The sequence below is a fragment of the Gammaproteobacteria bacterium genome, from assembly GCA_035279405.1.
Taxonomy (GTDB): domain Bacteria; phylum Pseudomonadota; class Gammaproteobacteria; order Natronospirales; family REEB76; genus REEB76.
Window position 1 is genome coordinate 172,375 of record DATEHU010000026.1, and the last position, 57,671, is coordinate 230,045.

Sequence of the window (57,671 nt, forward strand, 5' to 3'; positions counted from 1 at the left end):
AGTCGTGGTCGAGCAGGTGGGGCCGGGAGCGGCGCGGACGGCCGGCGTCAAATCCGGTGACGTGGTGTTGATGCTCGGCGGCACGCCGGTCACCGGTCCCGACCAGTTGCAGCGCCTGGAAAAGCAGTTGCCGGACCGTGCCGTACCGATGCTCGTGCGGCGGCCCGATCAAACCCTGTTTCTCGCCGTGCGGGCCGGCAGTGCATGAACCGCCCGCTGACCCTCTATTACCGCGACGGTTGTCACCTGTGCGAGAAAATGCTCGCCGAATTGCGCGCACTGCATGGCGCGGATTTCCCGGTACGCCTGGTGGACGTGGACGGCAACGCGGACTTGCGTGCGCGCTACGGTGAGCGGGTTCCGGTGCTCATGGGCGGCGAGCACATGCTGGGGAGCGGCAGGCTGGACCGCGTACAGCTGGAAGAATACCTGTCCGGAGCATGAGAGCCGGCCTTGCAGTGCCGGTATAATGCCCGCACTTTGCGGCCTGCCCGGGACCGCGCAGCCCTGATCCGGGCGCGGGAATTTCGCAGCCGCCATCCATTGGGGCAGTTTCGACTGCCTGAATTTCAACCCACCCGACAGCGCAACCAATATTCCTAGTGGACCAGCACCATCTCCGCAACTTTTCCATCATTGCGCACATCGATCACGGCAAATCCACGCTCGCCGACCGCTTCATCCAGATCTGCGGCGGCCTGACGGAGCGCGAGATGGAGGATCAGGTGCTGGATTCCAATCCCATTGAACGCGAGCGTGGCATCACCATCAAGGCCCAGAGCGTGTCGCTGCAATACGCCGCGCGCGACGGCCAGACCTATCAGCTGAATTTCATCGATACGCCGGGGCACGTGGATTTTTCCTACGAAGTCTCGCGCTCGCTGGCGGCCTGTGAAGGCGCCTTGCTGGTGGTGGACGCTTCCCAGGGCGTCGAGGCGCAAAGCGTGGCCAATTGCTATACCGCGATCGAGCAAGGGCTCGAGGTCGTGCCGGTGATCAACAAGATAGATCTGCCGAACGCCGAGCCGGAAAAGGTCAGCCGCGAGATCGAGGACATCATCGGCATCGAAGCGCGCAATGCCGTGCGCGTGAGCGCCAAGACCGGTGCCGGCGTGCCGGAACTGCTGGAAGAGCTGGTGGGGCGCATCCCCGCGCCGCGCGGCAATCCGCAGGCGCCGTTGCAGGCGCTCATCATTGATTCCTGGTTCGACAATTTCGTGGGCGTGGTGTCGCTGGTGCGCATCGTGAACGGCAGCCTGCAGCCGCGCCAGAAGTTGCTGATCATGTCCACGGGGCGTACCCACGAGGTGGATCGCGTCGGAATCTTTACGCCCAAGCCGCAGGACCGCGAGCGGCTCACGACCGGCGAGGTCGGCTTCGTGATCGCGGGCATCAAGGAAATTGACGGCGCACCGGTGGGTGACACGCTCACGGACGCGGCGCACCCTTGCACGACGCCCCTGCCGGGCTTCAAACAGGTGCAGCCGCGGGTATTTGCCGGCATGTATCCAGTGCAGTCGGATGACTATGAGGCGTTTCGCGAGGCGCTGAGAAAACTCAGGCTCAACGATTCCGCATTGCATTTCGAGCCGGAAACCTCCAGCGCGCTGGGATTTGGCTTCCGCTGCGGCTTTCTCGGCCTGCTGCACATGGACATCGTGCAGGAACGCCTGGAGCGCGAGTACCACCTGGCACTGATCACCACCGCACCCACCGTGGTGTACGAAGTGTTGACCACGGCCGGCGACACGCTGTACGTGGACAATCCCGCCAAGCTGCCGCCGGTGGATCGCATACGGGAGATCCGCGAGCCGGTGATCACCGCGAATATCCTCACGCCGCAGCAATATATCGGCGCCATCATCACCCTGTGCATCGAAAAACGCGGCGTGCAGAAGAAGATGGTGTATCACGGCACGCAGGTGATTTTGACCTGGGAGTTGCCCATGAACGAGGTGGTCATGGATTTCTTTGACCGCCTGAAATCCGTGAGCCGCGGTTATGCCTCCTTCGACTACAGTTTCACGCGCTTTCAGGTCGCACCGCTGGTGAAGCTGGACCTGCTCATCAACGGCGATCGCGTGGACGCGCTTTCCAGCATCGTGCACAAGGACCATGCCTACGCGCGCGGCCGCGAGCTGTGCGAGAAGATGCAGGAGCTGATACCAAGGCAGATGTTCGAAGTGGCGGTGCAGGCCGCCATCGGCTCGCACATCATTGCGCGTACCACCGTCAAGGCGTTGCGCAAGAATGTCACCGCCAAGTGCTATGGCGGCGACGTCACCCGCAAGCGCAAGCTGCTGGAAAAGCAGAAAGCGGGCAAGAAGCGCATGAAGCAGATCGGCACGGTGGAGATACCGCAGGAGGCCTTTCTGGCGGTGCTGCACATCGGCAAGAAATGAACATCAACAATCTTCCGCAGTGAGAGACAAGCCATGGATTTCGATCTAGAGACCATTCTGACCGTGCTCGTCGTGTTGTCCGGCCTGGTGTGGCTGGTGGATGCGCTGGTGTTCATGCGCCCGCGCCGGCGCCGGCAGCAGGCGCAAGCATCGGCGGTGGCCGGGACGCCGGCGGCCAAGAAGCGCCGCGACCCGCTGCTCGTGGATTATTCCAAGTCGTTTTTTCCGGTGCTGCTGGCGGTATTGCTGCTGCGCAGCTTTTTGGCGGAACCCTTCCATATTCCGTCATCCTCCATGGTACCGACGCTGCTGGTGGGCGATTTCATCCTGGTCAACAAGTTCGAATACGGACTGCGGCTGCCGGTGATTCACACGCGCATTATCCCCATCGGTGAGCCGCGGCGCGGCGACGTGGTGGTGTTCCATTATCCGGAAGATTCCGCGCGCCGTTATTGCCAAGGCCATCCGCTATGCGCCGACACGGGCAGCATGCGCGAGGTCGAGTCCTCGGCCGGCACCGATTACGTCAAGCGCGTCATCGGCCTGCCGGGCGACCACATCGCCTATCGTGACGACGTGCTGTACATCAACGGCGTGCCTGCGCCCGGTCAGGTGCTGGGCCTGTACACAGGCAGCGACGCGCTCGGCGCCACCTTGAGGCGTGAAACGCTCGGTAGCGTGACGCATGATATTCTGGCAACCAACGGCCAGTTGGGGCCGCAGGGCGAGTGGGTGGTGCCGGCCGGAGAGTATTTCGTGATGGGCGACAACCGCGGCAACAGTTTCGACAGCCGTTGGTGGGGGTTCGTCCCGGAAAGTAATATAGTCGGCAAGGCGTTTTTCGTGTGGATGAACTGGGATGCGTTTCATAATTCCGCACTCTGGCACCGCGTGGGTACGGTGATTCATTGAGCTTAAGTGACCCGAAGGCGTAAGCACCTTTTCTGGAGAGGCAGTGATATGAAGACCAAGCGGCAACAAAGCGGCCTGACCATGATCAGCTGGCTGATCATCCTGGCGCTGGTGGCATTTGCATTCTGGTTCTGCTTCAGCCTGTTCACGCTGTACTACCAGTACTTCGCCATCAGCGACGTGGTGAAGACTGCGGCACAACAGGTCACCGCCGGTGAAACCCCGCTGCAGATCCAGCGCAGCATGGAGATGAAGTTCACCATCAATGGCGTTCAGGATCCTGCGCTTACGCCGGAGAAGATCGTCCACATTGCGGCGGCACCGAGCGGCAATGCGCTGATCCTCACGCTGGATTACGAAGCACGCACCAGTTTCATCGGCAACGTGTTCCTGGTGGTGCACTTCCACAAGACCTATCAGGCCACTCCGCATTGAATGATCCGCTCTCACGCCTGAGCGCTGCCATCGGTTACTCCTTTCGCGACCCGCAATGGCTGACGCGGGCCTTGACCCACCGCAGCGTGGGCAGCCTCAACAACGAACGTCTGGAATTCCTGGGTGACGCGCTGTTGAATGCCGTGATCGCCAGCGAACTGTTTGCACGCCACGCGGACCTGGACGAAGGTACGTTGTCGCGGCTGCGTGCGGCGCTGGTGAATCAGGCCGCACTGGTCGAGATTGCCGCCGGTTTGGATCTCGGCAGCTGCCTGCGCCTGGCGCCGGGCGAGGCCAGGAACGGCGGACAGCAGCGCCAGTCCATCCAGGCTGACGCCCTGGAGGCGATCATCGGCGCGGTGTACCTGGATGGCGGCTGGGAAAGCGCGCGCACCGTGATTCAACACCTGTTTGGCGCGCGCCTGGAGCGCCCGCCGGAGCTTGCCGCGCTCAAGGACAGCAAGACGCAGTTGCAGGAATTGCTGCAGGCGCGCGGCCTGCCCTTGCCGGTTTACGTACTGGAAAAGGTCGGCGGCCAGGATCACGCGCAGACATTTCACGTTGCCTGCCGCCTGACTTCGCCGGCCGTGAGCGCCAGCGGTGCGGCGGGCAGCCGGCGCGGTGCCGAGCAGGATGCCGCGGGCCGGGTACTTGAGATGTTACAAGGTGCCTGAAGGGACTTTCCGCTGCGGCTACGTGGGGCTGGCCGGCCGCCCGAATGTGGGCAAGTCCACGCTGCTGAATGCGCTCGTGGGCGCAAAAATCAGCGCGGTGACTCCCAAACCGCAGACCACGCGCAGCCGCATCCTGGGTATCCGCACCACCGCGGACGCGCAAATTATCCTGGTGGATACCCCGGGCCTGCATGCGCAGCAACACCATGCCATCAACCGTCACATGAACACCGCCGCACGCCATGCGCTGGCTGAAGCCCAAAGGTTGCTGCTGGTGGTGGAGGCGACGCGCTGGACCGCGGACGACGCGCACGCACTGGAATATTGCCAAGCCTTGGGCCATCCGCTGGCGCTGGTCGTCAACAAGATCGACCTGTGCCGGCCGCGTGCGCAACTGCTGCCGTTCCTCGATTCGCTGGCGGAGAAAGCCGATTTCAAGTTCATGGTGCCGGTCGCGGCCAGCAGCGGTGAGAATCTTTCCGAACTCGAGGCGCAGATCAAGAACTTTCTGCCGGAATCGCCGCCGCAGTTTCCCGCCGCACAGCTGACGGATGCCGAGGACGAACAGCGTGCCACCGAGTGCATCCGGGAAAAACTCATGCAGGCACTCGCACAGGAATTGCCGTATGCGCTCGCGGTCGAGCTGGGCGAATACCGCGTGCAGGATAGTGTGCTGCGCATTGCCGCCACCATCTGGGTGGAGCGCGAGGGGCAGAAGGCCATTGTCATCGGCCGCCGGGGCGAGAGGCTGAAACACGTCGGCCGCGAGGCCCGCCTGGAATTGGAGCGCAGCACCGGTCACAAGGTGTTTTTGAGCCTGTGGGTCAAGGTGCAGGAGAACTGGACCGAAGACCCGCGGGCGCTGGAAAAGTTCGGTTTGCGGGGATCATGAAAAACTCGGAGCGCGTGACGCTGGCACCGGCCTACGTGTTGCACCATCATGATTGGCGCGAAACCAGCCGGCTGGTGGAAATTTTCAGCCGCGATCACGGCCGGCTGGGCGCGGTGGCACGCGGTGCGCGGCGCGCGCAGTCGCCGTGGCGCGCCGTGCTGCAACCGTTTCGGCCGCTGCTGCTGTCCTGGACAGGCGGCGGAGAGCTGGTGACACTGATGGGTGCGGAAGCCGGCGGCGAACCGGAGCCGCTCAGCGGCGCGGAACTCATGAGCTCGTACTACATGAACGAGTTGCTGTTGCGCCTGCTGCCGCGCCATGATATCCAACCGGATTTGTTCCGCCACTATGCCGGTGCGCTGGAGCGCTTGCGCCGCGCCACGGCGCCGGCTCTGCGGATATTCGAGAAGCAATTGCTGTCGGCACTCGGCTATGGATTGACACTCGACCGCGACGTGGCCAGCGACGAACCGCTGCAGCCCGACGCAGTCTACAGCTATGAGCTGGAGCGCGGCCCGATACGCACGGCCCCCGCAGGTGGCGCGGGCCTGCACATCAAGGGTGCGGCGCTCACGGCGTTGGCGCGGGAAGATCTCGCGCAACCCGCACAGTTGCAGCAGACCCGCGAACTGCTGCAGGTCGCGCTGGACCGGCTGTTGGGAACCCGGTCATTGCGCACGCGCACGGTGGCGCGCGCGCTGGCGCGCAGTATCAGGAGCCGGTGATCATCATGCGGGATGCCATTCGGCTGGGAGTCAACATCGATCACGTGGCGACGCTGCGCCAGGTGCGCGGCACGCGTTATCCCGATCCGGTGGAAGCCGCGTTGCTCGCGGAAAGCGCGGGCGCCGACAGCATTACCGTGCACTTGCGCGAGGACCGCCGCCATATCCAGGAGCGCGACGTGCAACTGCTGCGCCAAGTGCTGCAAACCCGCATGAACCTGGAAATGGCGGCCACCGCGGAGATGCTCGCATTCGCCTGCGCCACCGGGCCCGAGGACTGCTGCCTGGTGCCGGAGCGCCGCCAGGAACTCACCACGGAAGGCGGCTTGCAATTGCAGGCGCAGAGTCAATCCCTGGTGCCGATCTGTGCACAGCTCGCGGACGCAGGCATCCGCGTGGCGCTGTTCATTGATCCGCAGCCCGAACAGATCGAGAGCGCCGCCCAGTTGCGCGTGCCGGCGGTGGAGCTGCATACCGGACGCTATGCGGATGCGCCGGACGAGCGCGCGCAGGCGCAGGAACTGCACCGTCTACGCGCGGCGGCACAACAGGCCGCACAGCACGGCATCGAGGTGCACGCCGGGCACGGGCTCAACTATCACAACGTCATGCCGGTGGCGGCGATTGCCGAGATCGTGGAACTCAATATCGGTCACAGCATCATGGCGCGCGCGCTCATGACCGGCCTGCCGGAAGCCGTGCGTGACATGCAGAGTCTGATGCGCCAGGCGCGCGGCGCGTGATTTTCGGCATCGGTACGGATCTCGTCGAAGTGGCGCGCGTGCGCGCCGCGTGGGAACGGTTCGGCGAGCACTTTGCGCGGCGTGTGCTCATGCCGGAGGAACTGCAGGGTTTCGGACGCACGCGTGATCCCGTGCGCTTCCTGGCCACGCGCTTTGCAGCCAAGGAAGCCATCGTCAAGGCCCTGGGCACGGGATTTCGCCACGGCATGTGGCTGCGCGATTCCGGCCACGTTCCCGATGCGCGCGGCAAGCCCTGCGTGATTTTCTCGGCGCGCGGATTGGCGCTGTGCCGGCGGCTGGGTGCGGGGCAGGCCTACGTGAGCCTGAGCGACGAAGCCGGAATGGTGCTGGCGTTCGCGGTGATTCTCAGGGCGGCAGCGCCGAACTGAGTTCTTGCGGTTCGAGGGACTGCAGGAGCGCGGTGATTTCCGCGCCCATCTGGGTGAGCAGCGGTGCCAGCGCGGACTCACGCAGCGGCGCATGCAACTGCGTTTCCAGTTGTGCGCACAAGCCGCGCAGACGGGTCAGGCGGCAAAAGGCCGCGGTACCCTGCAATTTGTGCACCTGCTGTTGCAACTGGCGTTGATCGCGTTGTTGCCAGGCGCGTTCAATCGCCTGCCATTGGCCCGGCAGGTCCTCGGCCAGCATTTGGCGCAGCGCGGGACGCAATTCGGCCAGCGCGACTTCCAGGCTCACTGCGGACGCCGTAGCGGCGCTGCTCACCGGGGCCTGCGGTGCCAGCGCCAGCCGACCTATGGTTTCGGTCAGCGCCGCTTCGTCCAGCGGCTTCAGCAGCCAGCCCGAAAGCCCGGCTTCGGCCAGGGCTTGTGACGATTCCTCGGTAGGTGAGGCGGAAAGCGCGATGACCGGTATTGCGCGCACGGACCCGGAACGCAGGCGGCGCGCCACCTGCCAGCCGTCCTGATCCGGCATGTGCATGTCGAGCAGAATCAGGTCAACCGCGTGGTCGCGCACCAGATCCAGCAGTTCCTGTCCCGATTTGGCTTCCAGCACGCGGGCACCCTGCTTTTCCAGCAGAATGCGTTCCAGCAGCCGATTGATGCGGTTGTCGTCCGCCACCAGGATGGTCAAGCCGTGTAACGACTGCAGCGTATGGCTGTCGTGCGGGTCGGATGCCACACGCGTGCCGGTGACCATGTGCATCAGTTGCTGTTGCAGGCGGGCTTCGCTCACGCATTTGGGCAGACACACGCCGGAAACCCGCCGACCGATGTCCGCTTGCACCTCGGCATTGACGGAATTCACCAGTGCCAGCACCGGCAAACCCGCGGCGGCCGGCGGCAACAGGTGTTCCAGCGCCGCGGGCTGTTGCAGCTCACTGTAGTTCAGCGACACGATGACCGCAGAGTACGCGCCGTGCGCCGTGCGCAGCTGCGCGGAGACTTGCTCCGGACTGCCGACGTGAGTGGGCTTCCAGCCGAGGCGTTCAAGCCGTGCCTGCAACGCGGCGGCGGACTGGGGATTGGATTCGTAAAGCAGCAGTGCATTGCCGTGCGCCGGGTATTCGGCGGTCGCGGGTGCGCGCGCCGGCACGGCTGTCTTGCGCGGCAGGCGCAGGCGCACATGCAGCCTGCTGCCTTGGCCGAACACGCTGCTGATGGTGAGCGCTCCGCCCATCTGTTCAACCAGCTTCTTGGTAATGTACAAGCCCAGTCCGGCGCCGCCTTGCTGGCGGTCGCTGCCACCGTTCACCTGGTAAAACGGCTGGAACAGGCGCCGCTGGTCCTGTTCGCGGATACCGATGCCGGTGTCCGTGACTTCGATATCCGTCTGCACCGTGGCCGCATCCAGCGCCGTGCTGTGTGTGCGGATCACGATGCTGCCCACCTCCGTGAACTTGATGGCATTCGCGAGCAGGTTGCCCAGGGTGCGCGTGAGTTTGGCGCGGTCAGCGAGCACCGCCTGGGTATCGTTGCCGTCGCTATCCAGCACCAACTCCAGTTGCTTGGCGTAGGCGTCCATGGCATGTATCTGCAGCGCTTCTTCCAGCAGCTCGCGCAGCGTAACGCGGCTCACACGCACGTCGGACTCGCCCATTTCCAGGCGTGCGGCCAGCAGGATGTTGTCCAGCAGCATGAGCAGAATCTGCGCCGCCTGGCGGATGGTGGTCAGGTAATTGCGCTGGCTGTCGTCGAGTGACGTACGCGTGAGCAAATCGCTGAAGCCCAACACCGCATTCATGGGCGTGCGAATCTCGTGGCTCATGTTCGCCAGGAATTCGGTTTTCACGCGGCTGGCTTCGAGCGCACGCTTGCGCGCCAGATCCAGCTCGACACTCTTGATTTCGAATTCCTCCAGCGTGCCGCGCAATTCCGCGGTCGCCTGGCCCACCTGATCCTGCAATTCCTGCTGGGAACGCTGGGCGTTGGCGGCCATTTGGTTGATGCCGCGCTCCAGTCGGCCCAATTCACCGCCGGACAGTTCCGGCGTGCGCGCGCCGTATTCGCCGGCGCTGAAGCGCCGCACCACTCCGATCACGCGGGCAATGGGCGCGACCACGCTGCCGCTGATGATGAGCGCCAGCAGGATGGTGAGCGCCAGGCACACCAGCATGATCACGCCGCCATTGAGGATGATGCGCGCCTGACGTTCGGCAAAATGCACTTGCGAGAACTGCACCGTTACTTTTCCCACGACGGTGTCGGCTGGGCCGGTGGCGGGGGCCGCCGGATCCATCCAATAGATGGGTTGCGTGAATGTAAGCGAGCCCTCAAAGCCGGTCTCGGCACCGAGTCGGCGGGCCAGGTCGGCCACCAGGCCCCGGCCGGGCGGAGTCGGCGCTTTTACCTGCGCCAGCACCTGGCCCTTGTTGTCGGTGATGACCACCGAGTCAACGCCCTGTCCGCGTGCGACGCTCTGTGCGAGGGTTTGCAAAGCCCGCGGGTCGTGCGTAAGCAGGCCGTACAGGCTGGAGGAAGCCAGCTGGCGCGCGATGGTGTCGCCCAGAGCCATGCGCGAAGCGCCGAGATCGTGCACGCGGCCGCGAATGAAATAAGCACCGAGGATCACGCCCAGACTGATGGTCGGCAGCAGCGCCAGCAGCAGCACGCGATTGCGGATGCTCCAGTTGCGGATCATCCCTTATCCCGGTCCTGGAATCGGGTGCGTGCTGAAAGCGCCGGCGTTACGCATGGTCTGTTTCCGGGTGTGCCTGCCGCGTATGGTGCGATGTTTTGGCACGGTGGTAAAGGCCGAACCGGGCCGCGCGGCGTTTGCTACACTGGCCGCAGATTTTGCGGGGGTACGCATGAATATCCTGGCCTTCGACATCGAGACCATTCCGGATGTGGTGACCGGACGCCTTCTGCATGGGCTGGACAACCTGAGCGACGAGGACGTGGCGCGCGCCATGTTCCAGCAGCGTCGCCAGGAAACCGGGGCCAGTGAATTCCTGCCCCTGCATCTGCACCGCGTGGTGGCGATCTCGGTGGCGCAGCGCTATGCCGACGATTTCCGCGTGTGGTCGCTGGGCACGCCGCAGTCGGGTGAAGCCGAGCTCATCACGCGCTTTTACGAGGGCATCGAGAAATTCACCCCGGACCTGGTGTCCTGGAACGGCGGCGGCTTCGATCTGCCGGTGCTGCATTACCGCGCGCTGCATCACGCCATTGCCGCCCCACGCTATTGGGAGATCGGCGACAGCGAAACCGGCTTTCGTTACAACAATTATCTGTCACGTTTCCACTGGCGGCATACCGACCTGATGGACGTGCTCGCCGGGTTTCAAATGCGGGCCGCGGCACCGCTGCATGAAATCGCGCAGTTGTGCGGCCTGCCCGGCAAGCTCGGCATGCACGGCAGCCGGGTGTGGGACACGTATCTTGCCGGCGGCATAGACAGCATTCGCGATTACTGCGAGACCGACACGCTCAATACCTATCTTATATATCTGCGTTTCGAACGCATGCGCGGACGCATGGAAGCGGCGGGTTACCGGTCCGAATGCGCGCGCGTGCGCGAGTACCTGGAGCGCGCCGACAAACCCCACCTCACCGAGTTTCTCAAGGTCTGGCAGGCGCAGACCGATCCGGCGGCCGGCAACTGAGCCATGCACGCCATCCGCGGCCAGCGCTGCGCAAGGGGCATACCTCAGGTCCTGTGTTCCACACCCGCTGAGCCGAGTCCATGAGCCTCGGTCCGCTGATGGTGGATGTCGCCGGCACCGCGCTGAATGCCGAGGACCGCGAGCTGCTGCAACATCCGTTGATTGGCGGCGTGATTCTGTTCACGCGCAATTACGTGGATCCCGGACAACTCGGCGCCCTGGTCGCCGATATCCACGTGCTGCGCACGCCGCCCTTGCTGGTCGCCGTGGATCAGGAAGGCGGCCGGGTGCAGCGCTTCCGCGACGGGTTCACGCGCCTGCCGCCGGCGCGGTTTTTCGGCTTTGTGTACGAGCGCGATCCCAGTTCCGCACGCCGGCTGGCCGAGAGCAGCGCATGGCTGATGGCGGCGGAGCTGCGCGCTGCGGGCGTGGACCTGAGCTTCGCACCGGTGCTGGACCTCGACTACGGGCGCAGTGTGGTCATTGGCGACCGCGCATTCCATCACACCCTCAAGGCGGTGGCGGAACTGGGACGCGCCTGGCTGCTGGGCATGCGGCGTGCCGGCATGGCCGCCACCGCCAAGCATTTCCCCGGCCACGGCGCGGTAAGCGGCGATTCGCATCACGTGCTGCCGGTGGATGAGCGAGAGCTGGATGAAATCCGGCGTCGCGATCTCTATCCGTACATACAATTGATTCGCCTCGAACTGCTGTCAGTCATGATGGCGCACGTGGTGTACCCGGCCGTGGACCGCATGCCGGCGAGCCTGTCGCGCCGCTGGATCGAGGGCGAATTGCGCGACCGGCTGGACTTCAAGGGCGCGGTATTTTGCGATGACCTCAGCATGCACGCTGCGGAAGTTGCCGGCAGCCCTGTCGAACGCGCGCGGGCGGCGCTGACCGCCGGCTGCGACATGCTACCGGTGTGCAACAACCGGGCCGCGGTACAGGCGATACTCGGCGAATTGGGAACCTACAGGCATCCCATGAGTCAATGGCGGCTGGTACGCTTGCACGGCGCGATGCCGATCGCGCTTGATGACCTGCACGCCAGCCGCGAGTGGCGCGAGGCACACGCCGAACTGGAAGGCCTGCAGACCGGCGCGGATTTCAAGCTCGAAACCTGAACCGCGTGCTGAGGGTCGTGGGTTCAGGGCGCGACACGCGCGAGCCGCGCTGTCCGAGAGCCGGGGCGTTCTCCGGCTCAGACTAGAACCCATCTCAAAATCTCCGTTCGCCCTGAGCCTGTCGAAGGGCGCATGAGCAAGTGCTTGTTTCAGTTCATGCTTCGACAAGCCTGTCTTGAGCACAGTCGAAGGGCTCAGCACGAACGGAAACTTCGGTACGCGGGTTCTGAGATAAGTTCTAGCGCAATTGCCGCCAAAGCTGATCCGCGAATATCACTCCGTGATAGTTAATTGGCACTCCGGCATCGTGCAGCGCCTCGGCCGTCCATGTGTTGCAGGTGTGGAAGGCATCGTAAGACAGTCCCGAAGGGTAGAACTTGCTGTCGGCGTCCGGCCCCGGAGCGAGTGGTTCGAGGCGGCCTTGCGCATCGGTTTGCAGCGAAGCGACGAGGTAGCCATCGAGGTGCTCCAGGCCGTTCGCGGTAACGGGTACGGCATGCAGTTGAACTTCGGGGCTGTAGGAGGCACGCGGTGGACTGTTGCAGTCCTCGACCAGCATTACGCTTTGCGACGGGAACAGCGCGGCGATGTCCATGCCGAATGTTGGATTGGGCGCCATGTAGAAGCGGCGGTTGCCCCAGCCGAACATGAAGTACTGCGCATCGCGCGCGGGCTGCAGCAAATCGGTGAGCGTTGGCCCCAGTTCCGCGCGCGACAGCATCAGCCCCGTGTGCCAGCCGGAGTCCAGTACCCAGACCTGGGCACGTGGTGCGGTGGCTTGTATTGCGGTATCCGGCCGGAGTGGTGTTGGCGCGCGGGCCGGACCTGGGCTCGCGCAGCCTGTGATGAGCAGCAGGCTGCAGGTAATCAGCGGAATAAGGCGTTCGGAAAAATTCACATAGAGAGTCGCAAAGCGGAACCGATCATTTGGTACGCGGCGTAATCAGCACCAGCGCGCCAAACATGGGGTTGTCAAAGTAATTCAGCTTGCCGGCATCCAGCCGCCGATCCTCTTTGAGCCGGTAGGGTTGGCATGCGGGAACATTGGAGGCTGCCGTTGGCGACGCGCTCGCGGCTGGCGGCGCGCCGGCCACTGTGGGTGCCGTGGAAGCGATCAGATGTTTGGCCGGTGGTCCGCAATACACCAGATCCAGATCGAAATGCAGGTACGGCCCGGTGGTGCTGAGTTTGGCAATGCCGTACACCGCATTCGGAGAATTTTCCGGCGCACTCGCAACGCTGACCAGGGAACCAGCGCTTGCCGCGACGCTAGCCGGCGGCGCTGTGCTCATACGCACGAACAGGGCACTGGCGCGATCAATTGCAGGCTGAGCCCACGCGCTGCGCAGCAGTGGCTGGTATTCAGATGAGTGCTGCAGCTTTGCCCACACGGAATTCATGCGCGCGCTCGCAGCGGGCAATTGCATGTATGGCAGGCCACTGGCGGCCGGCTTGAGCGGCACCACGCTGTTCCAATCGGGTGTACCGGGATCGGCCGGCCAGCTCTCCAGCACGCCCGCCTGTGGGTCGGTGTTGGCAAACACGATCACTTCCACGTTGTACCAGTTGGGCGCAGGGGCGGGCGCTGCCGGCGGCGCATCGGCAAGAACCAGCAGCGGCACGCCAAGCAGCAACAGCGTGGCAAGCCGTGAAACGGTGCGCGGTAGGTTCACAGGATGATCCTGAATTTGGGCGTCAAGGCATTATATCCCGCGATCCCGATGGCGTTGTCCGCTGTCAATCCGGGGCGCTGCGGGCCAGTGCCAACCAGAACGGCACGGCCTTATTCGACGGCGTGACGGTGCTGATCCTGGCGCAGTTCTTCGGCATCGAACTGACGCCGGCGCAGCAGTTGACAGTAATGTTCGTGTGCATTCTCGGCGGTATCGGTACGGCCGGCGTACCGGCGGACTCCTTGCCGGTGGTTGCCCTAATCGTGAATAGGGGACGCTACCCTTTTCAACATGCAGCGGAACCCGGCGCGTGCGAAGATCGTTCCCAGGCCCAAGGATGATCCTTGGTCGAGCGCCGCAGCCACTGTGGGATAAAGGACGATAGAGCACTGAGTAACACCCCAGCGTGGTGCAGGCAGATTGAGAGTATGGGTGACTGGTCTGCGTGGCTCGCAGCAGGAGACGAAATTGGCCGATTGGAAGTTATCCGACGTAATGCCGATAAAGGGTTACCCTGAGGCACCGAGAAAATCATTTATGGACTTGAGAAACTGGTGGGGAGAGATTTGGCTTATCGGCCCCCTGGACGACCGCGCAGAAAGCCGGAAAAAGGGTAGCGTCCCCCTTTCTTTTGTCCTTAATGAATGTGCGCCACCGTACCGACTACGGCCTGTGTTTCCGCTAGTCTGTAACCCGTTAACCAGGAGGTTTTATGAAAGTAATTCACATAGTTCCAATAGTCGCCCTCGCGGCCGCCGCGTTACTTGGCGGTTGTGCCACCAACGGGCCCGGTGGAATGATGGGCTCACGGTCAAGTGATTTGTATGGCGTGGTCGAATCCATCAACATCTCGAGTGGCAGCAGCAGCGGCATGAATGCCGGTACGGTCATCGGCGGGCTCGTTGGCGCAATCGCCGGCAACCAGGTGGGTGGAGGCAACGGCAAGACCTTGGCAACGGTCACGGGTGCGGTCGGCGGTGCGGTGGCAGGTACGGCCATCGAAAACAACAGCGCTTCTCAGATGTACAGCATCCAGATACGTCTGGATAACGGCAATTACGAGACCATCAACCAGAAAGGCAGTGTGGCAGATTTGCGCGTGGGCGACCGCGTACGCATTGAAAACGGTCGGGCCTATCGAGCTTAGCCCGCAGTCATTAAGCTGAGTTCCATCAGCCGCCTCATCCGTGCTGTCAAACCAGATTTCGCAATTTTGGGTCCATCACAATAATTGCCGCTCATGCCGCGTACTCCGGATCATGCTTGAACTATCTCTCCCAAGATGTTTTATCGAGTGACACCAAATTCCATCAGCAAGGCACAGCCGTAGTCCGCGTATCGCGCGACAAAATGGCATGTGGAGCGTCTTCGCGCAGGGCTTTGACAAAACCACTTGACCTCTTCGGCAAACGGCAAGAATGCCTGTAACTGCGCTGAAGATTTTGCGAAGAACAAATCAAGGTCCAAGATCCTGATTCAGGACGATGGCACTGAACCCCGCATTAGCCAGCCTCCACCGTATGCAACGCTGTATCAAGTAAATGTCAAAATTAGTTAAAATCATTCTCATTGCCATCGGCGGGCTCGTTGGTCTCCTCGCCCTGAGCGTGGTCGCCCTGCATCTGTTCGTAAACCCGAATGCCTACAAACCCCAGTTGGAGGCAGCTGCCTCGCGACACTTGGGGATGGAAGTCAAAGTCGAGGGTCCGCTGGGAATCAGCCTCTTTCCGGGATTATTCGTCACTTTGCAGGATGTGCATATTCGCAACCACGGGGCTGAGGTTGCCTCCGCGGCAAAGGCCAAGCTCGGGATCGAGCTTCTGCCGCTGCTGCGCAAGCAAGTCCGGATCACGACAATCATCCTGAATCATCCTACGATTTCGATCGAGCGAGAACGCAGCGGCCGGTTCAATTTCACCACGGCGGCAACGGCGGGCGGAGGCTGGTCGAGCCTCAAGTTGACGAATCTTTCATTTGCAGATGGGACTCTCCACTACGCTAACGAACAAACCGGTGAAGAATTTAAGGCCGAAAGCTGCAATTTGCAGGTGCATCATCTACAGCTTTCGCAAGCTAAACGCCTGGATCCGATGCAGGGCCTTTCCTTCACGGCTGACCTTGCTTGCCGGGATATACGCAGGGGTGACTTCACCGTGTCCGACTTGAAGATCTTGGCCCACGGGAAGAGTGGGGTCTTCGATCTGCAGCCGGTCAGCATGCAGATCTTCGGCGCACGCGGAATCGGGAGCGTACATGCGGACTTTTCCGGCGCCATTGCCCACTACACCCTGCGTTACTCTCTACCGCAGTTCCAGATCGCGGAGTTCTTCAAACTCCTGTCGCCGCGCAAGGTCGCCGAAGGAAGTATGGATTTCTCCGCGAACCTGTCGCTACAGGGAAGCACCGCAGATGAAATGCGACGCAGCCTGAAAGGCCAGCTCTCGCTGCAGGGCAAGGATCTCACACTTACTGGCTATAACCTCGATGAGGAGATCTCCCGGTTTAATTCCAGCCAGAACTTCAACCTCGTGGACGTGGGCGCCTTCTTTTTTGCCGGACCTCTCGGTCTGGTGGTTGCCAAAGGCTATGGCTTTTCATCCCTCCTTCAAGGGACAAGTGGCAGCAGCAAGATCCGCACGCTGGTTTCCAAGTGGAAGGTCGAGCGCGGCGTGGCGCAAGCGCAGGACGTGGCCATGGCAACCAACAAGAACCGGATCGCGCTCCAGGGAAGACTCGATTTCATAAATAATACGTTCGACGATGTCACTGTTGCGGTAATCAATGCTGAGGGTTGCGCCAAGCTGCAGCAAAAAATAACCGGCAGTTTCCAAAAACCAATTCTGGAGAAACCAAGTATCATCAAGACTCTCACCGGGCCGGTACGGAAGCTGGTCAAGGCGGCGAGTAATCTTGTTGCCGGCGGAAAGTGTAAAGTCTTCTATGCCGGTTCGGTGGCGCCGCCGAAATAAGCTTTTACCCTCCGAAAAGACTGCTAACCATCCGGCTTAAACTCCGGTGAGGCGCGCCAGTTCGCCCAGCAAGGGTGGCGGGCGGACGTGCCGGACTCCGAAGGTCAAGTCGTGCTTGCCCGCTTTCGAAGCGCCTCGGGAAGGCATTCTTGAGACACGCATTCGTGTGCCGACACTTCTTTGCTGTCATCGTGGACGGCCATGAACCGCAGCATCGTCAAAACCTTAATCCCGGAATTGTCAAACACCGGACTTGACAAGCGCTCAGACGTGAGGGGCAATTAACCTGCTTGCGTAACAACCGGGCTGGGCACTGTCGGCCACTTTCGAGTTGTAATGGGGTATAAGTGTTTGAGTGGATGAAGCTGTGGAATCTTCTGCAAGCAGACCAACAGACTTTCCATAGCGATCATGTGCGACCATAGCAACTGACCCGGCCGGTCAAAAAATCGGCGCGAACAGCCGGGCTGTTTGCATGCCAAGGCGGCGCATAGAGGGCACGCGCTCGCAGTCGCCGTGTTCAATCAACTTGGCGTTCCTGAAATCGTCCAACAACATCGCCTCGATCCTGGAGGCGAATCCCTGATCCACAATCAGCGCCATGATCTCGAAATTTAGGCGCAGCGAACGATTGTCGAGGTTGGCACTGCCCACCGCGGCGGCTTGGGTATCAATCAGCACGATTTTCTGGTGCATGAAGCCGGGCTGGTAACGGTACACCTTGATGCCCGCGCCCACCGCCTCATCGAAAATGTAATAAGGTGTGGCGATCCAGATCCGGTGCACGTCCGAATTGATGGCTTGCACGAAAAACACGCGGGCAGGTCTCCTGCTCGTTAGCCGGACCGCTGGCCACCACCTGACAACGCAGGTTGCCGGCAGATGACGCCGGTTCCCACAGCAACTCCGGAATGGCGTCCGTCGCCCAATAGCAGTCTTCAATGAAGGCCAACTGGATGCTGGCGACCGCCGGGGCATGGATTTCGATATGCGTATCACGCCAAGGACTCAAGGGCGGCTTGGGACGTAGGTATTCATCCGCTACGTTCAGACCGCCAACGAAGGCCTGTTCGCCGTCAATTACCACGCCCGTGCGATGATTGCGGAAATTAAGCGGCAAGATCATCAAGGTGCACACGTAAAAAACACCGATTACAAGGGTTATACGCATCACGCCACAGCCGATGAACCGCAATATGAAATCCAGAGCGACAAGAGCGCCCACATAGCGATGCACAAGGGCAGCGCAGTGAAGAAGAAATGCAGTTGAGGCGGTAGAAGATGGCGTAAAACACGGCATTATCAATGCGTGCCCACCAATAAATTGACCGTCAACGCGATCACGATCACGTTGAAAAAAACGCCGCCACTCGGTGAGTCATGACCAGCCGGCGCCGGCGGCGGCCGATTATTTGCACATCCAACACCTGGAACATCATGCCGATGGTCACGGAAAAATAGGCGAAGTCCCAATAGTCGGGCGATTGACCTCCGGGAAAATCCAATCCGGTGGATTTGCCGCCCTGGGCGCGCAGTAAGCAGCGACACTCCTCGCCCGAATAAATAATGCAGGCTCAATAATGCAGGCTCAATAAAACGCCGGCGTGCCGCTGGTTATAACGGTACGCCGGCCCACTTCCGGGCGTTCGGGGGTCACCCGGATGGCCTCGCTACGGAGAACCGAGGCCGTTTTAGCAGATCGAGAAATGTGCGGCGAAAAGATGCTACCGCATGTGTCCTGCAGTTAACGTGCTTGCACATTCCTCTTAATGCATGAGCCGGCGTCTGGCGCGACGTCTACCCATCCGTATGACTGTTGATTGCACTGCTAGACGCTTTGGCCGCCGGAGTTGACCGCGAGTTCGTTTTTAACGCCGCTTACACCATTCACACCCTTGGCGACGGTCGCGACTCTGTCACTGTCGCGTTGCGAGTTGACTGTGCCCGTTAGAGTGACCACGCCGTTGGTGGTATCCACACCGATCTGCATGACCTTGAGGCCCGGCTCCGCCATGATGGCCGCCTTGACCTGGGTGGTAATGGCGGTATCGGTAACCGCCTGGCCAGTGTTGGCGGCGGCCGCACCAACCGCGTTGCCGGCACTGCGTGCTGCCTGATCCACATTCCGGCCGGCGGTCTCAGCAGCACCGGAATGCGGATTGCCGCACGCCGCGAGTCCGATCGTAGAAAACATCAGCGCCGCGATAGCGCATATGCGTAACATATTCATGATTTCCTTTCCTCACTATTCTGTGCAATCAAATAAACCACGCCCTGCCGGCGTCGCGCGGAACTTCGTCTGAAGGCGAGCGGTTTCTACCATCCCTCAGTAGCGACACCAATGACAAACCGGGCTTTGACAAGAACGTCAAGGCCCGATTTGCCGCGGTCAGTTCGAACTCGGGTAGCTAAAGATAACGTTGACCCGGCGGTTCTGCTGTCGTCCCGCAACACTCGTGTTGTAGGCGAAACGGCGAGTCTGGCCGAAGCCCACGGCGGTGAGCCGCGAACGTGCAATTCCGAAGTTATCCACCAGATAATTCACTACATTCTGGGCGCGGAGCTGGGAAATTTTCATCGCTATCTCTGCAGTCGGCTGCAGATTATCGGTGTTGCCTTCCACTGTTGCGACGACCGCCTGGTTGGCTTTCAGGAAATCCGCCACTTGCCGAAGATCGTCACGGTACTGCGGTTTTACATCGGCCTGGTTTTGACCAAACTCGATGGGTAGTGACAGGGTGGTAAGCCGGGCTGGCATCACCGCGAGGCCCGTGACATCCGTCACACACGGGATAACAGCTTCAATTCGACGGTTCAGCCGTCTCCCGGCGTCAGTGCTGTTGTCCGCAATTGGGCGCGTATCTCCATATCCCACCGCCTTCAGCCGGGAAGGGGCGATGGCAAAGCTGTTCACGAGATAGCTGACTACGCTCTGGGCCCGATCCTGAGATAGTTTCATGTTCGCCTGCGGCGTTCCCACATTGTCGGTATTGCCCTCGATGACTGCCGTAGTTTCGGGGTGATTGCTCATGAAGGTGCCCAGTACGCGCAGCTTTTCCTGCATACCGCGCTGGATATCGCTCTGATTGATTTCGAACTGGATGTCAAGGCTGCTGCAGTACTGCCGGGTAATTTGCGCCGGAGTCGACACGGGAGCCGCAACGACGGTCTCGGCCGGCGACGCAGCCGCAGTTTCGGCCGGCGCGGCTGGTTTCGCAAAACTGTACACCAACCCAAGCGAGACAAGATCAATGTCGCCTTTGTTTCCGATGGCGTCATTAACACGGTAGCGTTCCACTTCGGCGCGCAAAGCGAAGGATTGGGTGAGGGCATACTGCAGTCCGACACCGAACTTGTAGTAGGTATTGCGCGTGCTGGGGTTGGCATTGAGGACATTGACAAAACCCGTTCCGGCAAACGAATCTCTGGCTTGCGCATAGTCCAACCCCACCCGGCCAAATGCCGAGAAACTTTGGGTGAAGGGAAGAAATCCAACGGCGTCAAGGTTCAGGCCTTTGATTCTGGTGCTCCCGTTCAATGTTCCCGGCGGCAGAGTGGCCGCGGAAAAACCAAATGTACCCAAGTCGAAATAGCCGCCTTCAAGGGCAAAATATTTATTGAACTGATACCCGCCAAAGAGCTTGTAGCCGGTGGTCCGATCATCATTGCTGAGAGAGGTCACGGCAAACCCTTCGCCGAGCAGGTTGCGGGTTATCTGTGAGTTATCAATTTTTGCCCTTGACTGCCCAATATTGGCGCCAATGTACCAGCCGGAGTCCTGCGCCACCGCGAGCGGAGTCGCAGTCAACAATATGAGTATCGCCACACTCGACACTCCTAAAATTCTTGATGCCTTCATGCTTTTCTCCAGGATCAAAGCTGTTTGAGACGCGGTAGCTTCGATGTTTCGGATTTTATGGACTGGGTACGTTAATGACCGTATTCACCAGCGTGACTGCTGCGCCCAGCGACAGCACTCTGCCGTTCAGAGTCACTGGCGTGGTGTTGCCGGCGGTCGAGAACGCGGCGCCTGCTTGGCAGATGATGGTTCCAACCATGGTCCCGCCGCCGGCCGCGTTGATCGTTGCGGCACTGCCCACTTGCCAATAGACATTCTTGGCCTGGGCACCGTTGACCAGAATGATGCTCGCCGGGGCCGTTGCTCCCGGGCCGCCGACGGTCAGTGAGGTCGCCATCTGGAACACCCACACCGCATTCGCATTGCCCTGGGCATCGAGAGTCAAATCTCCACCCTGAATCATGAACGAACCGGACACCGCGGTGTAAACACCGGGAGTGAGCACCAAGTTGGCGAGGTTACCGGCACCGGGATCGGGCCCGGCTGGTTGTGCCACCAAGGCGTTATATGCGCTCAGTGCATCGGCGCGCGCCTGCGTCGCAATCGCGAAGGTGACTGCCGTGCCCTCAGAAGGGCAGCCGACGGTCGGGGGCGGTGCAGCCGTGTATATCTGTCCGTTTACCACTCCGGTGTTAAGCGGAGTTTCGGTATAGGTGCATCCCGGTCCTGCATCGTGGAATCCCGTCACCGAGGTGGAGGCGGCAGTGGTCCCGATGTCACCATTGATTATCGTCAGGGTCCCTGAGTTGGTCATTCCGGCGGAGCCTCCGAACGTGCCGAACGGCGCCACCGAGGCAAGGGCTATCGGTGGCAGGCAGTTCCCGCCCGCCGCACTAACGGTAAAGGTCCATGTGTAAGCGCTCGCCATTTCATTGGCGGGACTTGCCAAGTCCTCGACTCCGTTGGCGCCGCCCAAAATAGTGGCGGTGTAAGTAACACCAGCAGACAGCGGACTCAACGGTGTAAAGGTGGCGATACGGCCAGTGGCGGCGTCGAGGACCACCGATGCCGCTGTGACGGGAGTAAAGCCAGGCCCCGGTCCGGTCACAGTAAATGTAGTGCTGTTCACGGTTAGAGGATCCATGCGCAAACCGGAGGGCACGTCAAAGGTGGCGTTGATAGCCCCGTTGGGGCAGGCAGAAGTGCTCCCGGGGGCAGGCACAGTGGAAACTACTGAAATATTCGCCGAGGAGACCGGGGCGGCCGTAGTGAACGTCCAGACGTAGTCGCTCGCCGCAGGCAGTGGCGACTGATTGCCGGCCAAGCCGTTGCCTGCCACGTCCGTCGCGGCCGTGGTGATCGTGGCGGTATAGGTCGCGCCTGCCGTCAACAGACCCGCCGGTTTAAACACTGCGGTTCTGGATCCGGCTATATAGCTTACGGTGCCTGTGGGAGACACACACGAGCCCGCGCAAGTCACCGTAAAACTGGCCGCGGTGATCGTTGTTGGATCCATGTCCTCGGTGAACACCGCCGTAATCGCCGTGTTGGTGGGCACATTGGCTGTTGGACCCGGACTGGTCGTAGCCGGAGCGGTAAGCGTCACTCTTGGCCGGGTCGTATCCGGCGTGTCACCGGTAGTGAAATGCCACACGAAGGGGCGCGCCAATGGCAAACCCGTAGCAAGGCTTTGGGCGCCGGTAATGGTCACCGTATAGAGGGTGAGTGGCGCAAGAGTGGTTCCGGCGGTGAGCGTATAAACGGCAGTTCGGCCGGTGGCATCAAGCGCCACGTTCCCGGTGGGGTTAGTGCAGGGTCCGGAGCATGTCACGACAAAGCTCGCGCCACTCGCGGTAATCGCCGCCATTGGCTCGCTGAATGTGGCATTGATAATGGTGTTGTTGATGGGAACGCCCGTTGCATCATTGATCGGCGCGACGGCGGTCACGGTCGGCGCAAGTGCGACACCGCCGTGTAAACCAAGGATGGGGCTTTGACCTTCATTGCCGGGGCATCCTGCCAGCAAGGCGCACACCAGAATTGCTGCCGGCCACAACAGAAACTCGCCGTAACTCTTGATTCTGATCATTTTCATCTCCACCTTAGTGAATAACCAGAAGAGAAGGCTGCATTAAGTTTCACCTATGCATGCCCGCAACAGCAACGCTGCTGCTCTTTACATCAATGTGTATAAACCAACGTAAGTGCAAGCCTCCCACATTTCTGCAGGAAGCTCTGTGCGGTAGCGAACACAAGACCCAAAACACCTGACCGAAGACCGCCGCGACGACCGCAAAGTGCCGTTGCCACCGGCGTCTTGCCAGAGGCAACCGGGCCGTGCCCGGCCTTACCCGAAGATTCCGTTCCGGGATCCGTGGCCGGATACGTCTACGAGGTTGACGCCGTCATGAAATCAGTAGCCGGTGCCGACGGCCCGGTGGTCACCGGCGGAGCCGGCTGCTCGCCCTGTTGACCCTTAACTGTCAGATCATCCGTGACGGACTTCACACCCGCCACGCCTTGTGCGGCCTGGACCGCCCCGTCAATCTGTTGTGCGGCTTGCCCCCCCCCCCGATATATTATTTTTACGCAACCTTGGATTGCGCGGATGTTGTTGTTCACATGCAAGGATTCGAGTTGCGGCCTGATCGGAACACCCAGAATGCCTGTGGGAGAAGCTCATAGTCCTAAAGAGAACCTGCTGCTGAACGCCCTGCCGGCAGACGGCTACGCGCGCCTGCAGCCCCAGTTGCAACTGACCCCGCTGCCGCTGGGCGAATCCGTCTATGAATCCGGCAACGAGATGACACACATGTTTTTCCCCGTGGACAGCATCATTTCACTGCTGTATGTCATGGCCAACGGCGCTTCCGCGGAAATCGCCGTGACAGGCTATGAGGGACTGGTGGGGATCTCGCTGTTCATGGGCGGGCGCAGTACGCCCAACCGCGCCGTGGTGCAAAGCGCCGGCCACGCTTACCGGCTGCCCTCCGAGGTGGTGCGTCACGAGTTTGACAACAACCCGCCATTCCAGCATCTCATGCTGCGTTACACCCAGGCGCTGCTCACCCAGACCGCGCAGACGGCGGTCTGCAATCGTCATCATAGCGTCGAACAGCAACTGTGCCGCTGGCTGTTGCTGAGCTTTGATCGTCTGCGCACGAACGAGCTGCACATGACGCAGGAACTCATCGCCAACATGCTGGGGGTGCGCCGCGAAGGCGTGACCGAAGCCGCCGGACACCTGCAGACGGCCGGTCTGATCCATTACAGCCGCGGTCACATCACGATGCTGAATAGATCCGGCCTGGAAGTGCGCGTGTGCGAATGCTACCGCGTCGTCAAGCAGGAATACGACCGGCTGCTGCCGAACACGACCTCACTCTGACTCAACAAACTGCATAGGCAACTGCTCCCACAATTCCGACTGCGGTAATAACGCTGCCTGCCAGAGCAGGCACGCTGTCTGCAACCGGCGCCATACGCTCGAGCAGCAATTGTGCCGTTGGGTGCTGCTGAGCATTGACCGCCTGCCCAGCAACGAGATGCAGTGGCGGGTCCGATCATTGCCAATTCGGATATCGTTACACCTGCAATTGAGAGCAAGAGAAAACCTGCCACTGGCAAATTATTTTGCTTAGAACGTCTAACAAAATGATAGATGCCAAATACACTCGCTTATGGCCGGGCGGGTCAGGAGCGACGGTCCCTGTGGGAGCGACCGTCGCGGCCACGATAAGACTGGAATCGCGGCGAATATCACCGCTCCCACAGAGAGTCGTTTATCATTTTGTTAGATGCTCTTAAGCAGATTTCGTCAAACCGGTCGCAGCGTAAACCCACGCAGACGTTGCGCAAATTCACGCAACGTAGCGATATGCGCGTTTTCCGCCTGCGCGCACCAATCCTTGAACTGTTGCAATAGACTTTCATTCGACAGCGTGTTGTTTTCCCATAGTGCCTGCAACCGACGGCGGAACTCATATACGGTGCGCAACCGCGGGCTGCGTGCCAATGTCTCCTGCAGACGCGTGCGGCCGCGCGCATCCAAAAGCGTCTCGTCACGTGTCAGCAAGCGACGTGCATGCGCGAGCCACCCGCGACCCTCAAGGCCGGCGTTCTGTCTCTCAGTTTCGACCGCTGGACGGATGACCTCGCGGATGTACTTACGCAATACGTGCATGCGGTTTACGATGACCGCTTGCACTGTGTCGACGCTCACCGGTCCGTGGCGCGCGACGATCACGGGCTCCGGCGCCACACGTCTTACCTTGACCAGACGCAGTTTTTCCAGCATACGAATGTAGCTCCAACCAAGGTCGAATTCCCACGGCTGCTGTGAGAATTTCGCAGAGCTCGGAAAGGCATGATGGTTGTTGTGCAACTCTTCGCCGCCGATGATGATGCCCCAGGGTACAACATTGGTGGCAGCGTCTTTACACTCGAAATTGCGATAACCGGCATAATGGCCGACGCCGTTCACCACGCCAGCGGCCAGCACCGGAATTGCCAGCATTTGGACCGCCCACAGCGTAATGCCCGGCAAGCCGAGCAGTAGCAAATCAACGACCAACAGCAAGCCGATACCGAGCTGGCTGTGCCGGCTGTACAGGTGCCGCTCCATCCAGTCATCCACGGTACCGCGTCCATATTGGGCAATCGTTTCAGGATGCGCCGCCTCGGCGCGATACAACTCGGCGCCCTCCAGCAGCACTTTGAGGAGACCCTTGACGCGCGGACTGTGCGGGTCATCCTTGGTTTCGCAGCAGGCGTGATGTTTGCGATGTACCGCCACCCATTCACGCGTGACCATGCCGGTGGTCAGCCACAACCAGAAGCGGAACACATGCCGCACCGCGGGGTGCAACTCCAGGCCACGATGGGTCTGATCGCGGTGTAAAAACAGGGTAACCGAGACGATCGTGAGGTGGATAAAGACAGGGGCGATCACGAATGCAGCCCAGACAGGTAAACCAAAAAGCCCGTGGATCATGAACATGTGAGAAACCTCAAAGGCTACCTCTCGCGAGCCAAACACAGCTTATGCCTTCCGTTCCGGCGGCTCTGCTCGCTAGCGCACATACAAACTACCTGTTACCTGCTAGGCTGCAAGCAGGCTCTCCTCTCGCATGTCCATTACATTGAGACATTTATCGGTGGGTCACGGATGTCACATCGGCACCGGTTTTGGCCGCACTGGATGCCATTGCGACTGCAGAAACGGACGCACCGCAGGTCTCATTATCCGGAGCGATTCATCCCATGTACGCAAGTCCGCAGGACAATTACCTGCTGAAGTCGTTGCCGGAAGAGGTGTATGCGCGTCTGCTGCCCGAGCTGGAACCAGTCCAGTTTTTCCTGGGCCAATCCGTGTACGAATCCGGCAATACCATGGAATACGTGTATTTCCCGGCGGACTGCATCGTGTCGCTTGTGCACCTCATGAACAACGACACTTCGGCGGAAATCGCCATCGTGGGCTTCGAGGGCGTGGTGGGCATCTCGCTGTTCCTGGGCGGCGGAAGCGCCCCCAGCCGCGGAGTGGTGCAAAACGCCGGTACCGCCTATCGCTTGAAAGCCAGCAGGTTGAATGCCGAATTTGATGCGGGCGGCGGCTTTCAGAAAATACTGCTTTGCTATACCCAGGCGCTGATCGCGCAAATGTCGCAAACCGCGGTCTGCAACCGCCACCACACACTCGAGCAGCAATTGTGCCGTTGGGTACTCCTGAGCATTGACCGGCTGCCCACCGACGAGATGAAAATGACCGAACTGCTGGTAGCCAATATGCTTGGCATCCGGGACGGAGCCGTATCAAGCGTGGCTGAAAAACTGCAATTTGCACGCTTGATTCAGTATCGGCACGGCAATCTCAAGGTGCTCGACCGTACTGGCCTGGAAATCCTGGTCTGCGAATGCTATGACGTCGTGAAGAACGAATACCTGCGCCTGCTTCCGGGAATGGAGAATCACCAGCGTGTCGTTCCGCGGTAGAAACCGTGTCGCATACGGCGACGGTCTTTGACGCACGCACCCGGACAGATCCAGCGGCCCTTACGGCTGGTATCACCTGATCGTTACGGCCTCAATCAGAGTCCGATCATCCTGATGATCGAGGATCATCGCCGCCGCATGTTGTGGCGGCGATGCGCACCTGTTCCTACATCGTTTCCGGCCTGCAGCGAGCGAGGTTCCCCGGCGGCTGTCTGCCACCCTGTGCACCATCTGCATAATGCCGGCCGCGATAAGTGCCCTGACTGCTTGCGCAAAAATCGCGATTGCCGTCCTCCCCTGATTCCTGGCATGAATAGCCCAGGGAAAGGGAAATGGGGACGCTACCCTTTTCCTCTAGATGGTGGCTTCGCCTGAACCATGATACCAGTGGCGACGGCGCCGACAGCTGCACCTACAAGCTGAGTGACGCGCTGGTTGTCTCAAAAGCCTAAGCCGCGGCTTTGCGCGCCAGCGCCTCCAGCTATACCTGCACCGAATTGATGCACCGCTCGGGATCGTTCAGGTCCATGAGAAAGCGCAGACGGTTGCTGCTGGATTGACCGGCTCACGGCATCAGAAAAAGGGTACCGTTTCCTTTTCCCTCATGTGGTGCCCAATGCCCGACATCAGCGGCGTATGCCCACGTAGCGGGGGGCTGTCGGCTGTAGCGCATCCTTCGGCGTCACTTTGGAGCCGCCAGGACTAAGCCGTAATTTGTCATGACAGCCAGAAGGGCAGCTTTGTCCGGCGGACCACCCGCATTGACTACAGCAGCAACGTCTCTGAAATATTGAGCACCGATATCCGGCGACTGCATGATTAGTGCTCTTGCAGTGGTAGCGAAAGGATTTGCGAAGGCATGAGCGACACCCTTCGGGGTGCTCATGCTTTGCCCCACTGCAAGATCTCGCGTTTCAGAGCCGACCGAGTATCGTAAAGTTCCTTCAAGAACATAGACGCACTCTTCGTTGTTCGAATGACTGTGTGGAGGCGGTACATTCGAACCTGGTGGGACCGTTAACTCAAACACGCCTAGGCTTGAAGTGCTTGTTCCATCAACGATGTATTTGATGCCGAGCTGGCCTACCTTGATCATAGATGAATCCATGACTTTTCCCCCTGCGTGCAAGTAAGAAAGAAATAGCTTTGTAACACCCAATGCCGTAGGTAAGCGGCCGCGGAACGCGGTTCGCTTGAGTGAGTAGTTATGCGGCAGACTCGAGTTGCCAACCCGGGAACACAAGAACAGCCGGATGACAGCGCAGCGCAATGCCCAGCACCTTGGCACGCTCGACACCCAAGTTGACCCGGCCGGTTTCGATACTTGAGATCGTGGTCTGTGGAATACCACAGAGCGATGCCAGTTGATTCTGGCTGAGCCCCTGGAGCTCACGGATGATTCGGACCGACTCGCCGGGCGTGACATCCACACGTTTCTTGGCAGGACTGAATTTGTTCATCTCAGCGTCTCCGAGAAGAAATGGGGTCAGAGCGAATATTGCCATCGGCCCAAGTCTATCACTCAAAATTCCCAGGTGATCGGCTTTGTTTTACTGGTCGTCCACGACGGCTAGGTTTGGCTCGACGCGCAAGGGCATTGTGAATGTGTTCCCTGAAGCGGTCGTTACCCAGCACAACCTCCTGATTCAGACATTCGCGGATGGTCTGTAAGGTTGCCCCGTCGAGTTGCGTCCGAAGCAGCTCTCGGTAGGCCGTACAGCGAGACAATGGATCGGTGCCCAATGCAGTGTAAAGTTCGTGGGGAACAACGACCTCGTCCTTCTCATTAAAGGCATTGCGACGATAGCTTGACCACCGATATTCAGAGGGATCGGCCACCATTCCAGCCCGGACCGGATTCAGTTCAATATATCGGTAGCAGGTCAGCACATACCTTTCGGTTTCCACCAGACTTGCTTTATAGCGGCCTTCCCAGAGAGTGCCGGCGCGTCGATAACAGAAGTTGAAGTACTGAACATACCGCCGGCCGATATGCTGCATAAAGCGAGAGAGCGTGTCCTTTTGGGAAGGCGTCACCAAGAGGTGGGCGTGATTGGTCATCAAGACATAGGCATGCACCGTACAGCCGTATCGTCTGGATGCAGCGCGTACACATTCGAGATAAAAGCGATAATCGCTGGTGGCCGCGAAACACGGTTGACGATTGTTACCGCGTTGAATGACATGCTGCGGAACGCCGGGTAAGCAGAAGCGTGGCAGGCGCGCCATATACACATCCTTGTGTTTGATTCATGTTCTTATTCTAGCTCCGATATTCGCTCTGACCCCATTTCTCCCAGCTGATCGAATAGTTAGGCTTGCTTTTTAGGGAGTAGCGGCGCCAACCGTTTTGTTGAAGTCAAGCGCAGCATCCCATTGGTTTGGTACGCAACCAAAAATGTTGTCGCATGAGACCGAAACAACAATTTTATACTTGCCGTTCCCGATTGGCTCCTTGGTTACTTGCACGGCAATGTTTGGGCTACCGTCTACGGAATTGTAGGTTTCAAGCAGGACGTCGGTTACCGTTTGAAGTTTATAGCCTGCGTTGTGAGCGATCCAAAGTTGGGCGGCATCCCACTTTGCCTTACAATCTACGTCGCTGGTGCATATTGGAGTTGTGCGCTCAAGCTCCGCTTGCTTTGCTTGGGTTTCGGCGGTTGGCGCAATTGCGCAGCCTGATGCAAGGGTGGCGAATAGAATACTTGCGGAAAAAACTAGGAACAGAGAACGAGTCATAACATTCCCCTTCGTGAGTGACGCGACTTAAAGCCCAACTATGTATCTGCCCCGGGACGGGGCCGACAATGTAATAGTCGCGCTCGCGCACCCGGCTGTCAATCGGAAAATTCCCAGTTCCAGTCAAACGCTTAGCCGATGTGGCACGGATGCTTATACCTTTACAGGGGAATCATAGGGCCAGACTCGTTGATTATTTAGCTGCGAGCCACGATGCATATGAGCGGATGGAAGTGAATCACGCCGCAGCTTTGCGCGCCAGCGCCTCCAGCAACACCTGCACTGAATTGATGCGGCGCTCGGGATCGTTCAGGTCCATGAGAAAGCGCAGGCGGTTGTTGCCGTCCAGCTTGTAGTGTTGCGGTTGTTGCTGAATCAGCCGAATGACGGTGTCGGGATTTACATTGGGCTTGTCGTTGAACAGCAGACGGCCGCCCTTGGCGCTGGCCTCGATCTTGCGTACGCCGAGCGGCGCGGCCCGCAGTTTCAGTTCGGCGATGCGGAACAGCGTTTTGGTTTGCGGCGGCAGCAGACCGAACCGGTCAATCATTTCCACTTGCAGCTCGCGAAGTTCCTCATCTGTCGCACAGTCCGCGATGCGCTTGTAGAGTGTCAGGCGCAACTGCACATCGCCCACGTAATCGGCCGGCAGCAGCGCCGGCAGGCGCAGGTCAATTTCCGGCCCGTGCTCGGGCGGCGCATCGAGGTCCGCGGGTTTGCCTTCTTTGAGTGCGCGCACCGCACGTTCCAACAATTCGGTGTAGAGGGTGAACCCGACTTCGTGAATCTGCCCGCTTTGCTCCTCACCGAGGAGCTCACCGGCGCCGCGGATTTCGAGATCATGGGTGGCGAGCGTGAAACCTGCGCCCAGTTCTTCCAGAGACTCGATGGCTTCCAGGCGCTTGACGGCATCGGCGGTCATCACGGTCCGCGGCGGTACGATCAGGTAGGCGTAGGCGCGGTGGTGTGAGCGGCCCACGCGGCCGCGCAACTGGTGCAACTGGGCCAAACCGAACTTGTCGGCGCGCTCGATCACGATGGTGTTGGCGGACGGCACGTCTATGCCGCTCTCGATGATGGTGGTGCATACCAGCACGTTGAAACGCCGGTGATAGAAATCCAGCATCACCTGCTCGAGTTCGCGCTCGTGCATCTGGCCGTGGGCGATGCGCACCTCGGCTTCCGGCACCAGCTTCGTGACATGTGCGGCGGCGCGCTCAATGGTGTCCACACTGTTGTGCACGAAGTACACCTGGCCGCCGCGCTTGATTTCGCGCAGGCAGGCTTCCTGTACCAGCGCATCCTGCCATTCGCTCACGAAGGTCTTGACCGCCAGGCGTTCCTCGGGCGGCGTAGCGATGATCGAAAGGTCGCGCAGCCCCGCGAGCGACATGTTGAGGGTGCGGGGAATGGGTGTCGCGGTAAGCGTGAGGAGGTCCACTTCGGCGCGCAGTTGCTTGAGTTTTTCCTTGTGGCGCACGCCGAAACGGTGCTCCTCGTCCACAATCACCAGCCCCAAGTCCTTGAACTTGAGTTCATCGCGCAGCAGCGCATGCGTACCGATGACGATGTCCACGCTGCCGGCGGCCAGGTCGCGGACCACTTCGTTTTGCTGTTTGCCGGTGCGGAAGCGCGACAGCATCTCGATGCGCACCGGCCATGCGGCAAAGCGGTCGCGGAAGGTCTGGAAGTGCTGCTGCGCAAGCAGCGTGGTGGGCACGAGCAGCGCCACCTGCTTACCCGCCTGTACCGCGGCGAACGCCGCGCGCAGCGCCACTTCGGTCTTGCCAAATCCCACGTCGCCGCAGACCACGCGGTCCATGGCCTTGCCCTCGCGCATGTCGGCGAGCACCGAGTCGATGGCTTGCAACTGGTCCGGCGTTTCATCGAAGGGAAAATCTTCCGCGAAGCTGCGGTAATCCAGCTCGCCGAATTTGAATGCGTAACCGTGGCGCGCAGCGCGGCGTGCGTAGATGTCGAGCAATTCCGCCGCCACGTCGCGCACCTGTTCGGCAGCGCGGCGGCGCGCTTTCTCCCAATCGCCGCTGCCGAGATGGTGCAGCGGCGCGGTTTCCGGCGCACCGCCGCTGTAGCGCGATATTAGATGCAGTGCGGACACCGGCACGTAGAGCTTCGCGCCCTCGGCGTATTCCAGCGCCAGGAAATCGGTCTGCACATGATCCAGTTCCAGAGTCTGCAACCCGAGATAGCGGCCGACGCCGTGCTCGGCATGTACCACCGGTGCTCCCGGAGCGAGCGCGGTCAGGTCGCGGATGATGGCGGCGGGATCGCGCTGGCGAACGCGCCGATGCGCTGGATGGGCACGCTCGCCGAACAACTGCTGTTCGGCGATCACGGCAATACCGGCGTCCGGCAGATACAGTCCGCGTTCCAGCGGCGCCACGCACAGCGCGAGGCGCGCGGTGCCGGCCAGGAATCCGCGCCAGCCGTCCACGCTTGCAGGTTGCAGTTCGCGGCGCGCCAGCAGTTCCAGCAGGTATTCGCGCCGGCCGGCGGATTCGGCGGCCAGCAGTACGCGCCCGGAAAACTGCTGCAGAAATTCCAGCAATTTCGCCAGCGGTTCGGCGGCGCGGGTTTCCACGCGCAACGGCGGTGGCGTAACACTGCCGAAATTCACGCCACCGGCGTCGGCAACTTCAAAACTCTGCAACTGAATACAGGCATGCGCTTGCAGCGCCGCCTGCGTTTCTTCCGGCGACAGCCACAGTTCTTCGGGAAGCAATAGTGGCCGTTCAATATCGTGGCGGCGTTGCTCGTGGCGCTCGGCGATCTGCCGCCACGCCTGTTGCAGTACGGGGGCGATGTCTGCGGGTACCGCCAACGTGGTATGCACCGGAAGGTAATCGAAGAGCGTCGCGCTGCCGTCGAAAAACAGCGGTGCGTAATATTCCACGCCGCCGGGCGCGAGCCCGTGGGACACATCGCGGTACACGGGATTTCTCTGCGGGTCGCCTTCAAAGCGCGCGCGGTAACGCTGGCGAAAACCGCGGATGCCGTTCTCGTCCAGCGGGAACTCGCGTGCCGGCAGCAGCTTGATTTCCTCAAGCTTGTCCTGCGAGAGCTGGGTTTCAGGATCGAAATAACGGATGGATTCGATATCCTCGTCCAGCAAATCAATGCGCAGGGGTTTGGGGCTGCCCATGGGGAAAATGTCAAGCAGCGCGCCGCGGACCGCGAACTCGCCGTGTTCCATGACCTGGGTGACCGCGGCATAGCCCGCGGCCGTGAGCCGCCCGCGCATGGCTTCACGGTCGAGTTGCTGACTGGCCTTGAGCAGCAAGCTGCTGCCGAGGATATGCGCGGCCGGCGCCAGGCGTTGCATGAGTGTGCCGGCGGCGACGATGACGACGCCGTGTTTCAGCTCCGGCAGTTGCGCGAGTGTGGCCAGGCGCTCGGAAACAATATCCGGGTGCGGCGAGAACAGGTCGTAGGGCAGTGTTTCCCAATCCGGAAAGTGCAGCACAGGCAGGGTTGCGGCACCGAGATAAAAGCGCAGTTCCTGCGCAAAGCGTTCCGCCTCGCGCGCATCCGCGGCGACGAGCAGCAGCGGGGCAGGCAAGCCTTGTGCCGCTTCGGCAAGCGCCAGCGCCGCGCTGCCACCGTACAACTGGCCCCAGCGGATCAGCGGGTTCCGGTCATCGGGTAATTTGGGTTTCAGCAGTGGCATGCTCATTTTCCAAATGCACAAATGCGGACACCCCGCAAAGCGGGGCAACGGTATCCTAGGATGCTCTGAATAATCCGTTTTCCGTCATTCCGGGGCGATTCCGGCTTTCGCCGGGAGGAATCCAGTCTTTTAAAACCTGGACACCGGCTTTCGCCGGTGTGACGGATAGATCAGAGCATCCTTAATTGTGGCGGCATTCATCGCCGCTTTGCAATGGATTTTCCAATCGTCATACCGGCGAATGCCGGTATCCAGTTCTGGATCTGGATTCCCGCTCCTTGTCTTCGCGAGGACAGGTTTCGTGGGAATGACGGCATCAAACCCGGAAATTCCGATCTAATCGCGAAAGCGCTTCAGCAAGTCGCCGTAGGCATCAATGCGCCGGTCGCGCAGATACGGCCAGATGCGGCGCACCGCTTCGGAGCGCCCGAGATCAATTTGCGTCGTGAGCACCTGAGGTTTGTCAGTGCCGGCCTCAGCGAGAATTTCGCCTTGCGGCCCGGCGATGAAGCTCGAGCCCCAGAAACGGATGCCCGTAGTCTTGCCCGCGGGATCCGCCTCGGTGCCGACGCGATTGGCCACCATCACCGGCAGGCCATTGGCCACGGCGTGCGCGCGCTGCATGGTGATCCAGGCGTCGCGTTGGCGCGCCTGCTCGTCCGCCGGGTCTTCCTCCACCCAGCCGATGGCGGTGGGGTAGAGCAGCAGTTCCGCGCCGGCCAGCGCCATGAGGCGCGCGGCTTCCGGGTACCACTGGTCCCAGCACACCAGTACGCCGAGTTTGCCGGCGGAGGTGGCAATGGGGTGAAAGCCGAGGTCGCCGGGCGTGAAATAGAATTTTTCCGAAAAGCCCGGATCGTCCGGAATGTGCATCTTGCGGTAGATGCCGGCGAGCGTGCCGTCGCGCTCGATGACGGCGGCGGTGTTGTGATACAGGCCGGGTGCGCGTTTTTCGAACAGTGAGGCCACGATGACCACGCCCAGCGCTTTGGCAACAGCGCCGAGTTCCTGCGTGGAGGGACCGGGGATCGGCTCGGCCAGGTCGAAGAGGCGCGTGTCCTCGGTCTGGCAGAAATACGGCCCGGTGTGCAGCTCCTGCAGGAGCACCAGCTTGGCGCCGCGCTTGGCGGCCTCGCGGATACCTTTGACACTTTGTGCAAGATTATTGGCACGGTCGGATGTGCAGCTTTGTTGTATGAGGGCGACAACCAAAGTTTTGGGTTTCTGTGTCATGTATCTTCTTAACCCCTCATCCTAACTTCTCCCCTTGAGAAGGGGAGAAGGGGCAAAGTGGTAATTCCCGGTCAGTCACCGGGAATTACTCCTTCGGGGAGCTGCATGGTCACGCAATGCAGGCTGCCGTACTGGTAGATCAGCGGCCGGCACATGACCGGCACGATTTCGCGTCCGGGAAACGCCGGCTGCAGGGCCGAGAGAGCGGCCGCATCCGCCGGATCATTATATGTCGGCACCAACACCGCTCCGTTGATGATGAGGAAATTCGCGTAGGTGGCAGGCAGCCTTCGGCCTGTGTGGTCATGGATGGCCTGCGGCCAGGGCAGCGGTATCAGCCTATAAGTTTCGCCATCCTTGCGGCGCAGCGCGCGCAACTCTTCTGCCATGGCCTGCAGATCGGAATAATGGGGATCGTTGCGATCATCACAAGCCTGATAGGCGATGGTGCGCGCATCACAGAAGCGCGCCAAGGTGTCTATGTGGCCGTCGGTGTCGTCGCCGTCAATCGCCCCCTGTTTGAGCCACAAGATACGATCCACACCGAGCAGACGCCGTAGCTCGCTTTCAATCTGCGTGCGATTCAGCGTGGGGTTGCGGTTGGGGTTGAGCAGGCAGCTTTCGGTGGTGAGCAGCGTGCCTTCGCCGTCCACTTCAATGCTGCCGCCTTCCAGCACCATCTCGAAGCTTTCCAGCGGCGTGGCGCCAAACGCGCCGCGCGCGTGCAGCGCCTGGGTGATCCGGTTGTCATCCTGATGCGGATACTTTGTGCCCCAGCCGTTGAACACAAAATCCAGCAAGGTCAGCCGGTCATCCTTGAATACCGTCATCGGCCCGTGGTCGCGCGCCCAGGCATCGTTGGAGGACAGGGCGTAAAGATACAGCCGTTCAGGCCGTCCGCCTGCGGTTTTGACCATGCGGCGGATTTTGTCCGCATGCGCATCGTCCATGCAGGTGATGAGCACCCGCTCACGTTTGCTGATTTCAACTGCGAGCTGTGTGTGGCAGCGTTCGACGCTGACGTAATCGGGGCTCCAATCGCCGTCGCTGCGCGGCCAGGTGAGCATCACGGAGCTTTGCGGAGCCCATTCGGGCGGAAGCCGGTAGCTGTGGGTCATGCGCATATAAAACACCCGGCTTGCAGCCGGGTGTGGTTTTGAAATTCAATTGCGATCAAGGATTGTTGGGGTCGCCGTTCTTGAACGGATGTGCCTTGAGCACGGTGTGTACCACGTAATTGTATTCGAAATACACCACATAGGTCGGATAGATCCAGCGTGTGATCGGCGGATGCAGTTTGGTGCCGGGCTCGGGCACGGCCGGCAGCTTCTGCAGGGGTGCGCCGAAGATGTGCTCGACGTTCGCCATGCTCATGCCGCGCACCGGCAGGTTCGGACCGGACATTTCGCCGGCAGGGGTTACGGTGGTGGTGGCCGCCGGCGCAGATGCAGCGCTGGAAGCTGCAGCAGCGGTCGTCGCAGGCATAGCCATGGCGGCGGTCGGTACCGCTGAACTGGAAGCACTCGCCGACTCGCTGACTGCGGGTGGACTGGCAGAGGCAGCGGCACCCGGGGCCGACGTACTTTGTGCAGCCGGAGCCGGCATGGCTGAGGTCGGGGCTGCCGCCGGTGTTGCACTTTGTGCCGAGGGAGCGGGCATATGGCTGGCAGCCGCCACGGCGGGTGTTGCAGGTGCAGCACTGGCCGGAGATTGCGCTGCGGTTGCGGCGGCGGCTTCGTGAGTCGCGCTTATGGCATGTGTGGACGTCGCGGCCTGCGGCGCAGTCATTGCACCGGTCACAGGTGTCGCGGGCTTTACGCCGTGGTGGGCGCAGGCGGCCAAGCCAAATAGGGCCAAAGCGGCAGGAGCAAGAATCTTTATCACATGGCGCGGCATGGGACGGCCTCCCCGTGGATTTAGCCCTAACTATAGCACCTCAAAATGACCTGAAAAAGCTTTTTCAAGCATTGGGTTACCGGGATTTCCTGATGACTGCCTTATCTTGCGTGGCCGCGGTCCGCCAAAAACAAGCTTTGGTTGCCGGCGGTGGCAGGGCGAGCCCGAGCGCATGTCGGGTCCTCAAAGGTGGATCGGGCCTGGGTCCGTCCACCGCCAAGGTCTCCAAAAAAACAGGGAATGACGTCGCGGGCTCTGTTCAGAAATGCACTTCGATGTTGGCTGCGGTCGAACCCGCCGGGCGGTTTATGTTTTAATGCCGCCCCATGTTTCAACCTGTGCCGCTGTTTGTGGGCCTGCGCTATTTCCGCGCCCGCCGCCGCAACCAGTTCATCTCGTTCATTTCCATCATGTCCATGATCGCCATTGCCATAGGCGTGATGGCGCTGATCACGGTGCTGTCGGTGATGAACGGCTTCCAGAACGAGTTGCGCACCCGCATCCTCAGCATGGTTTCGGACGTGACGATCACCGGCTTTGACGGTCGCCTCGATAACTGGTCGGCGGTGCTGGCCAGGGTTCAGGGCGTGCCGCATGTCACCGGCGCCGCGCCCTACGTCGAGGAGCAGGCGATGCTTGCCAACGGCGCCAACATGAGCGGCGCCATCGTGCGCGGCGTCATCCCGGACGACGACGCCCGGGTATCGGATGTGGGCAGGAAGCTCGTCAGCGGCAGTCTCAAGGACCTCAGGCCCGGAAGCTACAACATCATTCTCGGCAAGGATCTGGCTTACGCGTTGGGCGTGGTGCCCGGCGACAAGGTGATCATGCTGATTTCGCAGGGCAACGTCACGCCCGCGGGCATCATTCCGCGCCTGCGACGCTTCACGGTGACGGGAATCTTTTACGCCGGCGTGTACCAGTACGACAGCGCGCTGGCGCTCGTCAATCTCAAGGACGCGCAGACGCTGTACAGCATGGGCAGTGCGGTGAGCGGCGTGCGCCTCAAGCTGGACGACAACCTGCTCGCACCGGCCATCGCGCAGCAACTCTCCGGCACGTTCAACGGCAAGTACTACGTGAGCGACTGGACGCAACAGAATGCCAATCTGTGGACGGCCATCGCCATCGAGAAGAACGTGATGTTCGTGATCCTGTCGCTGATTGATCTGGTGGCGGCCATCAGCATCATCATCGTGTTGGTGATGGCGGTGACCGACAAGCAGTCCGACATCGCCATTCTGCGCACCCTCGGCATGACGCCGCGCGGCATCATGGGCGTATTCGTGGTGCAGGGCACCTTGATCGGCCTGCTGGGCACCCTGTTGGGGCTGGTGCTCGGCGTCCTCCTGGCCGACAACGTGAATAACCTTCTCGATCTTGCGCGTCGCTTGTTCCACGTGCAGATCTTCCCGGCGAGCGTGTACTACATCAGCAATCTGCCGTCGGATATCTACGTGAGCGACGTGCTCAAGGTGTGCATTGCCACCTTCGTGCTCACCGTGCTGGCCACGCTCTATCCCGCGTGGCGCGCGGCGCGCACCCAGCCGGCGGAGGCGTTGCGCTATGAATAGCGTAACCGCCGCCGCATTGCCCGACGATGACGCGGTGATCCGCTGTCGTGATCTGGTCAAGCACTTCACGGAAACCGGCCACATCGTGGAGGTGCTTAACGGCATTGATCTTGCCGTAGGCAAGGGCGAAACGGTCGCCATCGTGGGCGCTTCGGGTTCCGGCAAGAGCACCTTGCTGCATCTCCTCGGCGGACTGGATTTGCCCACCCGCGGCGAAGTCGAAGTGACCGGTCAGGCCATCAATCGCCTGAAGGATGCCGAGCGCGGCCGGCTGCGCAATCGCGCGGTGGGATTCGTATATCAGTTTCATCACCTATTGCCGGAATTCACCGCGGTAGAAAACGTGGCCATGCCGCTCCTGATTCGTGGTGCGCCGGTGATAGAAGCCAGGGACAAGGCCATAACCTTGCTGGAGCGGGTCGGTTTGGGTGAGCGCCTGAATCACAAACCAGGACAGCTGTCCGGCGGCGAACGCCAGCGCGCGGCGGTGGCGCGCGCGCTGATTCACAAGCCGGCGGTGGTGCTCGCCGACGAGCCCACCGGGAACCTCGACCTGCATACCGGCGATCAGGTGCATGAACTCATGCTGGAACTGAACCGCGATTTCGGCACCAGCCTGATCCTGGTGACCCACGATCTGCGTCTGGCCCGTCGCATGCAGCGCGTCCTGCATCTGGAAGATGGCCGCTTGCATGCCTGGCGCGCCTGAAATCGCGAGCGTATTCAAAACAGGCCGAATGGCATGACACCGCAAGCTGTCAACGAAAGTCCCACGACGGCCGCATCTGATTTCCTGGGCCATCCGCGCATGCTGTGGGCACTGCTGGCCACCACGGTCGGTATCAATTTCGCGTTCTACGGATTCCGCGCGTTCCTTGCGCCCTATGTAGCCGAAGCGTTCTTTTCGTCCCTGCCGCACGCCGATGCCTTGAAACAGGCGAATCTGTTGTTTGCGGGTTTTGGGGCGCTGCTGTACGCCACTACCATCGTCGGCGGCTGGGTCGCGGACAACGTGCTCGGCGAGGTGCAGGCGCTGCGCCTGTCGGTATGGCTCACGATCATCGGCTTGGTGTGCATGGCGTTGCCGGGGCGCGAGGCTTTCCTGCTGGCGCTGGCGTTTTACATTCTGGCCGCCGGCCTCGGTATTCCGCTGACCGTGCTTATCGGACGGAATTACCTGAAAACCGACCCGCGGCGCGACGCCGGCTACACGCTGTTCTATCTGGCCATCAATCTGGGCGCGTTTGTCGCGCCGTTCGTGTGTGCCAACTGGATCGGTGTGCACTACGGTTTCCGCTGGGGCTTCATTCCGGCCGCGGTAGGCGCCGCCGCCGCCGCAGTGATATTCGAGTGGAAACACCGGCGCGTGGTTACGTCCGGCGAAACTGTGCGCTTCCAGCGCCGCTGGTCCACGCCGGTCGTGGTGGTGATCACGGTCCTGCTCTCGTACCCCTGCATGCTGCTTTTGTCCCATCCCGGCGTGCTGGCTATCTTGGTATACGCGCTGATGGCGTTGCTGGTGCTGTACTTCATCGTGAGCAGCGTGCGCCGCGGCGATAGGGTGCAGAGTCATCGCTATATCGCGATGCTGCTGCTGTTCATCGCGCTGGTGCTGTTCTGGGCGTGGAGCCTGCAGAGCGCAAGTTCGCTGAATTTCTTCGCGCGCGATTACGTGGATGCGCCCTTCAATTTCACGCTCTATCAGTCGGCCAATCCGCTTTACATACTGATTTTGGCGGTTCCGATTGCGATTCTGTGGCCGTGGCTGGACAAGCGCGGCATCAATCCCTCGACGCCGCGCAAGTTCGGCATCGGGCTCCTGCTCGTCGCCCTGAGTTACGGCGTGATGCTGGGCGCAACGCATTTTCTGCTGCGCCCCGACGGCCATATCAGTTGGTGGCCACTGCTTGTCTGTTATCTGTTCTCGACCGTGGGCGAGCTCTCGCTCTCGCCCATCGGCTACGCCATGATCGGCAAGCTCGCGGCGGCCAATGAAGCCTCGCTCGCCATGGGCGGTTGGTTCTTCGGCGTAAGTGTGGCCTATGACGTCTCCGGCCAGATCGCCGCGATGACCACGAGCGGCGGCATCGGCGGGTACTCACACGTGTTCGCGTTGCTGCTGGTGGTGGGTGTCGCGATTGCCATGGTCTATCTGGTGGCGGCACCCTGGATCGTGAAACTCATGCACGGTGTGCGGTGATTCTGCCGTTATGGCCTGGTTACGGGCGCCCCGACGATTTTTGGGCGGCGCGTAGACGTGCGCGTTTGCGCCAGCGCATGCGGATGGACACCTGCCAGAGCACGCTGAGGGTCACGTAACCAATAAGCGCCAGCAGCATGCCGCCGACGATGCAGCCGAGCCACAGCGGCTCCCAGATGCGCGACAGTTCCATGAACAGCCAGTCGAATGACAGGTGGCGCGGGAACGGGTGGTGGTGCACGTGCAGCAGCAGGGCACCGAGGCGGTAATTGCCGTAGTAGATGGCGCCGAAGGTCAGGGGGTTGTTGAACCACACCGTGAGCACGGCCAGTGGCAGGTTCAGTCGCCAGTAGAACGCCGCCAGCACCGCCAGCAGCATGTGGCCGGGGATCGGTAGACAGCAGATGAACAGCCCGATGGCGATGGCGCCGGTGCTGCCGTGGCGATTGACATGCCACAAAGCCGGGTCGTAGAGCTTTTTCCGGAACGGCCGCACGTACCATTTGCCGCTGAGCCTGGCGCGCAGCTTTTGCCGGTCCGGCATCAGCTTGTTGAGGAACTTGCGTGGCATCGGGCGGGAGCGTCTCCTGGGCGCACTCAGGGTTTGCAAGTGCTGTGGGACAAGCCTATAAACGGATGCGGGCTTGGCAGCATGCAGTTGCGGATGCACACGGCGTAAGCCCATTATTCCATGCTCCGGGGGCCGGGACGAAATCGTGGGAATCGCAGGGATCGCGATGTTGGCGGGCGTGCTGGCGGTGCTGGCACTGCCGGCATTACCTTCTGGGCAGGGCGTGCTGCTCATCGCTGCGCCCCTGGCAGTGCTGTTCTGGCTGTGGCGACCAACGCGCATCCTGATATGGGTGCTGGTCGGCTTTGCGTGGTGCTGGTTTTCCGCCCAGCAAAACCTCCATCTGCGTTTGGCGCCGGCGCTCGAGGGCCGTGATCTCAGCCTGAGCGGCTGGGTAGCGTCCATTCCCAGGATACGTCCGGAATACGCGAGCTTCGAGTTCGCGGTCGAGCGACTCGACGGCCGTGTACCCGGCCACGGGATTCCTCGCCTGGTGCGTTTAAGCTGGTCCGATCTGACATCGGTGCCCGGGGCCGGGCAGCACTGGCAGCTCAAGGTGCGCCTGAAACAGCCTCACGGCTACATGAACCCCGGCAGTTTCGATTACGAAGGCTGGCTGTTCCGCCATGGCATCGGCGCCACGGGATATGCGGTTCGCGGACAGGCCACGATGCTTGCGGACGGCGCACGCTTTCCGTTGTTGCGCGCGCGCGCCGCAACTTTACGGGCCATGCACACGGCGCTCGGTGATCACCCGTTTGCCGGTGTGGCGGCGGCGCTCGCGATCGGCGAAGGCGGCGCCATTGATGCGCAACAGTGGCGCGTCTTTCAAAACACCGGCACCGCACATCTGGTGACAATTTCCGGCTTTCACATCGGACTCGTGGCCGGACTGGTGTTTTTGCTGGTCCGATTCCTGTGGCGGCGCAGCGCCTGGTTGTGTTCGCGCGTGCCGGTGCCGGTGGCCGGAGCGTATGCGGCCTTGCTGGCCGCTTGTCTGTACGCCGCCATGGCCGGGTTCTCGGTACCGACGCAGCGTTCGCTCATACAGTTGGCGGCGATTGCAGGTGCGGTGCTGCTGCGCCGGCACGCGCGTCCCTGGGACATGCTCGGACTCGCGTTGCTCGGCGTGCTGTTGCTCAATCCACTGTCGGCGGGCGAGGTCGGCTTCTGGCTGTCGTTCGGTGCGGTGGCGGCCATCTTCTACGTATTCAGCGGCCGGCTGCACCTCACGCGCGGAAAATTCATGCAGTTGCTGCGCACCCAGTGGGCGGTGGGCATCGGTTTGCTGCCACTGCTGGTGTATTTCTTCCAGCGCGCCACGCTGGTGTCACCGCTTGCCAATTTCGTGGCCGTGCCGGTTTACAGCCTGCTGGTGGTGCCGCTGGTTTTGGTGGGCGTGGTGTTCCTGGGCGTCTGGCCCTGGGCCGGAGCTTTGATTCTCAAGCTCGCGGCCGGAGTCATGGCCATCACTTGGCCATTGTTCGAGCGTCTGGCGAATATGCCGGCTGCGCAATGGAGCGCGCCCGAACCATCCATGTTGGTGCTCGCCTGCGCCATTGCGGGCACGCTCTGGCTGCTGCGGCCGCGGCGCATGCCCGCGCGCTGGCTTGGCGCGCTGTTGCTCCTGCCGTTGTTCGTGCATCGCCCGACGGTGATACCGGAGGGCGGATTCAATCTCGCACTGCTGGACGTGGGCCAGGGTCTGTCCGCGGTGGTGCGTACCGCGCGCCACACGCTGGTGTACGACACCGGCCCGGCATTCTCCGAGTCCGATGCCGGGCAGCTGGTGGTGATTCCGTGGCTGCGCAGCCGCGCGCTTGGTGCGCCGGATTTGACCATCGTGAGCCATGGCGACAACGATCACGCCGGCGGCTTGCGCAGTTTGCGCGACGCCTGGCCGGACATGCCGGTGCTGTCCGGTGCGCCGGCGCGGGTGGCCGGGGCGCAGCGCTGTGTGCGCGGCCAAAACTGGGATTGGGACGGTGTGCATTTCGAGATGCTGTCGCCCGCCGCGGGAGATTCAACGCGTGGCAATGACGCGTCGTGCGTGTTGCAGATCAGCGGTGCCAGCAGCAGTGCGTTGCTGGTCGGCGACCTGATGCGCGAGGGCGAGCAGCGCCTGTTGCAGCGCGACGCGGTGCGCCTGGGCAGCGACGTGCTGGTGGTGCCGCATCACGGCAGCCGCACTTCGTCCGCCACGGAATTCATCGCGGCGGTGGCGCCGCACTTCGCACTGTTCCCGGTGGGCTATCGCAACCGCTGGGGTTTCCCCAGCCCGCAGATCGTGCAGCGCTATCGGGATGCGGGTGCGAGCGTGCTGGATACGGTGTCTTTGGGAACGGTGGAAATGCGCCTGTGGCCGGGACAGCAACCCGCGGTGGAGCGCCGCTGGCGCCTGGATCACGCGCGCTTCTGGACGGCCGAGTAAGCCGCCGGCGGCATTCGCCGGGCCGCTAAAATCCAGTATCATGCCCGGGGTTCGGCGGCGGGCGCGCAGTGCATGATTGAAATCATCAAATCCGGCGGTTGGCTGATGCTGCCGCTCATCCTGTGTTCCATCCTAGTGGTGGCCATCGTGGCGGAACGCCTGTGGACGCTGCAGATGCGGCGCGTGGCCCCGGAGCACCTGGCGGCGCAGGTGTGGAACTGGCTGAAAAACGGCGAGCTTGACGACGAACGCTTGCAGGCGCTGCGCGCCGGCTCGCCGCTCGGCCGCATCCTCGCGGCCGGACTGGAGCAGCGCCACGCGAGCCGCAGCGCCATGAACGAAGCCATCGAGGACACCGGGCGGCACGTGGTGCATGAACTGGATCGTTACCTGATCACGCTCGGCACCATTGCCAGCATTTCGCCGCTGCTCGGCCTGCTGGGTACGGTGCTCGGCATCATGCATGTGTTTGCCGCGATTTCGACTTCCGGACTGGGCAATCCGGCGATGCTGGCCGGCGGCATTTCCCAGGCGCTGATCACCACGGTGGCGGGTCTGACCGTCGCCATCCCCGCGTACGTTCTGTACCGCTACCTGCGCGGCAAGGTGGACGATCTCGTGGTACGCATGGAGCGCGAGACCACGCGCCTCATGCATGCGGTGCGCAGCGCGCACAATGAACCGCAGGCCCTGCCCGCGCTCAAGGCCGTGAGCGCGCGCGAGGGGCGCGCGTGAAACTGCGCGCGCGCCAGTGGGAAGAGCCGGAGCTGAACATCATCAACTTCGTGGACGTGATGCTCATGCTGCTGGTGTTCTTCATGATGACCACGCACTTCATCCAGAACACCAGCCTGAACTTGGAACTGCCGACCGCAAGCGTGGCGCCGGCGCCCACCGAGCTCAAGGGCATCGAAGTGACGATTGATGCCCAGGGCCACTATTACATCAATCAGCAGGCCGTGACCGGCACCAGTCCGGAAGCGGTACGCGCCGCGCTGCTGGCCGCGGCCGGTGCGCGTCGCGACGTGCCCATCATCCTGCGTGCCGATGCGCGCTCCAGTCACCAGTCGGTGGTCACAGTGATGAACGTGGCCGGTGAACTGGGATTCTCGCAACTGCAGATACTCACCACCCAGCCGCCCGCGGAAAACTGACATGCGTTTTCTGCGCCTCGACGGCGGCGTGCTCAAGGTTTACCGGCGCCTGTTGGGCTACGTCGTGCCCTTCTGGCAGGTATTCGCGCTCGCCGTCCTCGGCATGGTGGTGTATGCGCTCACCCAGCCGGCGTTCGCCGCGCTGGTTAAGCCGCTGCTCGACGAGAGTTTCGTGCAGCACAACACGCAAAGCATCAGGCTGATTCCGGCGCTGGTAATCGGGTTGTTCGTGTTGCGCGGCGTGGCGGGTTTTTTTTCCACCTATTTCATCAGCTGGGTGGGGCGCAGCGTCATCAAGCGCTTGCGCGGCGAAGCCTTCGGCAAACTACTGCGCCTGCCGACGCGCTTTTACGATGCCACCTCGTCGGGCGTGCTGGTTTCCAAGCTCACCTACAACATCGAGCAGGTGGCGGAAGCCACCACCAATGCCATCACCGTCATGATCCGCGATGGCCTCACCATCCTCGGCTTGATCGCATGGATGTTCTACCTGAGCTGGGTGCTGTCGGCGTTCATCCTGGTGGTGGGTCCGCTGATAGCGTTGCTGGTGCGCTTCGTGAGCGATCGTTTCCGCCGCTACAGCAGCCGCATCCAGGACTCCATGGGCGACGTGACCCGGGTTTCCGAGGAAGTCATCGCCGGCCACCGGGTGGTGAAGCTGTTTGGCGGTCTGGAACAGGAAAGCGCGAATTTCGAGCGCGTCAACGAGCACAACCGCTATCTCAACATGAAGCTGGTGCTGGTGAATGCCGGATCCAGTCCCATCATCCAGTTGCTGGCTGGCATCGGCATGGCGCTGGTGATCTACATCGCCACGCTGCCCACGGTGTTGCCGACGATTTCCGTGGGTACCTTCGGCTCGTTCCTGAGCGCGGTGTTGCTGCTCATGGCGCCGCTCAAGCACCTCACCGACATCAACGCGCCGCTGCAGAAGGGCATCGCCGCGGGGCAGAGCATCTTCGAGCTGCTGGATGAAGAGGGTGAAACGGCGGGCGGCAGCCGGTCCCTGACGCGCGCGCACGGGCAGCTGGAATTCCGTGAGCTGAGCTTCGCCTATACGGCTGCCAACGGCGCGGTGCTCAAGGATATTTCCTTCAGCGTAGCGCCCGGCGAGACCGTCGCACTTGTGGGCCGGTCCGGCAGCGGCAAGTCCACGCTCGTGAGCCTGGTGCCGCGCTTTTACGATCCGGGTGCCGGTGCGATTCTGCTCGATGGCCACGATACGCGCGAGTATGCGTTGTGCGACCTGCGCGAACAGATTGCGCTCGTCAGCCAGGACGTGGTGCTGTTCAACGATAGCATCCGCAACAACATCGCCTACGGCAGCCTGGGATGGCACACCGAGGCGGACATCGTCGCGGCGGCCGAGGCCGCGCACGTCATGGAGTATGTGCGGCAAATGCCGCAGGGGCTGGACACCATGGTGGGCGACCGCGGCGTGCTGCTCTCCGGCGGACAGCGCCAGCGCATCGCGATCGCGCGCGCGTTGCTCAAGAACGCGCCGCTGCTGATACTGGATGAAGCCACATCCTCGCTGGATAGCGAGTCCGAGCGCCACATCCAGGCGGCGCTCGAACGGCTCATGCACGCGCGCACCACGCTGGTCATCGCGCACAGGCTGTCCACGGTGGAGCGCGCGGACCGCATCATCGTGCTGGATCAGGGACGCATCATCGAATCCGGGCGGCATGCCGAGCTGCTGCAACGCAACGGCCATTACGCGCGCCTGTATCGCATGCAATTCCGCGACGTAGCCGTAGCCTGAGTTTTCACCGGACATGACGCGCACCGGGTGGCACCAATGGCTGTTGCGCCGCTGGTATGGTTCCGGGCCGATCCGCCTGCTGATTCCGTTCTCGTGGCTGTTCATCCTGCTGAGCGCGATGCGGCGCGCCTGCTACAGGCACGGGATTTTCAGCACCGTGCACTTGCCCGTGCCCGTGATCGTGGTCGGCAACATCACGCTCGGCGGCACCGGCAAAACGCCGCTGGTCATCTGGCTGAGCCGGGCCTTGCAGGCACGCGGCTATCACCCCGGCATCGTGACGCGCGGCTACGGCGGGAAATCGACGCACTGGCCTCTCGCGGTGACTGCGGCAACGGCCGCCTCGGTCGCCGGAGACGAAGCGGTGCTGCTGGCGTGCGCCACGGGCCTGCCGGTGATGGCGGCGCCGGATCGCGTGCAGGCAGCGCGACAACTGCTGCGTGATAAATCGGTTGACGTCATCGTGAGCGACGACGGATTGCAGCATTACCGCCTGGGCCGCGATCTGCGGATTCTCACGCTCGACGGCGAGCGCGGCTGCGGCAATGGCTGGCGGCTGCCGGCCGGCCCGTTGCGCGAGTCGGCGGCGGCCATCAAGCAGGCGGATATCGTGGTCTGCAAGAGCCGTTTGCCCGCCGGCATGGATTTGCCGCAGCACACACCCGTGATGCACATGAACATGACCGAAGCCGTGCGCCTGCGCGACGGCCTGCGCGTGCCGCTTGCCAACTTCCGCGGTCGCAGCGTACATTCGATCGCCGGCATCGGTCATCCGGAACAATTTTTTGCCTCGCTTGTGGCAAAGGGCATTGACATCGAACCGCATGCCTTGCCGGACCACGCGGCACTGACCCGAGGCGACCTGTTGTTCGGCGATCAACGACCGGTGCTCATGACCGAGAAGGACGCGGTCCGGTGCGCTGGCCTGGATCTGCCTGACCATTGGTACGTGCCCGCGCATGGCGAATTTTCACGCGCACATGCCGAGGGCATAATGCGCGTGGTGGAAGAGTGTCTGGCCGGTCGCAGCGCAGCCGGCGCGTAAACGTTCACAGTCTGCAACGAGGATAGAGTCGGATGGATGCGAAGCTGCTGGAAATCCTGGTGTGCCCGCTGTGCAAGGGACCGCTGGTGTACCACAAGACCGAGAACGAATTGATCTGCAAACCCGACCGCCTGGCGTATCCGGTACGCGACGGCATTCCGGTGATGTTGCAGGAGGAAGCCCGCGCACTCAGCAGCGACGAGCTCGCGTAAATGCGCTTCGCGGTGCTGATTCCGGCACGCATGGGTTCGCAGCGCCTGCCCGGCAAGCCGCTCGCGTCATTGCTGGGCAAGCCCCTGATCCTGCACGTGTGCGAACGCGCGCATGCCAGCGGCGCGGATCTCGTGCTGGTGGCGACGGATGACGAGCGCATCCAAGCGGCCTGTCAGGCCGGGGGATTTCGTGCCGAGCTTACGCTGGCCACGCATGTTTCAGGCACCGACCGGATCGCGGAAGCACTGACGCGGCTTGACTGGCCGGACGACGGCATCATCGTCAACCTGCAGGGCGATGAGCCGCTGATGCCGGCCGGCACCATTCGCCAGGTGGCGGCGCTGTTCGACCGCCGCGAGGATGCGGAACTGGCCACGCTGTGTACGCCGATCCACTCACTCGAGGAATTTCTCAATCCCAATGTGGTCAAGGTGGTGGCCGACCAGCAGGGGCGGGCGCTGTATTTCAGCCGCGCGCCGATTCCCTGGGACCGGGACGGGGCGCCGGCGGGGGTGCAATCCCAGCAGCACTGGCAGGGGGCGCTGCGGCACATCGGCCTCTATGCCTATCGGCCGGCGGTCTTGCGCCAATTGGCCGCCACGCCGGCCTGCGAACTGGAACGCATCGAACGGCTCGAGCAGTTGCGCGCCCTATGGCTCGGTATGCGCATGCTCGTGGATCCGGCGCGCGAAATTCCCGGTCCGAGCGTGGATACGCCCGAAGACCTGAAACGCGCCGCAGAATTGCTGCGGCAATCCGAGTGATGCGAGACTCCGCACATACCACCGGCGTGCTGTTCGTGTGCATGGGCAACATCTGCCGTTCACCGACCGCCGAAGGTGTGTTCAGAAAACTGCTGGCTGAGCGTGCGCCGAAATTAAAAGTGCATGTGGATTCCGCCGGCACCCACGATTACCACCTCGGTCAGGCGCCGGATGTGCGCGCCATCGCCGCGGCGCGCGCGCGGGGCATTGATATCCAGCGCCACCGCGGCCGCCAGGTATCGGCGGCCGACTTCGAAGTGTTTGATTACGTCCTCGCGATGGATCGCGCCAATCTCGCGGAATTGCGCGCCATCCAGCCGCGCGCGGCGCGCGCCGAGCTGAACTTGCTGCTGGCCTATGCGGCGCATAGCCCGGTGGACGAAGTGCCCGACCCGTATTTCGGCGGAGCCGACGGCTTCGTGCGCGTGCTGGATCTGGTGGAGCTGGGAGCGATGGGCCTGTTGGCCCACATCCGCCGCGGTGGCGCGGTGGAAGTCGGACCTTCCCGTCAGCGGTGAGGGTGGATCGGTCCGTCCGCGGCGCTGCGATCCGTGGTCAGTGCCGCTTGCATGGCAATGCGCAACCGCGGTCCGTGCGTGGCTGATCTACGTCACCGGTTGCACCGCGCGATGCCCCTGAGTTGCTCCCTTCGGAGCGTCCCGCCGATTATTCCGAACGTTGTTCGCCGGTGTTGCCCGGGGCGCTGGTGGGTTCTTCCTTAACCGGGGCCGCGACCTGTTCGCGCACCTGAAACAGCGGAATGGTGCGATCCCGCTGTGCAACGTCATTCGGCAGCGCCTGGGACTCAGCAGGTGCAGGAGCGGCTGCGTGCGGCGGGTTCACCGACTGCGGCAACTCGGACGGTGGAGCAGCCTGATAATTGGGATTGATATCGGTACGATTTTCCGGCGGCTTGCCCTCGGCCTGATGCCCGGCCTCGTAACGATGACGGCGGCGACCGCCACGGCGACCACGCCGCGTGCCGCGCCGACCGCCACGCCCGTCATTGCGCGCGGGTGCGCGATTGGCCTGCCCGTCGGCGGGGGCCGGCGCCGAAGTCACCGGTGCGGCGGATGGCGCCGGAGTTGCGACCGGTGGTGCACGCTCGGGAGCGGGCGCCTCTTGTACCGGCTGCGGGCGCTCGGCCGGACGCGCCTGGTTGTTCTCCTGTGCATAAGGCGGCATGCGATCCCGCGGCCGGGACTGCGGCTGGGGCCGCGACTGCGGACGCGGCGGCGGGCTATTGCGCTCCGGGCGGCGCGAGCCGGAGGAAGCATAGCGATCGCGATCGCGATTGCGACCGCGATCCCGATCCCGCGCGTGCGGCCGATCGCGATCGAAACGATTGTTGTCCTGCTGCCGCGGCGGCTGTGAGCGCGGAGCAGGCGCGGGCGGCCGTGGCCCGCTCGCAAACAGCGCACGCCACATGCGCACCAGGATTCCAGGGCGCGCGGGCGCATCCACGCGCGAAACCGGCGCAGGCGTGGACGGCACGATGGTCTTGACCGCCGGTTCCGGCGGCGCTTCGCGTTTGATTTCCGCGCCCGGAACTTCCGGCGTCGGCGGCTCGGTCACCAGTTTGTAACTGCTGGTGGCGCCTGCGGCGGACGGCACTTCATCGTCGCGCATGCGCTGAATCTCGTAACGCGGCGAATCCAGGTGCGGGTTCGGTACCAGCACCACGCTTACCCCACAACGCTTTTCCACTTCGGCGATGATGTGGCGCTTCTCGTTGAGCAGGAAGGTGGCCACGTTCACCGGCAGTTGCGCCACTACCCGGGAAGTGCGGTCCTTCATGGCTTCCTCTTCCAGCAGGCGCAGCACCGATAGCGACAGGGATTCCACGCCGCGGATGTGTCCTTCGCCGTTGCAGCGCGGGCACACCACCTGGGTGGATTCGCCGAGCGACGGGCGCAGGCGCTGGCGCGACATTTCCAGCAGGCCGAAGCGCGAGAGTTTCCCGACCTGCACGCGCGCGCGGTCCATCCTGAGCGCGTCGCGTAACCGGTCCTCGACATCACGCTGATTCTTCTGCGGCCCCATGTCGATGAAGTCGATCACGATCAGGCCGCCCAGGTCGCGCAGGCGCAACTGGCGCGCGACTTCGTCGGCGGCTTCCAGATTGGTGCGCAATGCGGTTTCCTCGATGTCCCCGCCCTTGGTGGCACGCGCGGAATTCACGTCGATGGCTACTAGCGCTTCGGTGTGATCGATGACCACGGCGCCGCCCGAGGGCAGGCGCACCTCGCGGCCGAAGGCGGCCTCGATCTGGCTCTCGATCTGGAAGCGGGTGAACAGCGGGATGCGGTCGGCGTAGTGCTTGAGCTTGTCGAGGTTCTGCGGCATCACCTGTTGCATGAAGTGCCGGGCTTCCTCGCAGGTCTTGGCGTCGTCCACCAGGATTTCGCCGATGTCGGTGCGCAGGTAATCGCGCAGCGCGCGGATGATGACATTGCTTTCCTGGTAGATCAGGAAGGGGGCGCTGCGGCCCTGCGACGCTTTTTCAATCGCATCCCAGATCTGGCGCAGGTAATCCAGGTCCCATTGCAGTTCCTCGCCGCTGCGGCCCACGCCGGCGGTGCGCACGATGACGCCCATGCCGTCCGGCAGCTGCAGCGTGGTGAGCGCGTCGCGCAGGTCCTCGCGGTCGTCGCCCTCCACGCGCCGCGACACGCCACCGGCGCGCGGATTATTGGGCATGAGCACCAGAAAGCGCCCGGCCAGGCTGATGAAGGTGGTGAGCGCCGCGCCTTTGTTGCCGCGCTCCTCCTTGTCCACCTGCACCACCAGCTCCTGGCCTTCCTGGAGCAATTCGCGGATATTGAGGCGTCCGGACAGATCGGCTCCGGACTTGAAATATACCCGGGAGATTTCCTTGAGCGGCAGGAACCCGTGGCGTTCCGAGCCGTAATCCACGAAACAGGCTTCCAGACTGGGCTCGACACGCGAAATCTTGCCCTTGTAGATATTGGCCTTTTTCTGTTCGCGGGAGGGGACTTCGATATCCAGATCGTAGAGTTTCTGGCCATCCACCATGGCCACGCGCAGCTCTTCCGGCTGCGTGGCATTCACCAGCATTCTTTTCATGTTGATTCTCGCAGACGCTCAACCACGGTCTGCGCAGGGTCACGATGGCCGGACGGCCCGGGGGCGGGATCTCAGACTTCGATCAACGGCGCCGCTTGCGGCGGCAGCCAAAAGCAATCCTGCCCAGGCACATGACCGGCGCATCCAGACCATGCGAGGCATGGGAGCGCAGTCGTTGGTGACGCTCGAACCCTGAAATCAGGGCGGCGACACCGTTTGAACACGGGGTTGCCAACCTCGGCACACCCCACCTGTAAACCTTCAAAAACCCCGTGACGGGGACTTCGCATTGCGGCGCCGGCATGCATCGGCAGAGGCGCGGCTACCTGTCGGGTACTATAGCAGCGCCGGCGCAGGCCTTCAACGACCTCAGGGCTTTTATTTTCAGGAGCTTAAGTGGAAAACCTGCGCCCCAAAGCCAGGCATGTGTCTGTCGCCGCCGAACAGGCGGAGCAACGCCTCGACAATTTTCTGCTGCGCGAACTCAAGGGCGTGCCCAAGGGACATGTGTACCGTCTGTTGCGTACCGGACAGGTGCGCGTCAACGGGCGGCGCGCCAAGCCCGATTACCGGGTCGCGGGGGGTGATGAAATCCGCATTCCGCCGGTGCGCCAGTCCGCTCCGGAGCCGCAGACCCGGCCCGGCAGCCGTCAGCAGGCGGTCTTGCAGGCGGCGATTGTGCATGAGGACGAATTTCTGCTCGTGCTCAACAAGCCGGCCGGTTGGGCGGTGCACGGTGGCAGCGGCGTGAGCCTCGGCGTGATTGAAGCCTTGCGTGCCATGCGTCCGGGCGACCGGCATCTCGAACTGGTGCACCGCCTGGATCGCGACACCAGCGGCTGTTTGCTGGTGGCCCGCAAACCGTCGGCCCTGCGCTCGCTGCATGCCGCACTGCGCACCGGGCAGGTGGACAAGCGCTATCTCGCCCTGCTGGCCGGCGCATGGACAGGCGGCCCGTGTCAGGTGCGCGTGGCTTTGCAGAAAAACGTGCTGCAGAGCGGTGAGCGCATGGTCAAGGTTGCCGAGGACGGCCGCGAGGCGGAAAGTCATTTCCAGCCCATCCGCAGGTTCCGCGATGCGACCCTGATGGAAGTTGCCATCCGCACCGGCCGCACCCATCAGATCCGGGTACACGCAGCGCATCTCGGCCATCCGGTGCTGGGCGATGAAAAATACGGCGCGCGCGAAGCCAACCGGCATTTCCGTTCATTGGGTCTGAAGCGCATGTTCCTGCACGCGGCCAGTCTCGGCTTTGTGCATCCCGCAACGGGGGTACCGATGCAGGTGAGTGCGCCACTGGATGCGCAATTGCAGATGCTGCTCGACCGGCTTGAACCGATTGCCTAGGGCAGGGTGACGCCGAGTTCGCGCAGAAATCGGCAAACGGCAATCAACGGCAGGCCCATGAGTGCGGTTGGATCCCGCGATTCGATGTGCTCAAACAGGCTGATGCCCAGGCTCTCGGACTTGAAGCTGCCGGCACAGTCATACGGTTGCTCGGCGCGGAGATAGCGTTCAATTTCCTGCGCCGAAAGTCTGCGGAAATAAACCCGTGTGGTGTCCAGGTGCGCAAACTGGCGGCCGGTGGCTGCCAACTGTACGCACACCGCGGTATGGAAGATCACGGCCTGTCCGGACTGGGCGCTCAATTGTTGAATTGCCCGCGTGTGATCTCCGGGCTTACCCAGGATTTCTCCGTCCAGCTCCGCTACCTGATCGGCGCCGATGACCAGACTGTCGGGATAGCGCTGCGCAACGGCCGTCGTCTTGGCCTTCGCCAGGCGCGTGACCAGAGCCGCGGGCAGTTCGCCGGCCTGGGGTGTCTCGTCGGTGCCTGGAGCCATGCACTCAAACGTCAGGCCCAGACGTGCGAGCAGCGCGCGGCGGTAGGCGGAAGTCGAGGCGAGCAGAATGTGCATGGTTTCAGTGCGGGCGTTGAGTGCGTTCCAGAACAGGGGCCAAGCGCAATAAAAACAATGGCTTGGAGCAATTTTACTTTGACAAGCGCAGGGCTCAAACGTATCATACCGCGCCTATGTCAGGCGGCCTGCCGGAATTTTTGGACCTGACGAAAGCGGGTCATACGCCACAGATGGTGGCGGGCCGATTGAGCCTGAGTCGCATGCCGCGCTTGTGTGCAGCGCTTGCGGACGCTGGCGGTCAAGTCGACATTGACCTGCAGGTTTTCAAGGAAGGCGGACTCGCGGTGGTGAATGGCAGGCTGCAGGCCAGCTTGGGTCTGAGCTGTCAGCGCTGCTTTGGATTGCTGCGCCATCCGGTGGATGTGCACATGCGGCTTGGCTGGGCGGGCAGCAGTCAGGCGCAGCACTGGCCGGACAGCTACGACACGCTGGATTCCAGCAGCGGAAAGATACGCCTGGCGGAACTGGTCGAAGACGAGTTGCTCCTGGCGTTGCCGCTGGCGCCACGCCATGCCAAGCCGGAAGACTGCGCGGCACTGCGCATGCCGACCGTAAAGCCCAAAACCATGGCGCCTGCTGCCGAAGCTAGGCGACCGTTTGAAATTTTGAAGACGCTCCGGCGTCATTGAGCTTGAAAAGCATTGTCAGCAGGAGCCCAACATGGCAGTCCAGAAAAGTCGCGTTTCCCCCTCCCGTCGTGGCCAGCGCCGTTCACACGATGCGCTCGACGGGCCAACCCTGGCGGTCGACAAGACCACGGGTCACACCCACCGCCGGCACCACATCGGCGCCGACGGGTTTTATCGCGGCAAGAAAATCCTGAGCATCCCGCAGGAAGACTGATACCGCCGTTGTCGGCGCCCATGCGATGATGCACGTCGTTGCACCGGCATGGCAGCGGATCTCCGGCTCGCAATGCATACCGGATCGCGCGCCGACCGAATCCCACGGGCCCAAGATATCTCCAGCCATGGCATGAGCAACGACACCGTCACGATTGCGCTGGACGCCATGGGTGGCGATCACGGGCCGTCCGTCGTGGTGCCGGCCGCCATCAGCATGCTCAACAAGCATGCCTTTCTGCACGTCATCCTCGTGGGGGATGCCGCCATCATCAATCCGATGGTAGCCGGCGATGTCCACGCTTTTGCGCAGCGCCTCAAGGTTCAGCATGCCTCGCAGGTGGTACTCATGGACGAGTTGCCCTCGCAGGCGTTGCGCCACAAGAAAGATTCTTCGATGCGCGTGGCCATCAACCTGGTGAAAAACGGCCAGGCTGACGGCTGTGTGAGCGCCGGCAACACCGGTGCGCTCATGGCCACCGCGCGCTTCGTGTTGAAGACCGTCCCCGGCATAGACCGGCCGGCGATCTGTACGCTCATTCCTTCGCATGGCGGCCACACCCACATGCTGGACCTCGGCGCCAATGCCGACTGTACTCCCGAGCAACTGTTCCAATTCGGCGTCATGGGTGCAGCGCTTGCCGAATCCGTATATCACATCGAGTCACCGCGCGTGGGCTTGCTCAACATCGGTGAAGAGGAAATCAAGGGCATCGAGAAGGTACGTGATGCCGCCAAGCTGCTGGAGACCAGCCATCTGAACTACATCGGCTTCGTGGAAGGCGACGACATCTTTTCGCGCGACGTGGATGTGGTGGTGTCGGATGGCTTCGTCGGCAACGTGGCGCTCAAGACCATCGAGGGGCTGGCCAAACTCATCAGCCAGATGCTGCGCGAGGAATTCCGGCGCACTGCGTTCACACGCCTGCTGGCGCTGGCCGCGCTGCCGGTGCTGCATGCGCTCAAGCGTCGGCTGGATCCGCGCCATTACAATGGCGCGAGCCTGCTGGGTTTGCGCGCGGTGGTGGTGAAAAGCCACGGCAGTACCGACAGCGTGGGCTTCGCGAGCGCCATCCGCGTGGCGATACTCGAAATCCAGAATCAGGTCCCGCAGCGCATCGGCCGGCTGCTGGAAGTGCAGCTGCCCAACACCGGCACAGGTGCCGCATGAAGAACATTTACTCCAGGATTGCCGGCACCGGCAGCGCATTGCCGGAAAAGGTGCTCACCAACCAGGACCTGGAGAAGATGGTGGATACCACGGACGAGTGGATCCGCACGCGCACCGGTATCGAGCGCAGGCATATCGCCGCCGAGCACGAAACCAATCTGGATTTCTGCGAGCAGGCCGCGCGCAATGCCATGCAGGCCGCGGGCGTCGGACCCGGGGACATCGACCTCGTGATCGTCGGCACGACCACACCGGATCAGGTATTTCCCAACATGGGCTGCCTGCTGCAGCAACGCATGGGCATGCACGGCTGCCCGGCCTTCAGCCTGGAAGCCGCGTGTGCCGGGTTCATTTATGCATTGGACATCGGCGACAAATACATCCGCGCGGGCAGCGCGCGCTGCGCGCTGATCGTGGGCGGCGAGACCCTGTCGCGCATGACCGACTACACCGACCGCGGCACCTGTGTGCTGTTCGGCGACGGCGCCGGTGCCGTGGTGCTGCAACCCGCCGACCAGCCGGGCATCATCTCCACGCACCTGCATGCCGACGGCCAGTACGCGGACTTGCTGTACTTTCCCTCCGGGGTATCGAAGAAGCCGCAGGATTTTCTTGGGGGCCGCGACTTCATCCGCATGAAGGGCAACGAGGTATTCAAGATCGCGGTGCGGAAACTCGGCGACATCGTGGTGGAAGCGCTGGCAGCAAACCACATGCCGCCTGAGCAGCTCGACTGGCTGGTGCCGCACCAGGCCAATCTGCGCATCATCGAGGCCACCGCGCGCAAGCTGAAAATGCCCATGGAGCGCGTGATCCTCACCATCCAGGAGCACGGCAACACGTCCACCGCCTCGGTACCGCTGGCACTGGATGTGGCGGTGCGCGACGGACGCATTAAACGCGGCCAGACGATTCTCCTGGAAGCCTTCGGTGGCGGTTTTACCTGGGGGGCGGCGCTGATCCGTTATTGAGTGTCCGGGCCAGCCAGTCCAGCACTGGCTGCTGGTATTTTGGGAATTCAATCGGCAAGGTCATGTGGTTTGCAGCCGGGATACCGAGATGCTCGGTATGCCGGGTGGCGGATATCAATTCCTGTTGGTCGGTCGCCGGTACAAATTGATCCTTGCCTCCGTAGATATACATCACGGGGATGTTCAGTGAGGATGCCGCTGGCAGTGCGGTTGCCGTCTCCAGTCTGGTATCCGCCAGTTGATCGGCCTCTTTGACGGCTTCGTTCATGCGCGCAGCGCTGACAAAATGGCTGAGCGTCGGAAACATGATGCGCCCACCGCGATGGATGACGTCCACGGCATTCACGAAAGGCTCGATGGCGACTACCGCCTTGACTTGCGAATCCAGCGCAGCCGCGCGCAGTGCGACCGAGGCGCCATACGAGACGCCCATCAACACCAGGGGACCGTACACGATGTTTTGGGCGTAGAGCCAGTGGATGAGCTGTTGCACGTCACGGGATTCGACATTACCCCAGGTAATCCAGTTACCCGTTGACAGGCCCTCGCCGCGCAAATCCACCAGCACGCATTGATACCCCGCCTTGGCCAGCACAAAAGCCCAGGGCAACATCATGAATTTGCCGTTTTGGAACGCAGGCAGGAGCACGATAGTGCCTTTTGGTCTGCTGGAGTAACGCTGCAGCTTTCCGGGCTTGAAGTGAACGGAGGCTTGATGCTTTGTGATGTCAGTGTGATATTCCATATTGGCATCGCCGGGTGGCATGACGGCAATGGAAAGCTGCGCTGGCGGTGGTCCTACCGGAACCATGTCGGTGCGGCTGAAGTCCTGGTCGCGGACCTGATCGAAAAACGCAGCTATCTCCGGCTGCTGCTCCGGTGGTGTCTGAAGTTTGTTGGGCGCTTCCACCATCTGGCGGGCGAGAAAGCTCGTGCAACCGTCCAGGCATGGCAACACCAGTGCCAACGCCAGGCAAACAAACCGCGCCGATGGACTGAACACGCTTATCTCCGGTTCGTGGCCGGTGCAGTATAGATAAAAAAGGGGAGGGCATGGCCCTCCCCGTGATCTGCGCGCAGCGATACGCGTTTACATCTGCACCGGTTTGACGCTGATCGGCTGACCCACCATGAGCGTGGGCGCGCCGGCGGTGTAGGCGGTCTTGTTGTAAGCCGGTACGTCGGTTGCGAGGATGGCGTTGAACTCGGCGAGCTTGACGTTCAGCTTCGAGCCAACCTCAGCTGCAGCATCCCGCATCGGCGCAGTGGGCATCTGCCCGATCAGCGTTGTTATCCCGCTCAGCGACTGAAGCTCGCCGTTCAGGCGCGCGAGATAGTGGATGTTGTCTTCCACCACCATGTGCTGCAGACCCTGGTTGTAGACGCTGTTCTTGAGGTCCGTGAGCTTCTTGTCGAGAGCTTTCGCCTGGCTGAGCACAGCCGCGTATTGTGGCTCGCCGGCCGCAGTGCCGGTCTCGAAGGATCCCAGCGCATTCTGCATGGCTACGATGCGGTTCAGCATTTCATTGAACGCGCTGGTTTCGTTGCGCACTTCCAGGCCAATTTTGAGGTCGGCTTGCATCACTTCCAGCGGAATGCGCAGGTTCGGGTCGCTGTGCACCGTCACTGTGGTGGTCTGGGTCTGGCCGCCGACGGTCACCGCTACATGGTAGGTGCCGGGCAGCACCGCGGGGCCGGATGGGCTGAATGCGGCGAAAGCCGCCGGGATTTTTTCAAAGTCCAACTGCGTGGGCGCGTCATAGCTCATGTTCCACACGAACTGATTGACACCGGCCTTGGCCGGGCCGTAATCGGTCGCCACGCTGTTGCCGTTGGCGTCGGTGACCACGATCTTGACCGGCGAATGATGTTGGGCTGTTTCAGCCGGCGTGGCTTTCAGCTCGGTCTTGAGATAGTAGTCAATCATCGGGCCATCCGGTGCATTGGGTGTGGTGAATGAAGGTTCCGCGCCTTCACCACGTGACCAGCGTACA

54 protein-coding genes and 4 pseudogenes (2 of these 58 only partly in view) are annotated in these 57,671 nt (G+C 61.9%); 36 read left to right on the top strand and 22 right to left on the bottom strand.

The window, feature by feature from the left end:
- The 10 genes from VJR90_04290 to acpS form a co-directional block, all read left to right on the top strand.
- Window positions 1–208: the 3' end of a Do family serine endopeptidase gene (locus VJR90_04290; GenBank protein HKV96699.1), read on the top strand. 1,247 nt of this gene lie to the left of the window's left edge; the window shows 208 of its 1,455 coding nt (coding positions 1,248–1,455); its start codon lies beyond the left edge, outside the window; the stop codon is at window positions 206–208.
- Window positions 205–444: a glutaredoxin family protein gene (locus VJR90_04295; GenBank protein ID HKV96700.1), complete on the top strand. Its 240-nt coding sequence runs from the start codon at window positions 205–207 to the stop codon at window positions 442–444. The genes VJR90_04290 and VJR90_04295 overlap by 4 nt, the downstream gene beginning before the upstream one ends.
- A gap of 149 nt (window positions 445–593) precedes the next feature.
- Complete coding sequence (lepA, locus tag VJR90_04300) at window positions 594–2,402, top strand: translation elongation factor 4 (protein ID HKV96701.1); 1,809 nt, start codon at window positions 594–596, stop codon at window positions 2,400–2,402.
- A gap of 33 nt (window positions 2,403–2,435) precedes the next feature.
- Complete coding sequence (gene lepB / locus VJR90_04305; GenBank protein HKV96702.1) at window positions 2,436–3,314, top strand: signal peptidase I; 879 nt, start codon at window positions 2,436–2,438, stop codon at window positions 3,312–3,314.
- A 48-nt stretch (window positions 3,315–3,362) separates the two neighbouring features.
- Entirely contained in the window at window positions 3,363–3,749 is a 387-nt protein-coding gene (locus VJR90_04310; protein ID HKV96703.1) for a DUF4845 domain-containing protein, read from the top strand.
- On the top strand, window positions 3,746–4,423 hold the full coding sequence (gene rnc / locus VJR90_04315; GenBank protein ID HKV96704.1) for a ribonuclease III: 678 nt from the start codon (window positions 3,746–3,748) through the stop codon (window positions 4,421–4,423). Before VJR90_04310 ends, rnc begins: the two co-directional genes overlap by 4 nt.
- Window positions 4,416–5,315, top strand: a complete 900-nt coding sequence (gene era, locus VJR90_04320; protein ID HKV96705.1) for a GTPase Era — start codon at window positions 4,416–4,418, stop codon at window positions 5,313–5,315. The genes rnc and era overlap by 8 nt, the downstream gene beginning before the upstream one ends.
- Complete coding sequence (gene recO, locus VJR90_04325) at window positions 5,312–6,040, top strand: DNA repair protein RecO (GenBank protein ID HKV96706.1); 729 nt, start codon at window positions 5,312–5,314, stop codon at window positions 6,038–6,040. Before era ends, recO begins: the two co-directional genes overlap by 4 nt.
- Window positions 6,040–6,783: a pyridoxine 5'-phosphate synthase gene (gene pdxJ, locus VJR90_04330; protein ID HKV96707.1), complete on the top strand. Its 744-nt coding sequence runs from the start codon at window positions 6,040–6,042 to the stop codon at window positions 6,781–6,783. Before recO ends, pdxJ begins: the two co-directional genes overlap by 1 nt.
- Window positions 6,780–7,172: a holo-ACP synthase gene (acpS, locus tag VJR90_04335; protein ID HKV96708.1), complete on the top strand. Its 393-nt coding sequence runs from the start codon at window positions 6,780–6,782 to the stop codon at window positions 7,170–7,172. Before pdxJ ends, acpS begins: the two co-directional genes overlap by 4 nt.
- On the opposite strand, the gene VJR90_04340 is transcribed toward acpS, so the two are convergent.
- Entirely contained in the window at window positions 7,150–9,882 is a 2,733-nt protein-coding gene (locus tag VJR90_04340) for an ATP-binding protein (GenBank protein HKV96709.1), read from the bottom strand. The genes acpS and VJR90_04340 overlap by 23 nt on opposite strands.
- 169 nt (window positions 9,883–10,051) lie before the next feature.
- On the opposite strand from VJR90_04340, the gene VJR90_04345 reads away from it, so the two are divergent.
- Complete coding sequence (locus VJR90_04345; protein ID HKV96710.1) at window positions 10,052–10,849, top strand: 3'-5' exonuclease; 798 nt, start codon at window positions 10,052–10,054, stop codon at window positions 10,847–10,849.
- Between the two features lie 80 nt (window positions 10,850–10,929).
- Entirely contained in the window at window positions 10,930–11,976 is a 1,047-nt protein-coding gene (gene nagZ / locus VJR90_04350; GenBank protein ID HKV96711.1) for a beta-N-acetylhexosaminidase, read from the top strand.
- Between the two features lie 238 nt (window positions 11,977–12,214).
- Here nagZ and VJR90_04355 read toward each other — a convergent pair whose 3' ends face one another.
- Window positions 12,215–12,874, bottom strand: a complete 660-nt coding sequence (locus VJR90_04355) for a DUF2459 domain-containing protein (protein ID HKV96712.1) — start codon at window positions 12,872–12,874, stop codon at window positions 12,215–12,217.
- Between the two features lie 25 nt (window positions 12,875–12,899).
- Window positions 12,900–13,649 carry a CsiV family protein gene (locus VJR90_04360; GenBank protein ID HKV96713.1) on the bottom strand — a complete coding sequence of 250 codons (750 nt, stop codon included), beginning with the start codon at window positions 13,647–13,649 and terminating at the stop codon, window positions 12,900–12,902.
- An 83-nt stretch (window positions 13,650–13,732) separates the two neighbouring features.
- Between VJR90_04360 and VJR90_04365 the strand changes: the two are divergent.
- The 3 genes and pseudogenes from VJR90_04365 (at window position 13,733) to VJR90_04375 (ending at window position 16,618) form a co-directional block, all read left to right on the top strand.
- Window positions 13,733–13,912: pseudogene (locus VJR90_04365) on the top strand (cation:dicarboxylase symporter family transporter).
- Window positions 13,913–14,361: 449 nt separating this feature from the next.
- A complete protein-coding gene (locus VJR90_04370; GenBank protein ID HKV96714.1) occupies window positions 14,362–14,796 on the top strand; it encodes a glycine zipper 2TM domain-containing protein in 435 nt (144 codons plus the stop codon).
- Between the two features lie 394 nt (window positions 14,797–15,190).
- Window positions 15,191–16,618, top strand: coding sequence for an AsmA family protein (locus VJR90_04375; protein HKV96715.1), 1,428 nt, complete (start codon window positions 15,191–15,193; stop codon window positions 16,616–16,618).
- A 441-nt stretch (window positions 16,619–17,059) separates the two neighbouring features.
- On the opposite strand, the pseudogene VJR90_04380 reads toward VJR90_04375, so the two are convergent.
- A pseudogene (locus tag VJR90_04380) lies at window positions 17,060–17,732 on the bottom strand (phospholipase D-like domain-containing protein).
- A gap of 21 nt (window positions 17,733–17,753) precedes the next feature.
- Between VJR90_04380 and VJR90_04385 the strand changes: the two are divergent.
- A pseudogene (locus VJR90_04385) lies at window positions 17,754–17,888 on the top strand (DUF2945 domain-containing protein).
- 76 nt (window positions 17,889–17,964) lie between these two features.
- Here VJR90_04385 and VJR90_04390 read toward each other — a convergent pair.
- The 4 genes from VJR90_04390 to VJR90_04405 all read right to left on the bottom strand — a co-directional run bounded on the left by VJR90_04390 (window position 17,965) and on the right by VJR90_04405 (window position 22,506).
- Window positions 17,965–18,123 carry a DUF1345 domain-containing protein gene (locus VJR90_04390; GenBank protein HKV96716.1) on the bottom strand — a complete coding sequence of 53 codons (159 nt, stop codon included), beginning with the start codon at window positions 18,121–18,123 and terminating at the stop codon, window positions 17,965–17,967.
- A 323-nt stretch (window positions 18,124–18,446) separates the two neighbouring features.
- Window positions 18,447–18,848: a BON domain-containing protein gene (locus VJR90_04395; protein HKV96717.1), complete on the bottom strand. Its 402-nt coding sequence runs from the start codon at window positions 18,846–18,848 to the stop codon at window positions 18,447–18,449.
- A gap of 159 nt (window positions 18,849–19,007) precedes the next feature.
- Entirely contained in the window at window positions 19,008–20,477 is a 1,470-nt protein-coding gene (locus VJR90_04400) for an OmpA family protein (protein HKV96718.1), read from the bottom strand.
- A gap of 55 nt (window positions 20,478–20,532) precedes the next feature.
- Window positions 20,533–22,506, bottom strand: a complete 1,974-nt coding sequence (locus tag VJR90_04405; protein HKV96719.1) for an ice-binding family protein — start codon at window positions 22,504–22,506, stop codon at window positions 20,533–20,535.
- 573 nt (window positions 22,507–23,079) lie between these two features.
- Between VJR90_04405 and VJR90_04410 the strand changes: the two genes are divergently transcribed.
- Window positions 23,080–23,805, top strand: coding sequence for a Crp/Fnr family transcriptional regulator (locus tag VJR90_04410; protein HKV96720.1), 726 nt, complete (start codon window positions 23,080–23,082; stop codon window positions 23,803–23,805).
- 64 nt (window positions 23,806–23,869) lie between these two features.
- Window positions 23,870–23,965 (top strand): annotated as a pseudogene (locus tag VJR90_04415) (Crp/Fnr family transcriptional regulator).
- A 269-nt stretch (window positions 23,966–24,234) separates the two neighbouring features.
- Here the strand turns inward: VJR90_04415 and VJR90_04420 are convergent.
- Window positions 24,235–25,416 carry a fatty acid desaturase gene (locus VJR90_04420; protein ID HKV96721.1) on the bottom strand — a complete coding sequence of 394 codons (1,182 nt, stop codon included), beginning with the start codon at window positions 25,414–25,416 and terminating at the stop codon, window positions 24,235–24,237.
- Between the two features lie 263 nt (window positions 25,417–25,679).
- Here VJR90_04420 and VJR90_04425 point away from each other — a divergent pair, with 263 nt between their 5' ends.
- Window positions 25,680–26,411 carry a Crp/Fnr family transcriptional regulator gene (locus VJR90_04425; GenBank protein ID HKV96722.1) on the top strand — a complete coding sequence of 244 codons (732 nt, stop codon included), beginning with the start codon at window positions 25,680–25,682 and terminating at the stop codon, window positions 26,409–26,411.
- Between the two features lie 682 nt (window positions 26,412–27,093).
- Here VJR90_04425 and VJR90_04430 read toward each other — a convergent pair.
- The 8 genes from VJR90_04430 to VJR90_04465 form a co-directional block, all read right to left on the bottom strand.
- Complete coding sequence (locus VJR90_04430; GenBank protein ID HKV96723.1) at window positions 27,094–27,519, bottom strand: cupin domain-containing protein; 426 nt, start codon at window positions 27,517–27,519, stop codon at window positions 27,094–27,096.
- Between the two features lie 97 nt (window positions 27,520–27,616).
- Window positions 27,617–27,871, bottom strand: coding sequence for a helix-turn-helix transcriptional regulator (locus VJR90_04435; protein ID HKV96724.1), 255 nt, complete (start codon window positions 27,869–27,871; stop codon window positions 27,617–27,619).
- A gap of 58 nt (window positions 27,872–27,929) precedes the next feature.
- Window positions 27,930–28,640 carry a transposase gene (locus VJR90_04440; GenBank protein HKV96725.1) on the bottom strand — a complete coding sequence of 237 codons (711 nt, stop codon included), beginning with the start codon at window positions 28,638–28,640 and terminating at the stop codon, window positions 27,930–27,932.
- 96 nt (window positions 28,641–28,736) lie between these two features.
- Window positions 28,737–29,150 carry a hypothetical protein gene (locus VJR90_04445; GenBank protein HKV96726.1) on the bottom strand — a complete coding sequence of 138 codons (414 nt, stop codon included), beginning with the start codon at window positions 29,148–29,150 and terminating at the stop codon, window positions 28,737–28,739.
- A gap of 238 nt (window positions 29,151–29,388) precedes the next feature.
- A complete protein-coding gene (gene mfd, locus VJR90_04450; protein ID HKV96727.1) occupies window positions 29,389–32,844 on the bottom strand; it encodes a transcription-repair coupling factor in 3,456 nt (1,151 codons plus the stop codon).
- 330 nt (window positions 32,845–33,174) lie between these two features.
- Window positions 33,175–34,071, bottom strand: a complete 897-nt coding sequence (locus VJR90_04455) for a carbon-nitrogen hydrolase (GenBank protein ID HKV96728.1) — start codon at window positions 34,069–34,071, stop codon at window positions 33,175–33,177.
- A 71-nt stretch (window positions 34,072–34,142) separates the two neighbouring features.
- Window positions 34,143–35,195, bottom strand: a complete 1,053-nt coding sequence (locus tag VJR90_04460; GenBank protein ID HKV96729.1) for an agmatine deiminase family protein — start codon at window positions 35,193–35,195, stop codon at window positions 34,143–34,145.
- 49 nt (window positions 35,196–35,244) lie between these two features.
- Window positions 35,245–35,445, bottom strand: coding sequence for a hypothetical protein (locus VJR90_04465; GenBank protein HKV96730.1), 201 nt, complete (start codon window positions 35,443–35,445; stop codon window positions 35,245–35,247).
- On the opposite strand from VJR90_04465, the gene VJR90_04470 reads away from it, so the two are divergent.
- From VJR90_04470 to VJR90_04485, 4 genes are all read left to right on the top strand, one after another.
- Window positions 35,438–35,812, top strand: coding sequence for a hypothetical protein (locus tag VJR90_04470; GenBank protein HKV96731.1), 375 nt, complete (start codon window positions 35,438–35,440; stop codon window positions 35,810–35,812). The two genes, VJR90_04465 and VJR90_04470, sit on opposite strands and share 8 nt — an antisense overlap.
- 481 nt (window positions 35,813–36,293) lie before the next feature.
- The gene (locus tag VJR90_04475) at window positions 36,294–37,541 is read left to right on the top strand and encodes a lipoprotein-releasing ABC transporter permease subunit (GenBank protein HKV96732.1); all 1,248 of its coding nucleotides are present in this window, start codon (window positions 36,294–36,296) and stop codon (window positions 37,539–37,541) included.
- Window positions 37,534–38,250 (top strand): lipoprotein-releasing ABC transporter ATP-binding protein LolD, encoded by a 717-nt coding sequence (gene lolD / locus VJR90_04480; protein HKV96733.1) that lies wholly within the window; start codon window positions 37,534–37,536, stop codon window positions 38,248–38,250. Before VJR90_04475 ends, lolD begins: the two co-directional genes overlap by 8 nt.
- A 33-nt stretch (window positions 38,251–38,283) precedes the next feature.
- Window positions 38,284–39,741: an oligopeptide:H+ symporter gene (locus tag VJR90_04485; GenBank protein ID HKV96734.1), complete on the top strand. Its 1,458-nt coding sequence runs from the start codon at window positions 38,284–38,286 to the stop codon at window positions 39,739–39,741.
- Window positions 39,742–39,760: 19 nt separating this feature from the next.
- Here VJR90_04485 and VJR90_04490 read toward each other — a convergent pair whose 3' ends face one another.
- Window positions 39,761–40,312, bottom strand: coding sequence for a DUF2062 domain-containing protein (locus VJR90_04490; GenBank protein HKV96735.1), 552 nt, complete (start codon window positions 40,310–40,312; stop codon window positions 39,761–39,763).
- 145 nt (window positions 40,313–40,457) lie between these two features.
- On the opposite strand from VJR90_04490, the gene VJR90_04495 reads away from it, so the two are divergent.
- The 8 genes from VJR90_04495 to VJR90_04530 all read left to right on the top strand — a co-directional run bounded on the left by VJR90_04495 (window position 40,458) and on the right by VJR90_04530 (window position 48,202).
- The gene (locus VJR90_04495; GenBank protein ID HKV96736.1) at window positions 40,458–42,743 is read left to right on the top strand and encodes a DNA internalization-related competence protein ComEC/Rec2; all 2,286 of its coding nucleotides are present in this window, start codon (window positions 40,458–40,460) and stop codon (window positions 42,741–42,743) included.
- Between the two features lie 72 nt (window positions 42,744–42,815).
- Complete coding sequence (locus tag VJR90_04500; protein HKV96737.1) at window positions 42,816–43,478, top strand: MotA/TolQ/ExbB proton channel family protein; 663 nt, start codon at window positions 42,816–42,818, stop codon at window positions 43,476–43,478.
- On the top strand, window positions 43,475–43,897 hold the full coding sequence (locus VJR90_04505; protein ID HKV96738.1) for a biopolymer transporter ExbD: 423 nt from the start codon (window positions 43,475–43,477) through the stop codon (window positions 43,895–43,897). Before VJR90_04500 ends, VJR90_04505 begins: the two co-directional genes overlap by 4 nt.
- Before the next feature lies 1 nt (window position 43,898).
- A complete protein-coding gene (gene msbA, locus VJR90_04510; GenBank protein ID HKV96739.1) occupies window positions 43,899–45,662 on the top strand; it encodes a lipid A export permease/ATP-binding protein MsbA in 1,764 nt (587 codons plus the stop codon).
- Between the two features lie 13 nt (window positions 45,663–45,675).
- Window positions 45,676–46,707, top strand: coding sequence for a tetraacyldisaccharide 4'-kinase (gene lpxK, locus VJR90_04515; GenBank protein ID HKV96740.1), 1,032 nt, complete (start codon window positions 45,676–45,678; stop codon window positions 46,705–46,707).
- 32 nt (window positions 46,708–46,739) lie between these two features.
- Window positions 46,740–46,919 carry a Trm112 family protein gene (locus tag VJR90_04520; GenBank protein ID HKV96741.1) on the top strand — a complete coding sequence of 60 codons (180 nt, stop codon included), beginning with the start codon at window positions 46,740–46,742 and terminating at the stop codon, window positions 46,917–46,919.
- On the top strand, window positions 46,920–47,684 hold the full coding sequence (gene kdsB / locus VJR90_04525; GenBank protein HKV96742.1) for a 3-deoxy-manno-octulosonate cytidylyltransferase: 765 nt from the start codon (window positions 46,920–46,922) through the stop codon (window positions 47,682–47,684).
- Window positions 47,684–48,202: a low molecular weight protein-tyrosine-phosphatase gene (locus VJR90_04530; protein ID HKV96743.1), complete on the top strand. Its 519-nt coding sequence runs from the start codon at window positions 47,684–47,686 to the stop codon at window positions 48,200–48,202. Before kdsB ends, VJR90_04530 begins: the two co-directional genes overlap by 1 nt.
- Before the next feature lie 148 nt (window positions 48,203–48,350).
- Here VJR90_04530 and VJR90_04535 read toward each other — a convergent pair whose 3' ends face one another.
- Window positions 48,351–50,771 carry an Rne/Rng family ribonuclease gene (locus tag VJR90_04535; protein HKV96744.1) on the bottom strand — a complete coding sequence of 807 codons (2,421 nt, stop codon included), beginning with the start codon at window positions 50,769–50,771 and terminating at the stop codon, window positions 48,351–48,353.
- A gap of 396 nt (window positions 50,772–51,167) precedes the next feature.
- Here VJR90_04535 and rluC point away from each other — a divergent pair, with 396 nt between their 5' ends.
- On the top strand, window positions 51,168–52,118 hold the full coding sequence (rluC, locus tag VJR90_04540; protein ID HKV96745.1) for a 23S rRNA pseudouridine(955/2504/2580) synthase RluC: 951 nt from the start codon (window positions 51,168–51,170) through the stop codon (window positions 52,116–52,118).
- Here the strand turns inward: rluC and VJR90_04545 are convergent.
- The gene (locus VJR90_04545; protein HKV96746.1) at window positions 52,115–52,690 is read right to left on the bottom strand and encodes a Maf family protein; all 576 of its coding nucleotides are present in this window, start codon (window positions 52,688–52,690) and stop codon (window positions 52,115–52,117) included. The two genes, rluC and VJR90_04545, sit on opposite strands and share 4 nt — an antisense overlap.
- Window positions 52,691–52,830: 140 nt before the next feature.
- Between VJR90_04545 and VJR90_04550 the strand changes: the two genes are divergently transcribed.
- The 4 genes from VJR90_04550 (at window position 52,831) to VJR90_04565 (ending at window position 55,677) form a co-directional block, all read left to right on the top strand.
- A complete protein-coding gene (locus VJR90_04550; protein ID HKV96747.1) occupies window positions 52,831–53,322 on the top strand; it encodes a YceD family protein in 492 nt (163 codons plus the stop codon).
- Window positions 53,323–53,353: 31 nt separating this feature from the next.
- Window positions 53,354–53,536: a 50S ribosomal protein L32 gene (gene rpmF, locus VJR90_04555; protein ID HKV96748.1), complete on the top strand. Its 183-nt coding sequence runs from the start codon at window positions 53,354–53,356 to the stop codon at window positions 53,534–53,536.
- 132 nt (window positions 53,537–53,668) lie between these two features.
- The gene (plsX, locus tag VJR90_04560; protein ID HKV96749.1) at window positions 53,669–54,706 is read left to right on the top strand and encodes a phosphate acyltransferase PlsX; all 1,038 of its coding nucleotides are present in this window, start codon (window positions 53,669–53,671) and stop codon (window positions 54,704–54,706) included.
- Window positions 54,703–55,677: a beta-ketoacyl-ACP synthase III gene (locus tag VJR90_04565; protein ID HKV96750.1), complete on the top strand. Its 975-nt coding sequence runs from the start codon at window positions 54,703–54,705 to the stop codon at window positions 55,675–55,677. The genes plsX and VJR90_04565 overlap by 4 nt, the downstream gene beginning before the upstream one ends.
- On the opposite strand, the gene VJR90_04570 is transcribed toward VJR90_04565, so the two are convergent.
- Window positions 55,646–56,680, bottom strand: a complete 1,035-nt coding sequence (locus VJR90_04570; GenBank protein HKV96751.1) for an alpha/beta fold hydrolase — start codon at window positions 56,678–56,680, stop codon at window positions 55,646–55,648. The genes VJR90_04565 and VJR90_04570 overlap by 32 nt on opposite strands.
- Before the next feature lie 87 nt (window positions 56,681–56,767).
- Window positions 56,768–57,671: the final stretch of a hypothetical protein gene (locus VJR90_04575; protein HKV96752.1), read on the bottom strand. The gene runs 2,291 nt beyond the window's last position; only the last 904 of its 3,195 coding nucleotides appear in the window; its start codon lies beyond the right edge, outside the window — the gene reads right to left on this strand; it ends in the stop codon at window positions 56,768–56,770.

Coding starts and splice junctions, on each gene's coding strand:
- VJR90_04295 (HKV96700.1), top strand. CDS start 205: ATGAACCGCCCGCTGACCCTCTATTACCGCGACGGTTGTCACCTGTGC.
- lepB (HKV96702.1), top strand. CDS start 2,436: ATGGATTTCGATCTAGAGACCATTCTGACCGTGCTCGTCGTGTTGTCC.
- VJR90_04310 (HKV96703.1), top strand. CDS start 3,363: ATGAAGACCAAGCGGCAACAAAGCGGCCTGACCATGATCAGCTGGCTG.
- recO (HKV96706.1), top strand. CDS start 5,312: ATGAAAAACTCGGAGCGCGTGACGCTGGCACCGGCCTACGTGTTGCAC.
- VJR90_04340 (HKV96709.1), bottom strand. CDS start 9,882: ATGATCCGCAACTGGAGCATCCGCAATCGCGTGCTGCTGCTGGCGCTG.
- VJR90_04345 (HKV96710.1), top strand. CDS start 10,052: ATGAATATCCTGGCCTTCGACATCGAGACCATTCCGGATGTGGTGACC.
- nagZ (HKV96711.1), top strand. CDS start 10,930: ATGAGCCTCGGTCCGCTGATGGTGGATGTCGCCGGCACCGCGCTGAAT.
- VJR90_04370 (HKV96714.1), top strand. CDS start 14,362: ATGAAAGTAATTCACATAGTTCCAATAGTCGCCCTCGCGGCCGCCGCG.
- VJR90_04375 (HKV96715.1), top strand. CDS start 15,191: ATGTCAAAATTAGTTAAAATCATTCTCATTGCCATCGGCGGGCTCGTT.
- VJR90_04395 (HKV96717.1), bottom strand. CDS start 18,848: ATGAATATGTTACGCATATGCGCTATCGCGGCGCTGATGTTTTCTACG.
- VJR90_04400 (HKV96718.1), bottom strand. CDS start 20,477: ATGAAGGCATCAAGAATTTTAGGAGTGTCGAGTGTGGCGATACTCATA.
- VJR90_04405 (HKV96719.1), bottom strand. CDS start 22,506: ATGATCAGAATCAAGAGTTACGGCGAGTTTCTGTTGTGGCCGGCAGCA.
- VJR90_04410 (HKV96720.1), top strand. CDS start 23,080: ATGCCTGTGGGAGAAGCTCATAGTCCTAAAGAGAACCTGCTGCTGAAC.
- VJR90_04420 (HKV96721.1), bottom strand. CDS start 25,416: ATGTTCATGATCCACGGGCTTTTTGGTTTACCTGTCTGGGCTGCATTC.
- VJR90_04425 (HKV96722.1), top strand. CDS start 25,680: ATGTACGCAAGTCCGCAGGACAATTACCTGCTGAAGTCGTTGCCGGAA.
- VJR90_04430 (HKV96723.1), bottom strand. CDS start 27,519: ATGGATTCATCTATGATCAAGGTAGGCCAGCTCGGCATCAAATACATC.
- VJR90_04435 (HKV96724.1), bottom strand. CDS start 27,871: ATGAACAAATTCAGTCCTGCCAAGAAACGTGTGGATGTCACGCCCGGC.
- VJR90_04440 (HKV96725.1), bottom strand. CDS start 28,640: ATGGCGCGCCTGCCACGCTTCTGCTTACCCGGCGTTCCGCAGCATGTC.
- VJR90_04445 (HKV96726.1), bottom strand. CDS start 29,150: ATGACTCGTTCTCTGTTCCTAGTTTTTTCCGCAAGTATTCTATTCGCC.
- mfd (HKV96727.1), bottom strand. CDS start 32,844: ATGAGCATGCCACTGCTGAAACCCAAATTACCCGATGACCGGAACCCG.
- VJR90_04455 (HKV96728.1), bottom strand. CDS start 34,071: ATGACACAGAAACCCAAAACTTTGGTTGTCGCCCTCATACAACAAAGC.
- VJR90_04460 (HKV96729.1), bottom strand. CDS start 35,195: ATGCGCATGACCCACAGCTACCGGCTTCCGCCCGAATGGGCTCCGCAA.
- VJR90_04470 (HKV96731.1), top strand. CDS start 35,438: ATGCTCATGCCGCGCACCGGCAGGTTCGGACCGGACATTTCGCCGGCA.
- VJR90_04465 (HKV96730.1), bottom strand. CDS start 35,445: ATGAGCATGGCGAACGTCGAGCACATCTTCGGCGCACCCCTGCAGAAG.
- VJR90_04475 (HKV96732.1), top strand. CDS start 36,294: ATGTTTCAACCTGTGCCGCTGTTTGTGGGCCTGCGCTATTTCCGCGCC.
- lolD (HKV96733.1), top strand. CDS start 37,534: ATGAATAGCGTAACCGCCGCCGCATTGCCCGACGATGACGCGGTGATC.
- VJR90_04485 (HKV96734.1), top strand. CDS start 38,284: ATGACACCGCAAGCTGTCAACGAAAGTCCCACGACGGCCGCATCTGAT.
- VJR90_04490 (HKV96735.1), bottom strand. CDS start 40,312: ATGCCACGCAAGTTCCTCAACAAGCTGATGCCGGACCGGCAAAAGCTG.
- VJR90_04500 (HKV96737.1), top strand. CDS start 42,816: ATGATTGAAATCATCAAATCCGGCGGTTGGCTGATGCTGCCGCTCATC.
- msbA (HKV96739.1), top strand. CDS start 43,899: ATGCGTTTTCTGCGCCTCGACGGCGGCGTGCTCAAGGTTTACCGGCGC.
- lpxK (HKV96740.1), top strand. CDS start 45,676: ATGACGCGCACCGGGTGGCACCAATGGCTGTTGCGCCGCTGGTATGGT.
- VJR90_04520 (HKV96741.1), top strand. CDS start 46,740: ATGGATGCGAAGCTGCTGGAAATCCTGGTGTGCCCGCTGTGCAAGGGA.
- kdsB (HKV96742.1), top strand. CDS start 46,920: ATGCGCTTCGCGGTGCTGATTCCGGCACGCATGGGTTCGCAGCGCCTG.
- VJR90_04530 (HKV96743.1), top strand. CDS start 47,684: ATGCGAGACTCCGCACATACCACCGGCGTGCTGTTCGTGTGCATGGGC.
- VJR90_04535 (HKV96744.1), bottom strand. CDS start 50,771: ATGAAAAGAATGCTGGTGAATGCCACGCAGCCGGAAGAGCTGCGCGTG.
- VJR90_04545 (HKV96746.1), bottom strand. CDS start 52,690: ATGCACATTCTGCTCGCCTCGACTTCCGCCTACCGCCGCGCGCTGCTC.
- rpmF (HKV96748.1), top strand. CDS start 53,354: ATGGCAGTCCAGAAAAGTCGCGTTTCCCCCTCCCGTCGTGGCCAGCGC.
- plsX (HKV96749.1), top strand. CDS start 53,669: ATGAGCAACGACACCGTCACGATTGCGCTGGACGCCATGGGTGGCGAT.
- VJR90_04565 (HKV96750.1), top strand. CDS start 54,703: ATGAAGAACATTTACTCCAGGATTGCCGGCACCGGCAGCGCATTGCCG.